Annotated in this window: 50 protein-coding genes, 1 tRNA gene and 1 riboswitch; of the genes, 30 read left to right on the top strand and 21 right to left on the bottom strand. The window is 71.9% G+C overall.

Features of this window, described 5'->3' with window-relative positions:
• Positions 1 to 842 precede the first annotated feature (842 nt).
• Both ACGFK0_RS34890 and ACGFK0_RS34885 read left to right on the top strand, forming a co-directional pair.
• Positions 843 to 1,175: a hypothetical protein gene (locus ACGFK0_RS34890; RefSeq protein ID WP_191334482.1), complete on the top strand. Its 333-nt coding sequence runs from the start codon at positions 843 to 845 to the stop codon at positions 1,173 to 1,175.
• A gap of 189 nt (positions 1,176 to 1,364) precedes the next feature.
• Positions 1,365 to 3,011: a relaxase/mobilization nuclease domain-containing protein gene (locus tag ACGFK0_RS34885; RefSeq protein ID WP_392912774.1), complete on the top strand. Its 1,647-nt coding sequence runs from the start codon at positions 1,365 to 1,367 to the stop codon at positions 3,009 to 3,011.
• 67 nt (positions 3,012 to 3,078) lie between these two features.
• Here the strand turns inward: ACGFK0_RS34885 and ACGFK0_RS34880 are convergent, their stop codons facing one another.
• Both ACGFK0_RS34880 and ACGFK0_RS34875 read right to left on the bottom strand, forming a co-directional pair.
• Positions 3,079 to 3,273 carry a hypothetical protein gene (locus ACGFK0_RS34880; protein ID WP_392912773.1) on the bottom strand — a complete coding sequence of 65 codons (195 nt, stop codon included), beginning with the start codon at positions 3,271 to 3,273 and terminating at the stop codon, positions 3,079 to 3,081.
• Positions 3,274 to 3,326: 53 nt separating this feature from the next.
• Complete coding sequence (locus tag ACGFK0_RS34875) at positions 3,327 to 3,719, bottom strand: ATP-binding protein (protein WP_392912772.1); 393 nt, start codon at positions 3,717 to 3,719, stop codon at positions 3,327 to 3,329.
• Between the two features lie 152 nt (positions 3,720 to 3,871).
• Between ACGFK0_RS34875 and ACGFK0_RS34870 the strand changes: the two genes are divergently transcribed.
• On the top strand, positions 3,872 to 4,654 hold the full coding sequence (locus ACGFK0_RS34870; RefSeq protein WP_392912771.1) for a Scr1 family TA system antitoxin-like transcriptional regulator: 783 nt from the start codon (positions 3,872 to 3,874) through the stop codon (positions 4,652 to 4,654).
• Entirely contained in the window at positions 4,645 to 4,818 is a 174-nt protein-coding gene (locus ACGFK0_RS34865; RefSeq protein ID WP_392912770.1) for a DUF397 domain-containing protein, read from the top strand. Before ACGFK0_RS34870 ends, ACGFK0_RS34865 begins: the two co-directional genes overlap by 10 nt.
• Positions 4,819 to 5,304: 486 nt before the next feature.
• On the opposite strand, the gene ACGFK0_RS34860 is transcribed toward ACGFK0_RS34865, so the two are convergent.
• Positions 5,305 to 5,378 (bottom strand) — tRNA-Pro (locus ACGFK0_RS34860).
• 267 nt (positions 5,379 to 5,645) lie between these two features.
• On the opposite strand from ACGFK0_RS34860, the gene ACGFK0_RS34855 reads away from it, so the two are divergent.
• From ACGFK0_RS34855 to ACGFK0_RS34810, 10 genes are all read left to right on the top strand, one after another.
• The gene (locus ACGFK0_RS34855) at positions 5,646 to 6,341 is read left to right on the top strand and encodes a hypothetical protein (RefSeq protein WP_392912768.1); all 696 of its coding nucleotides are present in this window, start codon (positions 5,646 to 5,648) and stop codon (positions 6,339 to 6,341) included.
• 234 nt (positions 6,342 to 6,575) lie between these two features.
• Entirely contained in the window at positions 6,576 to 8,423 is a 1,848-nt protein-coding gene (locus tag ACGFK0_RS34850) for a SpoIIE family protein phosphatase (protein WP_392912767.1), read from the top strand.
• A gap of 453 nt (positions 8,424 to 8,876) precedes the next feature.
• Positions 8,877 to 9,034: riboswitch (cyclic di-AMP (ydaO/yuaA leader) on the top strand.
• A gap of 10 nt (positions 9,035 to 9,044) precedes the next feature.
• A complete protein-coding gene (locus ACGFK0_RS34845; RefSeq protein WP_392912766.1) occupies positions 9,045 to 9,800 on the top strand; it encodes a CHAP domain-containing protein in 756 nt (251 codons plus the stop codon).
• 318 nt (positions 9,801 to 10,118) lie between these two features.
• Positions 10,119 to 12,998 (top strand): CDP-glycerol glycerophosphotransferase family protein, encoded by a 2,880-nt coding sequence (locus ACGFK0_RS34840; protein WP_392912765.1) that lies wholly within the window; start codon positions 10,119 to 10,121, stop codon positions 12,996 to 12,998.
• On the top strand, positions 12,982 to 14,310 hold the full coding sequence (locus tag ACGFK0_RS34835; protein WP_392912764.1) for a glycosyltransferase: 1,329 nt from the start codon (positions 12,982 to 12,984) through the stop codon (positions 14,308 to 14,310). Before ACGFK0_RS34840 ends, ACGFK0_RS34835 begins: the two co-directional genes overlap by 17 nt.
• 34 nt (positions 14,311 to 14,344) lie before the next feature.
• Positions 14,345 to 15,583 (top strand): acyl-CoA dehydrogenase family protein, encoded by a 1,239-nt coding sequence (locus ACGFK0_RS34830; RefSeq protein ID WP_392912763.1) that lies wholly within the window; start codon positions 14,345 to 14,347, stop codon positions 15,581 to 15,583.
• Positions 15,580 to 16,356: an SDR family oxidoreductase gene (locus tag ACGFK0_RS34825; protein WP_392912762.1), complete on the top strand. Its 777-nt coding sequence runs from the start codon at positions 15,580 to 15,582 to the stop codon at positions 16,354 to 16,356. Before ACGFK0_RS34830 ends, ACGFK0_RS34825 begins: the two co-directional genes overlap by 4 nt.
• 8 nt (positions 16,357 to 16,364) lie before the next feature.
• Positions 16,365 to 16,982 (top strand): TetR/AcrR family transcriptional regulator, encoded by a 618-nt coding sequence (locus ACGFK0_RS34820; protein ID WP_392912761.1) that lies wholly within the window; start codon positions 16,365 to 16,367, stop codon positions 16,980 to 16,982.
• 35 nt (positions 16,983 to 17,017) lie between these two features.
• The gene (locus ACGFK0_RS34815) at positions 17,018 to 18,172 is read left to right on the top strand and encodes an acetyl-CoA C-acetyltransferase (RefSeq protein WP_392912760.1); all 1,155 of its coding nucleotides are present in this window, start codon (positions 17,018 to 17,020) and stop codon (positions 18,170 to 18,172) included.
• A 2-nt stretch (positions 18,173 to 18,174) separates the two neighbouring features.
• On the top strand, positions 18,175 to 19,335 hold the full coding sequence (locus ACGFK0_RS34810) for an NADH:flavin oxidoreductase (RefSeq protein ID WP_392912759.1): 1,161 nt from the start codon (positions 18,175 to 18,177) through the stop codon (positions 19,333 to 19,335).
• Positions 19,336 to 19,365: 30 nt separating this feature from the next.
• Here the strand turns inward: ACGFK0_RS34810 and ACGFK0_RS34805 are convergent, their stop codons facing one another.
• The 3 genes from ACGFK0_RS34805 to ACGFK0_RS34795 all read right to left on the bottom strand — a co-directional run bounded on the left by ACGFK0_RS34805 (position 19,366) and on the right by ACGFK0_RS34795 (position 23,576).
• Positions 19,366 to 21,075, bottom strand: a complete 1,710-nt coding sequence (locus tag ACGFK0_RS34805) for a glycerol-3-phosphate dehydrogenase/oxidase (RefSeq protein ID WP_392912758.1) — start codon at positions 21,073 to 21,075, stop codon at positions 19,366 to 19,368.
• 110 nt (positions 21,076 to 21,185) lie between these two features.
• Positions 21,186 to 22,703 carry a glycerol kinase GlpK gene (gene glpK / locus ACGFK0_RS34800; RefSeq protein WP_392912756.1) on the bottom strand — a complete coding sequence of 506 codons (1,518 nt, stop codon included), beginning with the start codon at positions 22,701 to 22,703 and terminating at the stop codon, positions 21,186 to 21,188.
• A gap of 45 nt (positions 22,704 to 22,748) precedes the next feature.
• Positions 22,749 to 23,576, bottom strand: coding sequence for an MIP/aquaporin family protein (locus tag ACGFK0_RS34795; protein ID WP_392912755.1), 828 nt, complete (start codon positions 23,574 to 23,576; stop codon positions 22,749 to 22,751).
• 293 nt (positions 23,577 to 23,869) lie between these two features.
• Between ACGFK0_RS34795 and ACGFK0_RS34790 the strand changes: the two genes are divergently transcribed.
• The gene (locus ACGFK0_RS34790; RefSeq protein WP_392912753.1) at positions 23,870 to 24,637 is read left to right on the top strand and encodes an IclR family transcriptional regulator; all 768 of its coding nucleotides are present in this window, start codon (positions 23,870 to 23,872) and stop codon (positions 24,635 to 24,637) included.
• A gap of 66 nt (positions 24,638 to 24,703) precedes the next feature.
• Positions 24,704 to 26,230 carry a glycerol kinase GlpK gene (glpK, locus tag ACGFK0_RS34785; RefSeq protein WP_392912752.1) on the top strand — a complete coding sequence of 509 codons (1,527 nt, stop codon included), beginning with the start codon at positions 24,704 to 24,706 and terminating at the stop codon, positions 26,228 to 26,230.
• A gap of 10 nt (positions 26,231 to 26,240) precedes the next feature.
• Here glpK (ACGFK0_RS34785) and ACGFK0_RS34780 read toward each other — a convergent pair whose 3' ends face one another.
• On the bottom strand, positions 26,241 to 27,392 hold the full coding sequence (locus ACGFK0_RS34780; protein ID WP_392912751.1) for an acyl-CoA dehydrogenase family protein: 1,152 nt from the start codon (positions 27,390 to 27,392) through the stop codon (positions 26,241 to 26,243).
• A 158-nt stretch (positions 27,393 to 27,550) separates the two neighbouring features.
• Here ACGFK0_RS34780 and ACGFK0_RS34775 point away from each other — a divergent pair, with 158 nt between their 5' ends.
• From ACGFK0_RS34775 to ACGFK0_RS34750, 6 genes are all read left to right on the top strand, one after another.
• Positions 27,551 to 28,246, top strand: coding sequence for a GntR family transcriptional regulator (locus tag ACGFK0_RS34775; RefSeq protein ID WP_392912750.1), 696 nt, complete (start codon positions 27,551 to 27,553; stop codon positions 28,244 to 28,246).
• A gap of 95 nt (positions 28,247 to 28,341) precedes the next feature.
• Positions 28,342 to 29,517, top strand: a complete 1,176-nt coding sequence (locus ACGFK0_RS34770) for an acyl-CoA dehydrogenase family protein (RefSeq protein WP_392912749.1) — start codon at positions 28,342 to 28,344, stop codon at positions 29,515 to 29,517.
• A 49-nt stretch (positions 29,518 to 29,566) separates the two neighbouring features.
• A complete protein-coding gene (locus tag ACGFK0_RS34765; protein WP_392912747.1) occupies positions 29,567 to 30,427 on the top strand; it encodes a helix-turn-helix transcriptional regulator in 861 nt (286 codons plus the stop codon).
• Between the two features lie 77 nt (positions 30,428 to 30,504).
• Positions 30,505 to 31,290, top strand: coding sequence for a glucose 1-dehydrogenase (locus tag ACGFK0_RS34760; protein WP_392912746.1), 786 nt, complete (start codon positions 30,505 to 30,507; stop codon positions 31,288 to 31,290).
• Between the two features lie 28 nt (positions 31,291 to 31,318).
• Positions 31,319 to 32,326 carry an aldo/keto reductase gene (locus ACGFK0_RS34755; protein WP_392912745.1) on the top strand — a complete coding sequence of 336 codons (1,008 nt, stop codon included), beginning with the start codon at positions 31,319 to 31,321 and terminating at the stop codon, positions 32,324 to 32,326.
• 129 nt (positions 32,327 to 32,455) lie between these two features.
• A complete protein-coding gene (locus ACGFK0_RS34750; RefSeq protein ID WP_392912744.1) occupies positions 32,456 to 33,274 on the top strand; it encodes an SAM-dependent methyltransferase in 819 nt (272 codons plus the stop codon).
• Between the two features lie 27 nt (positions 33,275 to 33,301).
• Here ACGFK0_RS34750 and ACGFK0_RS34745 read toward each other — a convergent pair whose 3' ends face one another.
• From ACGFK0_RS34745 to ACGFK0_RS34730, 4 genes are read right to left on the bottom strand one after another with little or no spacing between them, the layout of a single operon-like run.
• Complete coding sequence (locus ACGFK0_RS34745) at positions 33,302 to 34,375, bottom strand: NAD(P)H-dependent flavin oxidoreductase (protein ID WP_392912778.1); 1,074 nt, start codon at positions 34,373 to 34,375, stop codon at positions 33,302 to 33,304.
• Positions 34,376 to 34,425: 50 nt separating this feature from the next.
• Entirely contained in the window at positions 34,426 to 35,214 is a 789-nt protein-coding gene (locus tag ACGFK0_RS34740; protein ID WP_392912743.1) for a CoA-transferase subunit beta, read from the bottom strand.
• Positions 35,211 to 36,071, bottom strand: a complete 861-nt coding sequence (locus ACGFK0_RS34735) for a CoA transferase subunit A (protein ID WP_392912742.1) — start codon at positions 36,069 to 36,071, stop codon at positions 35,211 to 35,213. Before ACGFK0_RS34735 ends, ACGFK0_RS34740 begins: the two co-directional genes overlap by 4 nt.
• Positions 36,068 to 36,814, bottom strand: coding sequence for an enoyl-CoA hydratase family protein (locus tag ACGFK0_RS34730; RefSeq protein WP_392912741.1), 747 nt, complete (start codon positions 36,812 to 36,814; stop codon positions 36,068 to 36,070). The genes ACGFK0_RS34735 and ACGFK0_RS34730 overlap by 4 nt, the downstream gene beginning before the upstream one ends.
• A gap of 81 nt (positions 36,815 to 36,895) precedes the next feature.
• Here ACGFK0_RS34730 and ACGFK0_RS34725 point away from each other — a divergent pair, with 81 nt between their 5' ends.
• From ACGFK0_RS34725 to ACGFK0_RS34690, 8 genes are all read left to right on the top strand, one after another.
• Positions 36,896 to 37,660 (top strand): SDR family oxidoreductase, encoded by a 765-nt coding sequence (locus ACGFK0_RS34725; RefSeq protein ID WP_392912740.1) that lies wholly within the window; start codon positions 36,896 to 36,898, stop codon positions 37,658 to 37,660.
• A 34-nt stretch (positions 37,661 to 37,694) separates the two neighbouring features.
• Positions 37,695 to 38,603, top strand: a complete 909-nt coding sequence (locus ACGFK0_RS34720) for an SDR family oxidoreductase (RefSeq protein WP_392912739.1) — start codon at positions 37,695 to 37,697, stop codon at positions 38,601 to 38,603.
• A 417-nt stretch (positions 38,604 to 39,020) separates the two neighbouring features.
• On the top strand, positions 39,021 to 39,851 hold the full coding sequence (locus ACGFK0_RS34715; RefSeq protein WP_392912738.1) for a helix-turn-helix transcriptional regulator: 831 nt from the start codon (positions 39,021 to 39,023) through the stop codon (positions 39,849 to 39,851).
• A complete protein-coding gene (locus ACGFK0_RS34710) occupies positions 39,848 to 40,138 on the top strand; it encodes a DUF397 domain-containing protein (protein ID WP_392912737.1) in 291 nt (96 codons plus the stop codon). The genes ACGFK0_RS34715 and ACGFK0_RS34710 overlap by 4 nt, the downstream gene beginning before the upstream one ends.
• Before the next feature lie 144 nt (positions 40,139 to 40,282).
• A complete protein-coding gene (locus ACGFK0_RS34705) occupies positions 40,283 to 40,570 on the top strand; it encodes a hypothetical protein (protein ID WP_392912735.1) in 288 nt (95 codons plus the stop codon).
• A 357-nt stretch (positions 40,571 to 40,927) separates the two neighbouring features.
• Complete coding sequence (gene hrpA, locus ACGFK0_RS34700) at positions 40,928 to 44,860, top strand: ATP-dependent RNA helicase HrpA (protein WP_392912734.1); 3,933 nt, start codon at positions 40,928 to 40,930, stop codon at positions 44,858 to 44,860.
• Between the two features lie 46 nt (positions 44,861 to 44,906).
• A complete protein-coding gene (gene pip, locus ACGFK0_RS34695) occupies positions 44,907 to 45,854 on the top strand; it encodes a prolyl aminopeptidase (protein ID WP_392912777.1) in 948 nt (315 codons plus the stop codon).
• Positions 45,855 to 45,933: 79 nt separating this feature from the next.
• Positions 45,934 to 47,475 (top strand): chromosome segregation ATPase, encoded by a 1,542-nt coding sequence (locus ACGFK0_RS34690; RefSeq protein WP_392912733.1) that lies wholly within the window; start codon positions 45,934 to 45,936, stop codon positions 47,473 to 47,475.
• An 18-nt stretch (positions 47,476 to 47,493) separates the two neighbouring features.
• Here ACGFK0_RS34690 and ACGFK0_RS34685 read toward each other — a convergent pair whose 3' ends face one another.
• The 10 genes from ACGFK0_RS34685 to ACGFK0_RS34640 all read right to left on the bottom strand — a co-directional run bounded on the left by ACGFK0_RS34685 (position 47,494) and on the right by ACGFK0_RS34640 (position 56,748).
• A complete protein-coding gene (locus ACGFK0_RS34685; RefSeq protein ID WP_392912732.1) occupies positions 47,494 to 47,709 on the bottom strand; it encodes a hypothetical protein in 216 nt (71 codons plus the stop codon).
• 137 nt (positions 47,710 to 47,846) lie between these two features.
• Positions 47,847 to 48,536: a hypothetical protein gene (locus tag ACGFK0_RS34680; RefSeq protein WP_392912731.1), complete on the bottom strand. Its 690-nt coding sequence runs from the start codon at positions 48,534 to 48,536 to the stop codon at positions 47,847 to 47,849.
• Between the two features lie 130 nt (positions 48,537 to 48,666).
• Positions 48,667 to 49,182 carry a hypothetical protein gene (locus ACGFK0_RS34675; RefSeq protein WP_392912730.1) on the bottom strand — a complete coding sequence of 172 codons (516 nt, stop codon included), beginning with the start codon at positions 49,180 to 49,182 and terminating at the stop codon, positions 48,667 to 48,669.
• 146 nt (positions 49,183 to 49,328) lie between these two features.
• Positions 49,329 to 50,651 carry an AAA family ATPase gene (locus ACGFK0_RS34670; RefSeq protein ID WP_392912776.1) on the bottom strand — a complete coding sequence of 441 codons (1,323 nt, stop codon included), beginning with the start codon at positions 50,649 to 50,651 and terminating at the stop codon, positions 49,329 to 49,331.
• Between the two features lie 23 nt (positions 50,652 to 50,674).
• Entirely contained in the window at positions 50,675 to 52,147 is a 1,473-nt protein-coding gene (locus ACGFK0_RS34665; protein ID WP_392912729.1) for a hypothetical protein, read from the bottom strand.
• Positions 52,148 to 52,154: 7 nt separating this feature from the next.
• Positions 52,155 to 53,249 (bottom strand): hypothetical protein, encoded by a 1,095-nt coding sequence (locus ACGFK0_RS34660; protein ID WP_392912728.1) that lies wholly within the window; start codon positions 53,247 to 53,249, stop codon positions 52,155 to 52,157.
• Positions 53,246 to 54,133, bottom strand: coding sequence for a hypothetical protein (locus tag ACGFK0_RS34655; RefSeq protein WP_392912727.1), 888 nt, complete (start codon positions 54,131 to 54,133; stop codon positions 53,246 to 53,248). Before ACGFK0_RS34655 ends, ACGFK0_RS34660 begins: the two co-directional genes overlap by 4 nt.
• Before the next feature lie 68 nt (positions 54,134 to 54,201).
• A complete protein-coding gene (locus tag ACGFK0_RS34650; protein ID WP_392912726.1) occupies positions 54,202 to 55,068 on the bottom strand; it encodes an NAD(P)-dependent oxidoreductase in 867 nt (288 codons plus the stop codon).
• A gap of 124 nt (positions 55,069 to 55,192) precedes the next feature.
• Positions 55,193 to 56,248, bottom strand: coding sequence for a phosphotransferase enzyme family protein (locus ACGFK0_RS34645; protein ID WP_392912725.1), 1,056 nt, complete (start codon positions 56,246 to 56,248; stop codon positions 55,193 to 55,195).
• Positions 56,249 to 56,346: 98 nt separating this feature from the next.
• Positions 56,347 to 56,748, bottom strand: a complete 402-nt coding sequence (locus ACGFK0_RS34640) for a nitroreductase family deazaflavin-dependent oxidoreductase (RefSeq protein ID WP_392912724.1) — start codon at positions 56,746 to 56,748, stop codon at positions 56,347 to 56,349.
• Between the last annotated feature and the right edge of the window lie 50 nt (positions 56,749 to 56,798).

The raw sequence follows: 56,798 nt of genomic DNA, 5'->3' as shown, positions 1-56,798 counted from the left end.
TGGGCGTAGAGTTGAAGCGGAGTTTGGATGAAGCGGGGATCCGCGGTTTCCGATACCTTCCGGTCGATTGGGTGAATTGACGGCCAGCCCATGTCAAGGTTCTGGCCACAGAGGACCGATCTCTCCTATGCACCGGCTTGCTCAGAGTCGAAGACATTCCTCTCCTGAGCGGAACAGGTTCCAGGCTTGGATTCCCGACCTACCCGGTCGGTCGACCTTCCTGCTGTCCAGGCATCGACTGGTTTGCCGGAGACGACGTCATTATGCGGGTCACCCGTCACCCAGGCACAAGCGAGGCCAGTGGCTGGGCCACCCTGGAGGTTCGTGGCCGGACGGCCGAGGCGGCCGAAGCGGCGGCGACCGGGCTGCCGTCGAAGCGGTCCACTCCGTAGTGAGGCGATCTCAGCGACATCCGGCAGGGGAAGCCGTGGATGTGTATCGCTGAGGCTCGTGACGCTCTGGTCTTGTGCTCGCACTCGTCGGCGGCGATCTGGAGACCTCCCTTGGCCAGGTGCGCCACGCCGAGCGCCATGCTGGCGTTGGCTCGGGGGCTCGTCCAGGATGACGTTCAGTGTTTTTAGGCGTCTGTTCGCCGCATCAACGTTTTTGATTGTCGGGACGGGTCGGGGCGTCGGCAGGTATCGGGGGGCTTCACTGGCGCGGAGCAAGTAATAGGCAACGTTCATTTGTGTGGCTGGGCCGGGCGCGGTCCAGCCAGGGCAGAGGGATCGGGCGCGATCCCCGAGGGGGTGAGGCATACGTTCGAGATCGGCGAGTCGGTGTCGGGGTCCGGGGTGCCGCGGAGGCGTCGTTCGGTTCGGGCGCAGCAGCGGAGTCGGTCGGTGAGGATCGCGCTGTCGGAGCAGGAGTATGCGGTTTTGGCGGCTGCGGCGGCGAACGAGGGGTTGGCGCTGGGGGCGTTCGCCGCGCAGGCGAGTCTGGCGGCGGCGCAGGGACGAGTGGTTGCGGAGTACGCCGTGCTGCGAGAGGCGTTGGCGGCGGTGTTGTTCGCCGCCGGGCAGGTGCAGCGGGTCGGCGTGAATCTCAATCAGGCCGTTGCGGCGTTGAACTCCGGGGAACTGGTCGAGCAGCTTCGCTGGTACGCGCAGGCGGCGGCGCGCAGCATTGACCGACTCGATGAGCTGGCTCAGGAGTTGCGGCATCGGCTCCCGTGACCGGTCGGCCGGGGGCCGTGGTTGATCGGGAAGATCCGTCGTGGAGAGCGTGTCCAGGGGCTGCTGCGCTACCTGTACGGTCCTGGCCGGCATGAGGAGCATCGCGATCCGCATGTGGTGGCGGGTTTCCGGAGCGCGCCGGAGTTGGAGCCTGGGGTGGGGGCGGATGGGAGCCGGGATTTTCGGCGTTTGGACGCGCTGCTCACGCAGCCGTTGGCGCTGCTGGGGGAGCGGAACTATCGGCAGCCGGTGTGGCATCTTCCGTTGCGGGCGGCGCCCGAGGACCCGGTCATGTCCGATCGGCAATGGGAGCGGATCGCTCATGAGGTGATGGACCGGGTCGGGCTCGCTCCGGACGGGGACTTCGGCGCAGTCCGGTGGGTGGCCGTCCGGCATGCCGCCGACCATGTCCACATCGTGGCGACCTTGGCGCGCCAGGACGGCGGTCGGCCCGATGTGTGGAACGACGGCTACCGCGTCCGGGACGCTTGCCGCGCGGTCGAGCAGCGGTACGGGTTGCGGCGGACGGCTCCGGCGGACCGGACGGCGGCGCGGCGCCCGAGCCGGGGCGAGATCGAGAAAGCCGCCCGCCACGGTCGGCCGCTACCGTCCCGCACGCTTCTGCGACGCACAGTCCAGACGGCGGCGGCCGGAGCGAGCAGCGAAGCGGAGTTCTTCCGGCGGCTGCGTGACGAGGGGGTCCTGATCCGCCGGCGTTTCAGCGAGCGGGCGGCCGACGAGGTGACCGGCTACACCGTCGCCCTCCCCGACGATCTGAACGGCGATGGACGTCCCGTTTGGTACGGCGGCGGGAAGCTCGCTGCCGATCTCACTCTGCCCAAGCTTCGCCGCCGGTGGACGGGCGCGGACGGGTCCGTCCGCGCGTCGTCCCCGTTCCGCCCGCTGGACGGACGACATCTGTCCGAGCGGACAAGACGGGCCGTGCTGCGGACGGCCGTCCGCCGCGCGGCAGACGAGTCGGCGACGACCAGCGAGTTCCTCGACCGGCTCCGGGGCGAGGAACTTCTGGTCAAGCTGCGCTACAGCCAGATCGTTCACGGGCAGATCACCGGCTACGCCATCGCTTTCGCCCCTGACCACGATGGCGAAGAGCCCACGTGGTATCCCGGCAGCCGTCTCGCCGATGACCTATCACTATTCCGTCTCCGCCAGCGCTGGGCCACGCCTGCCGCGCACCGCGAGCCGGCCGCCGACCACGATGAGCTGACGCCGGAGGAGCGCCAGGCGTTCTACGACGACGCATCCCGCGCCGCCGCCTTCGCCACCGCCGAGATCCGACGGCACCTTGTCACCAACCCGCATGCCGCACAGGACGCCTGCTGGGCGGCCTCTGACGCCCTCCACGTCGCAGCCCGAGCCACCGGCAACCGTCACCTCCACCGCGCCGCCGATGCCTACGACCGCGCGGCCCGCGCCCCCCACGGCCGCATTCCCATGCCGACTCCGGCGGGCAACGCGCTGCGCACCACAGCCCGCCTGCTCGCGCTCACCGGCACAGCGAAGGACCGAACGGTGGTGTCGATGATGCTGCTCATCGCCAACTTCATCACCCTGCTCGACACCATCGCTCAGCTGCGACACCTTCAGGGGCGTCACGCCCAGGCCGACGCCGCTCGAAGGGCCGCCGCGCACACGCGACAAGCACGACCAGCAGGCCATGCCCCCGCACCCCCGCCGGCCGGCCCGAACGCACAAGCGCGCCTGGCCATGGCCGCCTTCCCGAATGCGTGGGCTCCGCTGCCGCAGAATGCACAGAGCAGAACAACGCCGTCGGCGCCCACGGGCCTAGTCCGCCCCAGTCGACGACGGCCGTGATCGAACGGCTCTCCATCGCGACGCTCGCCAGCCTCACCTCAAGGAGGGGCTGCTTCTCGCCGGTCGCTCATCCGGCCTCTCGGAGCTGGAGGATTGCGCGCTCGCAGGCTTCCGGGTCGGCGGTGTGGAGCAGGTCCAGAAATCCGTCCAGGTCGGACGCAGAGATCAGGACGCGCCCCGTCGCCCTCCACATCCCGTCTCGATCCAGCGTGATCGACCATTCCGGGAAGAGGTACTGCAGTAGCAGCAACGTGACTCGCATCGTCTCCTCACCGGAGCGTGGTCCCAGCGCTCTTTGCCTTCCATCTCGCATGGTCAGGGCAGCTTGGCCCAGACGACCTTGCGGCCACCGGCGAGGCGTTTGACTCCCCACTCGTGCACGAGCTCCGCCATGAGCTGCAGGCCACGGCCGGAGGTGGCGGCGTAGTTCTGGGGCTGGACGGTGGGATGTCCCGTGCCGGTATCCGATACCTCGATCACCGGTTGCCCATCGTCCGGGTCGAGGAAGAGCCGGATGACGATCGGGCCTTCGCCGTGCTTGCAGGCGTTCGTGGTCAGCTCGCAGACCACGAGGCGGCCTGTGTAGTCGTCGGTGATGCTCCAGCCGGCGAACTGTTCGGCGAGGAACCGGCGCGCGAGGCGCGGTGCCTGATCGGTGGAATCGAGGACGAGCGTCGGGACTTCAGGAGCTTGCGGTGCTGCGGACATCGGCACGACCTTCGCTGCCAGAACGGTTTTTGGTAACTCACCGCACAGACTGAACTCCTCCGCGTAGCGTTACCACCGAAGCGCCCCAGCACACACGTGGCGCTGACGATCGCTGGTAGGTGGGTTCCCCTCACTCACGTGGAGGCGAAGCAGTGGCCGCACGCAAACCGACATCGAAGACCGTCTCCTTCGGCGCAGAGGTCACGCGCCTCCGAGAAGAAGCAGGGCTCAACCGGACGGAACTCGCAGCACGGGCGGCAGTCACCCGCAGCTACATCTCGCAGGTCGAGTCCGGGCGCACCAAGTGCCGCAAAGACTTCGCCGAACGACTGGACAAGGTGCTGGACTCGGGTCCCGCACTGGTCGATGCATGGGACGAACTCCTGCGTTCCAGCAGCTACCCGAGGTTCTTTGCAGACTTCCCCCGGGCCGAGGCGTCCGCTGATGCGCTGCGTGCGTTCGAGATCAGGTTGGTCTATGGGCTTCTGCAGACTGAGGCGTACGCACGTGTGCTCCTGTGCGACGACGAAGCCGTCCGCGAGCGGATGCAGCGACAGAAGATCCTCACCAAACCGAACGCTCCGACCGTGTTCGTTGTGCTGGACGAGTCCGTCCTCCTCCGTGAAGTCGGCTCCCGGGAGATCATGCGCGAACAGTTGGAGCATCTGATCGAGATGTCGGAGCGTGACAACATCACGATCCAGATCGCCCCGATCGGCTACTACCGCGACGCCCGAGCACCGTTCGTGATCGCGACTCAACCCGATCGCAGCGAGATCGTGTACCTGGAGCACAACATCGGGGGCGAGACGAGCGCTGAGCCGAAGGACCTCGCGCTCGTCAGCGAGGCTTTCAGTAGGCTCCAGGCGGCGGCGCTTTCACCCAAGGCGTCGGTCGAACTGATGCGGAAGGTTGTGGAAGAGCGATGGACGTGACCTGGCGCAAGTCGTCGCGTAGCAGCGAGGCCGGAGACAACTGCGTCGAACTGGCCGACCTCGGCGAGGCCGTGGGTATCCGCGATAGCAAAGACCCGGCCGGCGCCAAGTTCACCCTGCGCCGCGACGAGTTCGCGAGCCTCCTGGCGATTCTGAAGCGCTAAACGCCCGGACATGACACCGAAGAAGCCCCGGCCCGCGAGGGACCGGGGCTTCTGTTGTCGCCTCTGTCGGTACACGCCGTAAGCAGGCCGCGGAGACAGGGCGCCGCGAGGCTTCATTGTTGATCAACGCGTAATCGGGCGGATCGGCGCGAGGGCAGGGCCGGAAGTAGCCCAGGGGAGGCGGCCGGGTTCCATGAAGGACCCGACCGCCGTGAGATGACCTCGCGGTGCCGACCCGCGGGGCCGCCCGTGCGGGTGATCGAGAGGACTCGGGATCGATCGCGGGTCGTCGAGGGACAGACGGACAGGCGGCGGGACGTGTGAACATCCGGTGGGGCGGAGCGGGCGGATGCCGGTCTTCCTGGTCCCGTGTGAACCGGGCGAGTGCCGCGAGGGGCGGCCGAGTTCACTAACGAATGGCTAACAAACGATCAAGAGGCCGGTCCTCCGAGTGGAGGAAACGGCCTCTGAGCTGGTGTTTCTGTGTCGGGACGGCGGGATTTGAACCCACGACCCCTTGACCCCCAGTCAAGTGCGCTGCCAAACTGCGCCACGTCCCGGTGCCCGCTGCAGCGGGCTTGATTACTGTAGCGCAGTCTGCCGGGTCGTGCGTACCGGGATATGGGACCGCGGATCTCTGGTAGGCGGGCCTGATGGTGTCTGTGCGGGCAGGGCCGGCGGGGCTTGTCTGCCTGGGGCTGGTGTGCGGGTGCGGGGCCGGGGGAGGGGCTCGGACGGTGAGCGGGAGTCCGGGGGCCGGAAGGTCGGCGCCGAAGTCTTCTCGGGGCGTTGTGCGGGTGCCCGAGGGGGTTCGGGCGTCGTTTGTGGTGTTCGATCTGGTGGCCGGGCGCGTGGTGGTGGAGCGGCGGCCGCGGCAGACGTTCCGGTCGGCCTCGCTGGTGAAGATCCTTGTGGCGCTGGACTACATGCGGGAGCACCGGGTCTCGGCGGATGACCGGGCGTTGATGCGGGACATGCTGAGGTCGAGCGACGACCGGGCGGCGACCGAGTTGTGGCGGCGGGGCGGGCAGAAGGAGATCATCGAGCGGATGGTGCCGCGGGTGGGGTTGCGGGAGACGGCGCCGCCGCCCGCGGACAGGCCCGGGTTCTGGGGGTACACGGCGCTCAGTGCGCGGGACGTGGTCCGGACGTACCGGTATCTGCTGGAGGAGGCGCCGGAGGCGCACCGGGAGTTCGTGCTGGAGCAGTTGCGGGAGTCGACGCCCTGCGGGACGGACGGGTTCGACCAGACGTTCGGGATTCCGCGGGCGGTGGGGAGGCCGTGGGCCGTGAAGCAGGGGTGGTCGGGGTTCGGGGACGCTCCTGCGGGGAGGTTCCGTGGTGCGCAGCCGGCGGCGTGGCAGCCGGATCTCGGGCTGGGGCGGCCGGTGCTGCACACGACCGGGCTGGTGGGGGAGCGGAAGATCGTGGTGGTCCTGACGCTGCATCCAGCGGGGACGTCGTTCCGGCGGGCGGCGGAGCGGATCACGGCGTTGACGGAGCAGGTTCACCGGGCGGGGTGACCTGAGTCACAGGGTGGGGAACGGTTGCCTCCGTGAAGGGTCACCGGAAGTCGTGCGGGACCTGGGTCAACGGAAAACCCAGGCAAAGATGTGGACTGTTTAGTCGGTTCTGGGCGAATAGTCCTTCGCTGACGTATGTAGCTTTTTTCTCCCAGGGCATGTGACGCCGAACGGGGGTCAGGGTTGGCGGAAGCGGAGGGCGCCTTCGGGCAGTCCGGGGTACACGTTGCGGACGTGGACGATCTGCGGGGCGCCGCGCACGACCGCGCGGTGCTGTCCGAGGCGCGGGTCGTGCTGGCCCGGCGGCTCGGTGTTCCGACGGGGGAGGCCCTGCAGCATCTGATCTGGCTGGCCCGGGACCTGGACATGGAGCTGTCCGAGGCGGCGTCCCTGCTGGTGAAGGACGGCGGTGCCGGGCCGGTGGGGGCCGTGATCGCCGGGCGCCGCGCGCCCCGCGCCGAGGGCGGCGCGGTGGAGCGTCAGGCGGTGGTGTCGGAGGCGGACGACGTCCTGCGACGGGTGACGGCCGAGGACACCGCGGGAGACGCGCAGATCCTCGGCGCGGTGCCGGACGATCCGGTGGCGCGGGCGGTGCTGGACGCGGCGCTCGACCCGTCGGCCCATTTGATCCCGGTCAGGGGGGCGGACGGGAACGTGGTGGACTTCCTGTTCGCGGATCTCAACGGTGTCGCGCGGGACATGTTCGGGCGCGGCCGGGAGGAGTTGATGGGCCGGCGGCTGCTGCAGATGGAGCCGGGTGCGGTGATGAGCGGGCTCTTCGACGACTACGTGGAGGTTCTGGAGTCCGGCAATAGTTTGGAACGTTCCTCGTTCCTGTACTCCACCGCTCAGGGCGGCCTGACCCGCTCGTCCCGGGTGAGCGTGCGGTGTGTCCCGGTGCCGACGGGCGTCTGCTCGACGTGGCGGTACCACGCCGCCGAGGATCGGACGGTGCGGCGGCTGGAGCGGGTCGAGCGGCTCGCGCTCATGGGGTTCGGCGAGTGGGATCTGGCGACCGGGGAGGCGGAGTGGACGCCGCAGATGCTCGCCAACTACGGGCTCCGCCCCGACGAGGTGCCGCCGATGCCGCACGATCTTCCGAAGGTCGTGGCGGAGGACGATCTCCCCCTGGTCGAGGAGGCCGTGCAGACGATGTTCTCGCGGCGGGAGCCGGTGGAGGCCGAGCACCGCGTGATCGGCCAGGACGGGGCGCCGCGGCATCTGTGGATCTTCGCCGAGCCGGTGCTGGACGAGTCGGGTCTGCCGGTCTCGATCAACATCGTCTCGCAGGACATCACGCGGCGGCGCGGGGTGGAGCGGGCGCTGGCCGAGACCCGGCGGCAGATGCTGAAGCAGCAGGAGCGGATGGCGCAGGAGCGGCGGGTGGCGGTGACGCTGCGCCGCGCGATCCTGCCGGACGACGACGAGGCGGAGCGGCTGCCCGGCCTGGTCACCTCGATCCGGAGCCTGGCTGCGGAGAGCACCGCCCGCATCGGCGGGGACTGGTACGCGACCCGCGTGCTGCCGGACGGGCGGGCGTTGTACGCCATCGGAGACGCGGCCGGGCACGGGCTGCCCGCGGCAGCGGCGATGGCGCGCAGCCGCAACGGGCTGCTGGGCCTCGCGTGCACGGGGGAGCCGGCGGGACGGCTGGTGGGGTGGCTGAACGAGCTGGTCGGCACCATGGATCCGCCGGCGACGGGGACGGCCGTCGTCGGCCATTTCGACCCGGCGCGCCGCGTCGTGGAGTGGACGTGCGCGGGACATCCGCCGCCGATCCTGATCCGGGACGGGTGGGCGGCGCCGCTGGAGGTCGTCCGTGACCCGATGCTCGGCGCGATGCCAGGCTGGGAGTACACGACGATGACCACCCGCCTCGAGCGCGGCGACATGCTCTTCCTTTACACCGACGGCCTCGTGGAGCGCAGGGACGCGGATCTGGACGAGCGGATCGCCCGCCTCACCGCCATTCTGCGGGACACCTCGACGCGGCCGGGGCTGGTGCTGGACGAGGTCCTGGCGCGGATGGAGCATGACCGGGCGGCGGACGACACCACGCTCTTCGCGTTGCGCGTGGAGTGACGAGAACCATGTTTGACCTGCGAAGAGCTCACCGTGTGACTTAGAACTCACCTGAGCGGGGGGCAGACGGCCGGCACAGGGCGGAACGCCGTGTGCCGGCCGTCGCCGTACGCGGGTTCTTTACCTTGTGCCCGGTGGGCCGGAGCCCCGTGGGGAAAGGGCCTGAGGGCCGGTCGCCGAGTGATCGGGAAGACATCCGGCGCTGACGCTGTTGGTGGTGTCTTGGAAGGCCTTTGAGCAGGCAAGACGGAGTTTTGTCGGTGATTTGCTTTCCTTGAGAAGGTTGATACCTTCTATCCGAATCCCGCAGCGCGTCCCATGCGTTGCCACCGGCCGCCCCATGCGCGGCCGAGGATCGCGGAGCGGAACCCGCACGCGATGCGCGCCACAGATGCGCGCCACCTCATCGAGATCCAATCGCTGAGATCAATCCGAAAATCCAGCACCGCATCCCGCGGTGCGAGGCCGAGTCCGTCCCGGTCCACTCGACCGGAACGGAGCCGGGGACCCAGGTTCCAGGGGTGAATCGGCGCGCCGCAGAGTCGCGCCGTAGGGCTACTTCCATGCCCGAATCCGTCAGCTAACCCGGTAGGCGTCATGGGAGACAAGGAGATTCCCCGCATGACCGGTCGCTTCGATCGACTTTCCCTGAACAACATCACCGCCACCCTGAACAGCTTCACGGCCGAGGACAAGGCCGTCAGCGTCGCCGTCAGCGCGGTGCTCGCGGGAGCCGTCGGGCTCGCGATGTTCAACCCCCTCACCGGCGACGCCGTCGCCGAGACTCCGGCCCAGGCGGCCGCCGAGAAGGGCACGGTCTCGTCGAGCGAGTCCGCTGAGCGCTCCGCCGCCGACTACCTCGAGGCGGGCTACAAGGTGCCGCCGCGCGCGGTCAAGGCCTCCGAGGTGCTCGAGCTGGCCGAGGAGCAGGTCGGCATCAGCGAAGGCCAGGGCGGCCAGACCAAGTTCCACGACTGGTACGTGTCGACCCCGCACGCCAAGGCCACCGCCCAGCGCGACGGCGGCTTCTCCGTCGACGCCTACAACGGCGCGCAGTGGTGCAACATGTTCGTCTCGTGGCTCGGAGCCCAGACCGGCGTCAAGAACATGGGCTGGGACGCCTACACCGTCCAGCACGCCTCCTGGTTCGAGGACACCGGCCGCTGGGGCAAGAAGGCCAAGCCCGGCTCGGTCGTGTTCTTCGACTGGGACAAGAGCTCCAGCATCGGTGCCATCGACCACGTCGGCATCGTCGTCAAGGACAACGGCGACGGCACCGTCAGCACCATCGAGGGCAACACCGAGAACGCGGTGCAGAAGAAGGTCCGCGACAAGTCCACGGTCGTCGGGTACGGCTACCCCGACTACGCGGCCTGATCCATCCCGCGATCCACGATCGGCGCGCTCGCGCCTCCGTGATCAGAAGGCGCCCGGCATCCCCGCCGGGCGCCTTCTGGCGTTCCCGGGTGATCTGCCCTCATGTCTGCGTCGAAGGCGGGTAATACCAACCGTTGACAGGCTTTGATCGCCCTTGGACCTTGGCGCGGTGTTCTTGGAAAGGAACCCTGCACGCGTCCGATCGGCGCATGGAAGGGAGCACCTGAGCAGAAGGCCGGATCGGACGCCACTGCCGGAGGCCTGGGGGGCGTCTCCCGGAACTCCAAGCCGTGGAGGGGGAAGCCCATGCGCCCGGATGTGAGTGTAGTGGTGATCGCCTACAACGACGCGCGGAGGCTGCCGCGTGCGGCCGCCTCGTCGCTGGGGCAGTCGCTGGGGTCGGTCGAGACGGTCATCGTCGACGACGCGAGCACCGACGGCACCGCGGAGGTCGCCGACCGGTTCGCCGCCGCGCAGCCGGGGCGGGTCAGGTCCGTCCACCTGCCGTCGAACTCCGGGGGGTGCGGCCGCCCGCGCAACGCCGGCATCGAGGCCTCCACAGGCCGGTACGTGATGTTCCTCGACAGCGACGACCTCCTGGACCGGCACGCCTGCCTCAACCTGCTGGGCGCGGCCGAGGACACCGGCGCCGACATCGTGTCCGGCCGGTGCGACCGGGTCTTCCTGGACCGGCCGCAGGACGCGAAGGCACGCGTCCGCCCCTGGTACCCCTGGCTTTACGAGCGACGCGCGGTGTACGGGTCGCTGAGCGAGAACCCCGATCTCCTCTACGACACGCTGTCGACCAACAAGGCGTACCGCCGGGGCTTCCTGGACGAGCAGGGACTGCGGTTCGTCGAGGAGCTGTACTACGAGGACCTGCTGTTCACCGCCGAGGCGTACCTGGCCGCCGGCCGTACCGCGCTGATCCCGCACCGGGTCTACAACTGGCTGGTCCGGGAGCCGGCGGCGGCGCCGTCCATCTCCAACAGGCGCGCCGAGCTGGCCAACTTCGCCGACCGGCTGGAGATCCACCGGCGCATCGACATGCTGTTCGCGCTGCGCGGCGCCCACGACCTGCGGCGTGCCAAGGACGTCAAGTTCATCAACCACGACCTGCTGCTCTACATGCGGGAGCTGCGCGGTCGTGACCCGGACCACCAGGCGCGGTTCCTGGACCTGGCGGCCGGCTATGTGGCCGAGCTGGACCCCCGGGCGTTCGAGGAGGCCAATCCGCTGCCCGCGATCGCCGCGTACCTGGCGCGTGAGGGAGACCACGCGGGGGCGCTCGCCGCCGCCGAGTACGTCCCCGGCAGCCGGCCGGAGCTGCGCGCGCGGCTCGTCGAGCGGGACGGGCGGGTCTTCTGGGCCGCCGGCCGCCCGGACAGGACCCTCGGCCGCCGCATCCTGGACGTCACCGGCCTCGGCTTCCATCAGCGGCCGCTGAAGGAGCTGTGCCCGGGCAACACGGTGACGCGGCTGGAGACGCGCGCCGGCCGCGTCCGTATGGCCGGGGACGTGCTCAACCCGCTGAACCGGATCCCCGCGGACGCCGAACTGTCCGGCACGCTGGAGTTCGGCGACCGGCGCCGCCCGGCCCGCAAGGCGCGGGTCCGGGCCTCCGTGCGACACGAGGGCGACCGGCTCGCCTGGTGGGCCGAGTTCGACCCGGCGGCCCGGATCCGGCCGATCGGGTTCATCGACCCGGTGTGGGACGTGCGGCTGCGCCTGCGGGTGGACGGCGAGGACGTGGTCACCCGGCCCGGCGCGGGCCGGGGGTCGCCTCCGCTGGACGGCGTCGTCCTGCCCGTCCGGCCGCGGCTGACGCGGCTCGCCGCCGACCGGCTCCGTTCGCGCGTCACCGCGCGCGGGCAGCTGGCGTTCGTCCTGGAGGCGGGCAGCCCTTGGGCGCGGCTCGCCGGCGGGGTCGTGCGCCGCGCCGCCGCGACCCCGGCCGGGCGTGCGGGCCGGCGGCGTGCGGGGGGCCTGGCCCGGCGTGTCCGCCGGACGCTGACCTCGCAACGGACCAAGATCGCCGTGTTCAACCGGGTGCTGACCCGGCTGCCGGTCCGGACGGGGCTGGTGGTCTTCGAAAGCCACATGGGCAAGCAGTACTCGGACAACCCGAAGTACATCCACCGGGAGCTGCGGAGGTCGGGCCGGCCGGTGCGGGCGGTGTGGTCGTACGCCTCGTCCCCGAAGGGGTTCCCCGACGACGCCGGGCTGGTCCGGCGCGGCTCGTGGGCCTATTTCCTGGCGCTCGCGCGCGCCGAGTTCTGGGTGGACAACCAGGGCTATCCGGACGGTCTTCGCAAGCGGCGCGAGACCACCTACATCCAGACCTGGCACGGGTCGGCGTTCAAGCTGATGGGTCTCGACCAGCCGCGGCTCAAGAGCGGCCCGGCGGCCGAGCAGGCCCGGCTGCGGCGGATGGTGGAGCGTTTCGACTGCTTCCTCGTCCGGTCCGGGCATGACGTGGAGACCCTGTGCGGGGGTCTCGGCGTCCGCTCCGAGCTGCTCCCGGCCGGCTATCCCCGCAACGACCCCTTGGTCAACGGCGTGGACGGCGATCCCGAGCTGGCCGCCGAGGTCGCCGCCCTGCGGGACGCGCTCGGGCTGCACGACGGGCGCCGGGCCGTCCTTTACGCGCCCACCTTCGCCACCGGCCCGGACGGGCGTCCGGCCGGCGTGCTGGAGCCGCCGATCGACCCGGAGGTGTTCGCGCGGGAGCTGGGGAAGGACTTCGTGCTGCTCGTCCGGCCGCACTACCTGTGCCGGGCCGACCTCCCGCCCGGCGCCCGCACGGTCATGCGGGACGCCGGCGCCGCGCCCGACGTCACCCTGCTGCTGCTGCTCGCGGACGCGCTGATCACCGATCACTCCTCGATCATGTTCGACTTCGCGCTGCTCGACCGGCCGATCGTCCTGCACCTCCCGGACGGCAAGGACCTCACCACCGGCTACTTCGACCTGGAGCGCCACGCACCCGGTCCGGTCACCCGCACCGGGGAAGAACTCGTCGCCGCGCTCGCGGGCCTGGACGAGGCGGAACCCCTGCACGCCCCCCGGCGCCGCGCGTTCGCCGCGCGTTTCGGCGAATACGACCGAGGCACCGCCGCCCGGACGGTGGCGGACCGCTACTTCCCGCCCGCACGACCGCAACGCCAAGAGGGGAACAGGAATGGCCGCACCGCGTGACGTCTTCATCGTGTGCAACAACACCGACGGCATGGGCGGCCTGCAACGCTGGGCGCACCACATGGCGCGGCTGATGGCGGGACGCGGCGACCGCGTCACGCTCGTCGGGATCACCCGCGGGCCGGAGTCGTACCACCACGGCCGCGACGGCTCCTACGCCGTCGAGGTCCTGCACGAGGACTGGCGTCCGCCCGCGATGGCGTGGCGCCCGAAGAGGCTCCGCCAGCGGATGGACGTGCGGGCACGCGGGCGGGACCTGAGGCGGACGAGGGCCCAGCGGCGCGGCGCCGCCCGCCTGTCGGAGCTCTTCGCCGCGGCCAGGCCGGGCTCGGTCGTCATCGTGGGGCAGGTGTGGGCGATGGAGTGGGTGAGGCTGGCGGACACGTCCGGGCTGCGCGTGGTGGGCATGAGCCACGAGTCGTTCGCGGCCACCCGTGCGTCCTCGCGGTACCGGCGGGTCAAGGAGTGCTACGCGGACGTGGACCGGATGCTGGTGCTCACCGAGGAGGACGCCGACGCCTGGGCCAGGGACGGGATGACCAACGTGGACTACATCCCGAACGCGCTGCACGTCACCCCGGGCGTCCATCCCACGCTCGAACTCCCCGTCGTCGCCTGCGTCGGCCGCCTATCGTACGAAAAGGGCGTGGACATGATGCTGGAGGCGTGGGAGCGGGTCGCCGCGCGCCGTCCCGGCTGGCGGCTGCACGTCTACGGAGGCGGGCCGGACGAGGGCGGACTGCGCGAACGGGTGGACGCCGCGGGGCTGTCCGGCTCGGTGGAGTTCCGCGGCGTGGTCGCCGATGTCGAGGAGGCGCTCGTCGAGGCGTCGGTCTTCGCGCTGCCGTCGCGGGCCGAGGGCTTCCCGATGTCGGTGCTGGAGGCGATGGCGTACGGGCTGCCCACGGTCGCGTTCGACTGCGCGCCGGGCGTCCGTGCCCTGATCGGGGACGGCCGCGGCGGCGTGCTCGTCGAGCCGGGCGACATCGCCGCGTTCGCCCGGGAGCTGGAGCGCCTGATGGGGGACCCGGAGCTGCGCCGCGCCGTGGGCGCCGAGGCCCGGGCGTCGGTGCTGCGGTTCCGGCCGGACGAGGTGCTCGCCCGCTGGGACAGGCTCTTCGATCTCCTTCACCGCCCCGTGCCGCACGCCGCCGGGGAACCGGCGAGGGACATCGACAGCCCGAAGAAGTCCGCGGAGGCGACCTCGGAGGCCACCGCGGATGGCGGGACCGGGCCGACGACGGCGCGGATCCCAGGGCCGGCGGAGGGGCCCGCGGCGGAGCGGGCGGCGGAGCCCGCACCCCGCGGGTGATTCTTTCTAACAACTGTTTGGTAGAGTTCGCGGCGTGAACGAGAACGAGTCCCCGGCGGACCGGGCGTTCCGCGCCGAGGTCCGCGACTGGCTCGAGGCCAACCTGTCCGGCGGTTTCGCGCACGCCCGCGGGCTCGGCGGGCCCGGACGCGAGCACGAGGCGTTCGAGGAGCGGCTGGCCTGGGAGCGGCACATGGCCGCCGCCGGCTGGACGTGCGTCGGCTGGCCCGAGGAGTACGGCGGACGCGGCGCGACCGTCGAGCAGCAGGTGATCTTCCACGAGGAGTACGCGCTGGCCGACGGGCCCGCCCGGGTCAACCACATCGGCGAGAACCTCCTCGGCCCCACGATCATCGCGTTCGGCACCGACGAGCAGCGCGCCCGCTTCCTCCCGCCGATCGTGGCCGTCGAGGAACTGTGGTGCCAGGGGTACTCCGAGCCCAACGCCGGCTCCGACCTCGCCAACGTGCAGACCCGCGCCGAACCGGCCGGCGACCACTGGCTGATCAACGGCCAGAAGGTCTGGACGTCCCTGGCCCTCGAATCGGACTGGTGCTTCCTCGTCTGCCGGACCGAGCCGGGATCGTCCCGCCACCGCGGCCTGTCGTACCTGCTCGTCCCGATGAAGCAGGACGGCGTGGACATCCGCCCGATCGTCCAGCTGACCGGGACCTCCGAGTTCAACGAGGTCTTCTTCGACGCCGCCCGCACCGAGGCGGGCAACATCGTGGGCGCGCCGGGCGAGGGCTGGAAGATCGCGATGGCCACGCTCGGGTTCGAGCGGGGCGTCGCGACGCTCGGCCAGCAGGTCGGGTTCCGCCGCGAGTTCGAGGGCGTCGCCGAGCTGGCCCGCCGCACCGGCGCCATCGGCGACCCGCTGCTGCGCGACCGTCTGACCAGGTCGTACATGGGCCTGGAGATCATGCGGCTGAACGCCGTGCGGACCATGGCGGGCGTCGCCGCCGGGGCGCCCGGGCCGGAGTCGTCCATCTCCAAGCTCGTCTGGGGCACCTGGCACCGCGAACTCGGCGAGCTGGCCATGGACGTCCTCGGCGCCGCCGGGATGGTCGCCGACGGGAGGCGGGGGCGGGCCTCCGGCGGGGGGACGGAGGAAACACAGCCGTACGATCTGAACGACTGGCAGCGGCTGTTCCTGTTCTCCCGCTCCGACACGATCTACGCCGGGTCCAACGAGATCCAGCGCAACATCATCGCCGAACGGGTGCTCGGGCTCCCCCGGGAACCGGCCGCAAGCAGGGAGACACGCGGATGACCCCGCCCTACGTACCCGGACACGGGCTCCTCAAGGACCGCGCCGTCGTGATCACCGCGGCGGCCGGGGCCGGGATCGGCGGCGCCACCGCCCGCCGCTGCCTGGAGGAGGGCGCCCGCGTGCTGATCTCCGACGCCCACGAGCGGCGCCTCACCGCGTCCGCGCAGGAGCTGGAGAAGGAGTTCGGCGCCGGCCGGGTCGCCTCACTGGCCTGCGACGTGACCTCGGAGGAGCAGGTCCAGGCCCTGTACGACCTGGCCGTGGAGCGCTTCGGGCACATCGACGTCGCCGTCAACAACGCGGGCCTCGGCGGGACGGCCGACCTGGTCGACATGACCGACGACCAGTGGGGCCGCGTCCTCGACATCACCCTCAACGGCACGATGCGCTGCACCCGCGCCGCCCTGCGGATCATGCGCGACCGGGGCTCGGGCGTCATCGTCAACAACGCGTCGGTGATCGGCTGGCGGGCGCAGAAGGGGCAGTCCCACTACGCCGCCGCCAAGGCCGGCGTCATGGCCCTCACCCGCTGCAGCGCGCTGGAGGCCGCCGACTTCGGCGTCCGCGTCAACGCGGTCTCGCCGTCCCTCGCGATGCATCCGCACCTGGTGAAGGTGACCTCGGAGGAGCTGCTGGACGAGCTGACGCGCCGCGAGGCGTTCGGCCGCTACGCGGAACCGTGGGAGGTGGCCAACGTCATCGTCTTCCTGGCCAGCGACTACTCGTCGTACATGACGGGCGAGGTCGTCTCCGTCTCCTCACAGCACGCATAAGGAGAACGATGAGTCCACGAAGGCGCGACGCCGAGGGCACCGCCGCCGCCCGCGCGGGACGGCGGGCCGAGCTGCTCGCCACGGCGGCGGAGGTGTTCGCCTCCCAGGGGTACTCCGCCACCACCGTCCGGAAGGTGGCCGACGCGGCAGGCATCCTCGGCGGCAGCCTCTACTACCACTTCGACTCCAAGGAGGCGATGGCCGACGAGATCCTGTCGACCTTCCTGGACGAGATGTGGGCCTCCTACGACCGCGTCCTGGGGGCCGGGCTCAGCGCGCGCGACACCCTGGAGGGGATCGTCGTCGAGTCGTTCCGGTCGATCGACCTGCACCGGCCCGCCGTCGTCCTCTACCAGAACGAGTCCAAGCACCTCGCGACCAGCGAGCGGTTCCACTACCTGCACGAGTCGCGGCGCAGGTTCGAGGAGATGTGGCTCTCCCTGCTGGAGAGGGGCGTCGCCGAGGGCGCGTTCCGCGACGACCTCGACCCGAGCCTCGTCTACCGGTTCATCCGCGACACCGTCTGGGTCGCCGCCAACTGGTACCAGCCCGGCGGGCGGCTGTCCGCCGACGACATCGCCAAGCAGTACCTCGCCATGTTCCTCGAAGGGATCCAGGCGAGCTAGGCCCCACTGAGCTAACCCCCGCTAAGGAGAACCCCATGGCCGAGGCATACATCGTCGACGCGGTCCGCGCTCCTGTCGGGCGGCGCGGCGGCGGCCTGTCCGGCGCGCACCCCGCCGACCTCGGTGCGCACGTGCTGACGGCGCTGATGGACCGCACGAAGGCCGACCCGGCCGCGGTCGAGGACGTCGTGTTCGGCTGCGTCGACACCCTCGGGCCGCAGGCCGGCGACATCGCCCGCACCTGCTGGCTCGCCGCCGGGCTGCCCGAGGAGGTCCCCGGCGTCACCGTCGACCGGCAGTGCGGCTCGTCCCAGCAGGCCGTGCACTTCGCCGCGCAGGCCGTCCTGTCGGGGACGTCCGACCTGGTCGTGGCGGGCGGCGTGCAGAACATGTCGCAGATCCCGATCGGTTCCGCGATGACCGCCGCCGCGGCGCTCGGCTTCACCGAGGGGCCGTTCGCCGGATCCAAGGGCTGGACGCGCCGCTACGGCGACACCGAGGTGTCGCAGTTCCACGGCGCCGAGATGATCGCCCGCGACTGGGACCTCTCCCGCGAGGAGATGGAGGCGTTCGCCTACGAGTCGCACCAGCGCGCCATCCGCGCCATCGACGGGGGACGCTTCGAGCGCGAGATCGCCCCCTACGAGGGCGTCACCACCGACGAGGGGCCGCGCCGCGACACCACCAGGGAGAAGATGGCGGGCCTGAAGACCCTCGTGGACGGCGGGCGCCTCACCGCGGCCGTCTCGTCCCAGATCTCCGACGGCGCCGCCGCGCTCCTCATCGCGTCCGAGCAGGCCGTCAAGGACCACGGCCTCACCCCGCGCGCCCGGATCCACCACATCTCCGCCCGCGGCGAGGACCCGATCCGGATGCTGTCCGCGCCGATCCCCGCCACCGCGTACGCGCTGAAGAAGACCGGGATGACGATCGGCGACATCGACGCCGTCGAGATCAACGAGGCGTTCGCGTCCGTCGTGCTCGCCTGGCTGAAGGAGACCGGCGCCGACCCGGCGACGACCAACCCCAACGGCGGCGCCATCGCCCTCGGCCACCCGCTCGGCGCCACCGGCGCCCGCCTGATGACCACCCTCCTGCACGAGCTGGAGCGCACCGGCGGCCGCTACGGCCTCCAGACCATGTGCGAGGGCGGCGGCCAGGCCAACGTCACCATCATCGAGCGTCTCTGACCATGGACGTCTTCGAACCGGCCCGGCTGGGGCCGCTCACCCTGCGCAACCGCGTGATCAAGGCCGCCACGTTCGAGGGGATGACGCCCGACGCGCTGGTGACCGACGACCTGATCGAGTACCACCGCCGCCCCGCCGCCGGGGGAGTGGGCATGACGACCGTCGCCTACTGCGCGGTCGCCCCGGAGGGACGCACGGAGCGGCGGCAGATCTGGATGCGGCCCGACGCCGTCCCCGGCCTGCGGCGGCTCACCGACGCCGTCCACGCCGAGGGCGCCGCCGCGTCCGCGCAGATCGGCCACGCCGGGCCGGTCGCCGACGCGAGCTCCAACAGGCTGCCCGCCGTCTCGGCCGGGCGGTTCTTCAACCCGCTCGGCATGCGCTTCACCAAGGTGGCCACCGCCGGGGACATCGAGCGGATCACCCGCGCGCACGCCGAGGCCGCCCGCCTGGCGATCGAGTCGGGGTTCGACGCCGTCGAGATCCACTTCGGGCACAACTATCTGGCCAGCTCGTTCCTCAGCCCCCGCCTCAACCGGCGCAAGGACGCCTACGGCGGGCCGATCGAGAACCGCGCCAAGGTCGCGCTCGGTATCGCCCGCGCCGTCCGCGACGAGGTCGGCGACCGCATCGCCGTCACCGCCAAGCTCAACATGCGCGACGGCGTCCGCGGCGGCCTGGAGATCGACGACAGCGTGTACGTCGCCCGCCGCCTCCAGGAGGAGGGCACGGTCGACGCGCTGGAGTTGACCGCCGGCAGCTCACTGCTCAACCCGATGTACCTGTTCCGCGGCGAGATGCCGATCCCGGAGTTCGCCGCGAGCTACAAGCCGGCGATGCGCGTCGGCATCCGGATGTTCGGCAAGAGGTTCCTGCGGGCCTATCCCTACCAGGACGCCTACCTGCTCGAACACGCACGCAGGTTCCGCGCCGAACTCGACCTGCCGCTGATCCTGCTGGGCGGCATCACCGACCGCGCGACCATGGACACGGCCATGGGGGAGGGCTTCCAGTTCGTCGCCATGGCCCGGGCCCTGCTCCGCGAACCCGACCTGGTGAACCGCATCGCCGCCGACCCGTCCACCCCGTCCCTGTGCATCCACTGCAACCGCTGCGTCCCCACCGTCTACAAGGGCACGCACTGTCCCGTCATCCCGGCTTGAGCCGGCTCGAATCCCACGATGACCGCCGCGTCAGGCGGCGGGGACGGGTGTTTCCGGGACGGCGGGCCCGCCGCGGCGTTCCGCCGCGATCTGCAGCACGTACCGTTTGATCTCGTCGGCGATCTCCTCGCGGCCCCAGCCGAGCCGGGGCGCGAGGAGTTCGGCGACATGGGACGCCGCCGCGACGCCGCCGTCCCACTCCTCGATCGATATGCGCAGGCGCCGGGCCAGGACGTCCTCCAGGTGCAGCGCGCCCTCGTGCGTCACCGCGTAGACCGCCTCGGCGCACAGGTAGTCCTCGGCGCCGGGGACGGGCAGTCCCAGCATCGGGTCGTCCGCGACCAGGTCCAGGACCTCGCGGGCGCACGACCCGTACCGGTGCAGCAGGTGCTCGATCCGCGCGACGTGCAGGCCGGACCCGGCGGCGAGGCGGCGCCGCTCGTTCCACAGCACCTCGAACCCGACCGCGCCGAGGATCGGCAGCCGGCCGGTGACCGACGGGGGGACGGCGTCGTCCAGGCCCTCGGCGACCACGTCGACCGCGTCCCGCGCCATCACCCGGTAGGTGGTGAACTTGCCGCCGGTGACCACGACCATGCCCGGAACCGGTTCGGCGACGGCGTGCTCGCGCGACAGCCGGGTCGTGTCGTCCATGTCCCCGGACAGCAGCGGCCGCAGGCCCGCGTACACGCCCTCGATGTCGTCGTGCGTCAGCGGAGTGCGCAGCACGGCGTTCGCCTGGTCGAGCAGGTAGCCGATGTCGGTGTGGGCGGCGACGGGCTCCTTCAGGCAGTTCCGGGGGGTGTGGGGGGTCGTCCCCCCACAATGATCCGGGCCGTCCTCGTGGGGGGTGTCGGTGGTGCCGACGAGCCAGTGCCGCCCCCACGGGATGATGAACAGCACGCTCTTGGACGTGCGCGTGATCAGGCCGGTGCCCATCGGGATCCGGTCGCGCGGCACCATCAAATGGACGCCCTTGGACGCCTGCACGGCGAACGAGGCCCGTGACCCGGTCATCGCCTGCGCGCCGTCCGTCCACACCCCGGTCGCGCACACCACGCGCCGGGCCCGCACGGCGATCTCCCGCCCGCCCTCCAGATCCAGGACGTGGGCGCCGGTCACCCGCTCGCCTTCGCGCAGGAACCCGGTCATCTCGGCACGGGTGGCGACCTTCGCGCCGTACTGCGCGGCGGTCCGGGCGACCATCATCGTGTAGCGGGCGTCGTCGACCTGCGCGTCGTAGTACTGGATCGCGCCGACCAGCGCGTCCGGCCGGAGCGCCGGCGCCTCCCGCAGGGCGCCGCGCCGTGTCAGCTGCCGGTGGCGGGGGAGCGCGCGGGCACCGCCCATCGTGTCGTACAGGGTGACGCCCGCGCTCACGTAGGCCCGCTCCCACACCCGGTTGCGCAGCGGGTAGAGGAAACGGACGGGACGCACCAGATGCGGGGCGAGGCGGTGCAGGAGAAGGGTCCGCTCCCGCAGCGCCTCCCGGACGAGCCCGAAGTCGCGCTGTTCGAGATAGCGGAGCCCGCCGTGGATCAGCTTGCTGGAGCGGCTGGACGTCCCGGCCGCCCAGTCCCGCGCCTCCACGAGGGCGACGGACAGGCCCCGCGAGATCGCGTCGAGGGCCGCGCCGGAGCCGACGATGCCGCCGCCGACGACCAGGACGTCGAACTCGGTCTCGGCGAGATCGCGCAGGATGTCCTGGCGGTACTGCGGTCCAAGGGCTACGGATGTCACTGCTTGCTCCCGGAGAGAGGTTGGTCGAGTGTCCCGCCGCCGGGTTACGGCGAGCCGTCGTCCAGGGGTCGCGCAGGACGACGGCTCGCCGCGGCCCGGTTGACCGGGCGTCAGTCGAGCTCCACCCAGTCGAGGGTGCGTTCGACGGCCTTCTTCCAGCCGGCGTAGCCGGTTCGGCGTTGCTGGTCGGTCCAGGTGGGGTTCCAGCGGCGGTCTTCGTTCCAGTTCTGGCGGAGTTCGTCGGTGGTGTTCCAGAAGCCGGTGGCCAGGCCGGCGGCGTAGGCGGCGCCCAGTGCGGTGGTTTCGGCGACGACGGGGCGGGAGACGGGGACGCCGAGGATGTCGGCCTGCATTTGCATGCACAGTTCGTTGGCGGTGACGCCGCCGTCGACTTTGAGGACGTCCAGGGTGACGCCGGAGTCCTCGCGCATGGCTTCGACGACGTCGCGGGATTGGTAGCAGATGGATTCGAGGGTGGCGCGGGCGAGGTGGGCGTTGGTGTTGAAGCGTGAGAGTCCGACGATGGCGCCGCGGGCGTCCGAGCGCCAGTAGGGGGCGAACAGGCCGGAGAAGGCGGGGACGAAGTAGACGCCGCCGTTGTCGTCGACCTGGCGGGCCAGGGCTTCGCTCTGGGCGGCGCCGGAGATGATGCCGAGCTGGTCGCGCAGCCATTGCACGGCCGACCCCGTCACCGCGATCGACCCCTCCAGCGCGTAGACCGGCTTCTCCTGGCCGAACTGGTAGCACACCGTCGTCAGGAGGCCCTGCGACGAGCGGACGAGTTCGTTGCCGGTGTTGAGCAGGAGGAAGTTGCCGGTGCCGTAGGTGTTCTTGGCCTCGCCGGGCGCGAAGCACACCTGCCCGACCGTCGCGGCCTGCTGGTCGCCGAGCGCGGCGGTCAGCGGGACCTTGCCGCCGAGCGGGCCGTCCGGGCGCGTCAGGCCGTAGCCGCCGGACGCGGAGGACGGCCTGATCCGCGGCAGCATCCGGCGCGGGATGCCGAAGAACGACAGGAGTTCGTCGTCCCAGTCGAGGGTCTCCAGGTCCATGAGCATGGTGCGGCTGGCGTTGGTCGGGTCGGTGACGTGCACGCCGCCGTCCGTCCCGCCCGTGAGGTTCCACAGCACCCAGCTGTCGGTCGTGCCGAAGATCGCGTCGCCGTTCTCGGCGGCCTCGCGGACGCCCTCGACGTTCTCCAGGATCCACTGGATCTTGCCGCCCGAGAAGTACGTGGCCGGGGGGAGCCCGGCCTTGCGCCGGATGACGTCCCCCTTGCCGTCCCGCTCCAGGGCGGCGGCGATGCGGTCGGTGCGGGTGTCCTGCCAGACGATCGCGTTGTAGTACGGGCGGCCGGTCCGCCTGTTCCACACCACCGTCGTCTCGCGCTGGTTGGTGATGCCCAACGCGGCCAGATCGGTGTGGCTGAGATCGGCCTTGTTGAGGGTGGACTGGATGACGGCGCGGGTCCGTTCCCAGATCTCGGTGGGGTTGTGCTCCACCCAGCCCGCCTGCGGCAGGATCTGCTCGTGTTCGAGCTGATGGCGGGCGATCTCGTTGCCGCCGTGATCGAAGATCATGAAGCGGGTGCTCGTGGTGCCCTGGTCGAGCGCTCCGACGAAGTCAGCCATGCGTGGGTTCTCCTGGGATGGGCGGGCGGACGGGGACGGGACGGCTCACGCCGCCTCGTACTCGGGCTCGGGTTTCGCGGGGACCTGGGCGGGCTCGTCCGCGGACGGCAGGAACCGCCCGATGAGCACCTTGTAGAGGCCGGCGCCGAGCACGCCGCCGATGAGCGGTGCGATGATCGGCACCCAGAAGTACAGGTCGCCGTACTGGTCCCGCCACGCGCCGCCGTAGCCGGTGAGGAACGAGGCGAGGCGGGGGCCGAAGTCGCGGGCCGGGTTGATCGCGTACCCGGCGGCGGAGCCGAACGCCATCCCGATCGCCACGACCACGAGGCCGATCAGGAACGGGGCGAGGTTGGCCAGCGGCGGCGAGTTGCGCACGTCGGTGAGGACCTTGATCAGGAAGAGCAGGATGGCGGTGCCGATCACCTGGTCGCGGAACGCGCCCCAGGTGCCGACCGGGAGGGTGCCGTTTCCCGGCAGGGTCGAGAAGACGCCCTGTGTCTTGATCGTGTGGCCGGGGTCGACCTTGGCGAGGATCTCGCTGTAGTTCCAGCGGACGATCAGCGCCGCGACGAACGCCCCCGCGGTCTGCGCGGCGATGTAGGGCGCGGTCCTGCGCCAGGCGAAGTCCTTGAACACGGCGAGGGCGACGGTCACGGCCGGGTTCAGGTGCGCGCCGCTGATGCGGGCCGCGACGTAGACGCCGAGCGTGACGCCGAGGCCCCAGGCCCAGGCGATGCTGTCGTGGTCGCCGAGCTCGGCGCCGGCGACCTGCGCGACGACGCCGACGCCGAAGAGGATGAGGATCATGGTGCCGGCGAACTCGGCTGCGAGCTCGCCGGCGAGCGTGGGGATTCTGGGTCGTTCCGCCATGAGCGCTCCCGGTGGTGCGGGCTGGGTGGTGCAGGGGTGGGTGGTGCTGGGGTGGGCTGATGCGGGGTGGACGCGAGCCCCTTCGAGGCTGGGCAGGACGCTAAGTCGGCCCGGAAAGCCGCACAACGGGACGCTGCCGACAATGTCGAACACTTTCGTCACGGCCCGGCGGCGGTTACCCTCCCCCCTGTGCACCAGATCACAGAATCCGGGCAGTTCGGGGCGAAGATGACGGTGATCGCGGCAGTTGCCGACATTGTCGGCACCCCGCCGTGCGAACTACCATCGGATTCATGCCCGGACCTGTGCAATCGATCGAGCGGGCCGCCGCCATCCTGCGCCTGCTCGCCGCGAGTTCGGGCCGGCTCGGCGTCGGCGAGGTCGCCACGTCCCTGGGCCTCGCCCGGGGCACCGCCCACGGCATCCTCCGCACCCTGGAGCGCGTCGGCTTCGTCGAGCAGGACGGCGGCACCGGCAAGTACCAGCTGGGCGCCGCGCTCCTGCATCTCGGCACCAGCTACCTGGACGTCAACGAACTGCGGTCCCGCGCCATCAACTGGGCCGACGCCCTGGCGTCCCGCAGCGGCGAGGCCGTCCGCATCGGGACCCTGCTGGACGGCCAGGTCCTGGTCGTCCACCACGTGTTCCGCCCGGACGACACGCTCCAGGCCATGGACGTCGGCTCCCTGCTCCCGCTGCACGCCACCGCGCTCGGCAAGGCGCTGCTCGCCCACGACGCCAACGCCGCGGCGTCCATCCGCGACACCGTCCTGGAGTCCTACTGCCGGCGGACCATCACCGATCCGAGAGAACTCGCACGGGCCGCCACCCGGGTCCGGGAGAACGGCTGGGCGGCCGAGACCGAGGAGCTGTCCATCGGGGAGGCGGGCATCGCCGCCCCGATCCGCGGGTACGGGGGACTGGTCGTCGGGGCCATCGGGATCTCCGGCGCGGTCGAGCGGATCTGCGACGCCCGCCGCGTCCCCGAGCCGAGGCTCGTGGCGTTCGTCCGCGACGCGGCCCGCGCGGTCTCCCGGGACCTCGGCGGCTCCCGCTGGTGACGCCCGGCGGGCGGCGCCGGCGGCACCGGTTCGAGGGGGCGCGCGTCCAGGGGGAGAGGGCCGGTCGTGACCGAACGCTACGTGATGTCGATCGACCAGGGCACCACATCGACCCGGTGCATCCTGTTCGACCACGGCGGCCGGCTGGTGTCGGTCGCGCAGCGTGAGCACCGGCAGCACTTCCCTAGGCCCGGCTGGGTCGAGCACGACCCGATGGAGATCTGGCGCAACCTCGAACGCATCGCGCCCGAGGCGCTCGCCCAGGCCGGGGCGTCCACCGGCCAGATCGCGGCCGTCGGGATCGCCAACCAGCGCGAGACGACCGTCCTGTGGGACCGGCTGACCGGTGTGCCGATCGGCCGCGCCATCGTCTGGCAGGACATGCGGACCGGCGCCCTCGTGGACGAGCTGGCCCGCGCCCCCGGCGCCGCGGTCGTCACCGAGCGCAGCGGGCTGCCGCTGGCCACCTACTTCTCGGCGCCGCGCATCCGCTGGCTGCTCGACCACACGCCCGGCCTGCGCGAACGCGCCGAACGCGGCGAGGTCCTGTTCGGCACGATGGAGAGCTGGCTGATCTGGAACCTCAGCGGCGGCGTGGACGGCGGCGTCCACGTCACCGACGTCACCAACGCCGGCCGCACGCTGCTGATGGACCTGCACACGCTGAGCTGGGACGACGGCCTGCTCGACTTCTTCGGCGTCCCGAAGGCGATGCTGCCGGAGATCAGGTCGTCCACCGAGACCTACGGGACGGCCCGCCGCGTGTTCCCCGGCGTCCGCATCGGCGCCGCCCTCGGCGACCAGCAGGCCGCCCTGTTCGGCCAGACGTGCTTCGCCCCGGGCGAGACCAAATGCACCTACGGGACGGGCGCGTTCCTCCTGATGAACACCGGCACCACACCGGTGACGTCGGACAACGGCCTGCTCACCACCGTCGGATACAAGATCGGCGACGAGCCCGCCGTGTACGCCCTGGAGGGGTCGATCGCGATCACCGGCGCACTGGTGCAGTGGTTCCGGGACGGGCTCGGGCTGATCACCACCGCGCCGGAGATCGAGACGCTGGCCCGGTCGGTCGACGACAACGGCGGCTGCTACATCGTCCCGGCGTTCTCCGGCCTGTTCGCCCCGCACTGGCGCAGCGAGGCCCGCGGCATCATCGTCGGCCTGACCTCCTACATCACCAAGGGACACCTGGCGCGGGCGGTGCTGGAGGCGACCGCCTGGCAGACCCGCGAGGTCGTGGACGCGATGAACGCCGACTCGGGGCTGTCCCTCAGGGAACTGAAGGCCGACGGCGGCATGACGTCCGACAACCTCGTCATGCAGATGGTCGCCGACATGCTGAACGTTCCGGTGGCGCGGCCGATGGTGGTCGAGACGGTGTCGCTCGGCGCCGCCTACGCCGCCGGGCTCGCCGTCGGCTACTGGGCCGGGCTCGAAGGGCTGCGCCGCAACTGGCACCGCGCGGCCCGGTGGGTCCCGGCGATGGAGCCGCAGCGGCGCGCCGCCGAGTACGACAACTGGAAACGCGCCGTGGAGCGCACCTTCGACTGGATCCGCGCCGGCGAGGACCCCGCCGCGCAGCCGTGAGCGGCGGGGCTCAGATCCGGTTCCGCTCGATCAGCTGCTTGACGATCACGTTGCGCTGGATCTCGTTCGTCCCCTCGCCGACGATCATGAGCGGGGCGTCGCGGAAGTAGCGTTCGATGTCGAACTCGGTGGAGTAGCCGGCCGCGCCGTGGATGCGGACCGCGTTCAGCGCGATCTGCATCGCCGCCTCGGACGCGTACAGCTTGGCCATGCCCGCCTCCATGTCGCAGCGCTCCCCGGCGTCGAGGCGCGCCGCGGCGTCGAGGGTGAGCAGCCGGGCCGCCCGCAGCTGGGTGGCCATGTCGGCGAGGTAGTTGCCGATGGACTGGTGCTGCCAGATCGGCTTGCCGAACGCCTCCCGTTCCTGGGCGTAGCGCAGGGAGTCCTCCAAGGCGGCGCGTCCCACGCCCAGCGCGCGCGCCGCGACCTGGATCCGGCCCACCTCCAGGCCCCGCATCATCTGGGCGAAGCCGCGTCCCTCCTCGCCGCCGAGCAGCGCGCCGAGGGGCGCCTCGTAGCCGTCGAACGACAGCTCGCAGCTCTCCACGCCCTTGTAGCCGAGCTTGGGCAGGTCGCGGGAGACGCTCAGGCCGGGCCCCTTCTCGACCAGCAGGATGCTGATGCCCCGGTGCCGCGGCGAGGCGCCCGGATCGGTCTTGCACATCAGCGCGATCAGCCCCGACATGCGCGCGTTGGTGATCCACATCTTGGCGCCGTCGACGACGTACCTGTCGCCGTCACGCCGCGCGGCCGTGCTCATCGCCTGCAGGTCCGAGCCGCCGGACGGCTCGGTCAGCGCCATCGTGGCGCGCAGCTCCCCGGTCGCCATCCGGGGCAGGTAGCGGGCCTTCTGCTCTTCGGTGCCGAACACGGCGAGCAGATGCGAGACGACCGTGTGCCCGCCGAACGCCCCGGCGAGGGTCATCCACCCGCGCGCCAGTTCCTCGGTGACCAGCGCGTAGCACGCCTTGGACACGCTCACGTCGCCGTACGGCTCGGGGACGGCGAGCCCGTACACGCCGAGTTCCTTCATGCGGTCGATGAGGTGCGCGGGGTACGTTCCCGCGTGCTCCAGATCCCGGGCGACCGGGCGGACCTCCCGGTCGACGAAGTCGGCGACGACCTCGACGATGGCGCGCTCCTCGTCACTGAGCGTGAACACGACTGCCGCTCTCCCTCTCGCCCTGGTCCATCCGAAGACTATTTCATATATTTGATTTGAAAAGGCGCGGTGTCAATGGCGGCGGAGCCGCGGCCGTCCATAATGTGACGCGGCCGCCATCCCACCACACGGGCGCGCCCCACGGCGTACGGGAGACGATGACAGTGGCACTTTCCGGTGACCGGGCCCTCGGCAGGCGCCGCCACCTGGGCGACGAGGTGGCCGCCTACGTGCGCGAGCTCATCATGTCGGGCCAGGTCGGGCACGGGGAGTTCCTCCGCCTGGAGCGGATCGCCGACGACCTCGGGATCAGCGTCACCCCCGTCCGGGAGGCCCTGCTCTCGCTGCGCGGCGAGGGGTTCGTCACCCTGGAGCCGCGGCGCGGGTTCATGCCGGCCCCGCTGACCCGGCAGGACGTCCAGGACCTGTTCGAGGCGCAGGCGTACTTCGCCGGCGAGCTGGCCGCCCGCGCCGCCGAGAAGGTCACCGACGCGGAGCTGGAGTCGCTCGGCCGGACGCAGGCGCTGCTGGAACAGGCCTCCAGGGCCAAGGACTCCGAGGCCATCGAGCGCGCCAACCACCAGTTCCACCGCGTGATCAACCTGTGCGCCGACTCGCCCAAGACGGCGTGGCTGCTGCGGCTCGTGGTGCGGTACGCGCCGCGCCGCTTCTACTCCAGCATCCAGGGCTGGAGCCAGGCGTCGGTCGACGACCACCACCTCGTCCTGGCCGCGCTCCGCACCGGGGACGCGGACGCCGCCCGGCAGGCGATGCGCGCCCACATCCGGCACGCGGGCACGCTGCTGGTCGTGCACCTGGAGGGGCAGGGCTTCTGGGACGGCCGGCAAGGGTGACGTACGCGTACCCCTTCTCTTCGCTCGACCGCCCCCATATCGTATAAAAAATTCCCAGGAGGTTTGATGGACCGGGACTCCGAGAGGAACGGAACGTGAGCAGGCTGCAGCAGACCCACGGGCTGACGGACGAGCAGCGGGAGATCATCGCGACCGTGCGCGCGTTCACCGAGAAGGAGATCATTCCGGTCGCCGCCGAACTGGAGCGCGCCGACGAGTACCCGCACGCGATCGTGGACGGCATGAAGGACCTCGGGCTCTTCGGCCTCATGATCGGCGAGGAGCACGGCGGGCTCGGCGAGTCGCTGCTGACCTACGCGCTGGCCGTCGAGGAGCTGGCGCGGGGCTGGATGAGCGTGTCCGGCATCATCAACACCCACTTCATCGTCGCCTGGATGATCACCCAGCACGGAACGGCCGCGCAGAAGGCGCACTACCTGCCGAAGATGGCGACCGGCGAGATCCGGGGCGCGTTCTCGATGTCGGAGCCCGGCTGCGGCTCGGACGTCTCGGCCATCACGACCCGCGCCGTCCCGGACGGCGACCACCACGTCATCGACGGCCGGAAGATGTGGCTGACGAACGGCGCCTCGGCCAACCTCGTCGCCACCCTCGTCAAGACCGACCCGGACGCGGGCCACCGGGGCATGACCACGTTCCTCATCGACAAGACCCCCGGCTTCGGCGAGGTCGCGCCCGGCCTCACCGTCCCCGGCAAGATCGGGAAGCTGGGCTACAAGGGCATCGACACCACCGAGCTGCTCTTCGACTCCCACCGCGTCCCGTCCGCGCAGATCCTCGGCGGAACGCCCGGCCGCGGCTTCTACCAGATGATGGACGGCGTCGAGGTCGGCCGCGTGAACGTCGCCGCGCGGGCGTGCGGCGTCGCGAAACGCGCCTACGAGCTGGCGATCGGCTACGCGCGGCAGCGCGAGACGTTCGGCAGGCCCATCGCCGAGCACCAGGCCGTCCTGTTCCGCCTCGCGGAGATGGCCACCAAGATCGAGGCCGCGCACCAGATGGTGGTGATGGCGGCGCGGCGCAAGGACTCCGGCGAGCGCAACGACCTGGAGGCGGGCATGGCCAAGTACCTCGCCGGCGAGTACTGCAAGGAGGTCGTGGAGGACGCCTTCCGCATCCACGGCGGCTACGCCTACTCCACCGAGTACGAGATCGAGCGCCTCTACCGCGAGGCCCCGATGCTGCTGATCGGCGAGGGCACCGCCGACATCCAGAAGATGATCATCGGCCGCCGGCTGCTGGAGGACTGACCGCCGCCGGACGATCATGGCGGCCGCGGGCGGCGGATATCGTGGCGGCATGGCAAGCCCGACCCCCGCGGCCGCTCCCGGCCGCCGCCGCGCCGAGCTGCGCGACTTCCTGCGGACCCGCCGCGCCCGGCTCGACCCGTCCGACGTCGGCATGCCCGCCGGGGCACGGCGCCGGACGCCGGGCCTGCGCCGCGAGGAGGTCGCCGTCCTGGCCGGCGTCGGGGTGTCCTGGTACACGTGGCTGGAGCAGGGCCGGGACATCACGGTGTCCGGTGCGGTGCTGGACGCGATCAGCCGGGCCCTGCGGCTGGACGGCGCCGAGCGCGAGCACCTGTACCTGCTGGCCGGCCTCAACCCGCCCAGGGCCGCGGGGGACCTGGCCGCCCCGGTCACACCGGAGCTCCGGCGGCTCCTGGACGCCTGGGCGCCGCGCCCGGCCTACATCCGCGAGCGGCACTGGAACCTCATCGCGTTCAACGATGCCGCCCGCGAGGTGTTCGGGTACGGCGACACCGACCACAACTGCCTGGTCACGTTCTTCACGAGCGTCCGTTACCGGTCCCTGCACGTGCACTGGACCGCGGTGGCGCCCGACGTCGTGGGGCGCTTCCGCGCCGACGCCGCCCGCTTCCCCGACGACCCCGAGTTCGCCCGGATCGCCGAGGACTTGCTGTCGGTCAGCCCGGAGTTCGCGGAGCTGTGGGCCCGGCACGAGGTCAGCGCGCGGACGCAGGCGGTCAAGGCGATCCGGCATCCGGAGGCCGGTGAGATGATCTTCGATGCGACGGTGCTGCCGGTGGCCGACCGTCCCGGGCACGACCTCGTCCTGTACAACCCGCAGCCGGAGACGGGAACGCGGGAGCGCCTCGAACGCCTCACGGCCCGGCGCGGCCTGGCCGCCGCAGGCTGACCCGCGAGGGTGGTGGTGGCGGACCCACGATAAGCGGACTCTGCCGCCCCGCCGGAAAGGCCGGGACGATCGTCGGCATGACACACAACTCGCGCTTCACGGACAAGGTCGCACTGATCACCGGCGGGACGAGCGGGATGGGCCTGGCCACCGCCCGCCGCCTGCTGGACGAGGGCGCCTCGGTCGTCGTCACCGGACGCGACCGGGCGCGCCTCGACGCGGCCGCCAAGGAACTGGACGGCGGTGACCGGCTCCTCGCGGTCCGCGCCGACGCGGCGAGCCTGCCGGACCTGGACGCGCTCATGGAGACCGTCCGGGACCGGCACGGCCGCCTGGACGTCGTCTTCGCGAATGCGGGGATCGCCCTGTTCGGCCCGGCCGCCGAGATGACCGAGGCCGACTTCGACCACGCCGTGGACGTCAACTTCAAGGGCGTCTTCTTCACCGTCCAGAAGGCGCTGCCGCTGCTGGCCGCGGACGCCGCGGTCGTGATCAACGCGTCGTGGACGATGCACCGCGGTCTGCCGGTCGGCTCGGTGTACTCGGCGACGAAGGCCGCCGTGCAGAGCCTGACCCGCACCCTCGCCGCCGAACTCGGCCCGCGGGGAGTCCGCGTCAACTCGGTCAGCCCCGGGTACATCGACACGCCGATGTACCGCGGCGCCGTACCCGAGGAGGAGGCGGACGGGATCCGCGCGCAGGTCGCGTCCGGCCGGATCGGCACGTCCGAGGAGGTGGCGGGCGTCGTCGCGTTCCTCGCCTCGGCGGACGCCGGGTACGTCAACGGGCAGGACCTCATCGTGGACGGCGGGCTCGTCGCCGCCGTCCCCGGACCTTACCGCCTGACCACGGCACAGGCCTGAGAACACCTTCCAAAGAAAAGGACGGAACATGAGGACACGTGAATTCGCCGGGGCGCCGGTCGGTGCGGTCGGGCTCGGCTGCATGGGGATGAGCTGGGCCTACACCGAGTCGGAACGGGACGACGCGGCGTCGGTCGCGCTGATCCGCGAGGCCCTCGACCTCGGCGTCACGTTCCTGGACACCGCGCAGCCCTACGGCGACGGCCACAACGAGACGCTCGTCGGCCGGGCGCTCGCCGGACGCAGGGACGAGGCGGTCGTCGCCACCAAGACGGGCCTGGTCATCGAGAGCATGGCGACCAGGAAGATCGTCCGGAGGGGTACACCCGAGCACGCCAAGGCGTCCGCCGAGGACAGCCTGCGCCGCCTCGGCACGGACGTGATCGACCTGTACTACCTGCACCGCGTCGACCCGGACGTGCCGCTGGCCGACACGTGGGGCGCGATGGCCGAGCTGGTCGCCGAGGGAAAGGTCCGGAGGCTGGGCCTGTCGGAGGTCGGCGTCGCGCAGGCCGCGGAGGCGCACGCGATCCACCCGGTGGCGGCGATCCAGTCGGAGCTGTCGCTGTGGACCCGCGACCCGCTGGGCGCGCCCGGCGGGCGCGCGGGCACCCTGCCCGGCGACGCCTCCGGCGGAGAGGGGCCGGGGGACGTGGTCGGCTGGTGCGCCGCCAACGGCGCCGCGTTCGTGCCGTTCTCTCCGCTCGGCCGCGGCTTCCTCACCGGGACGGTCACCTCCGCCGACTTCGAGGACACCGACTTCAGGGGCGGCAACCCGCGCTTCCAGCCGGACGCGCTCAACGCCAACCTGCGCATCGTCGACGTCGTCAAGGCGGTCGCCGGGCGGCACGGCGCCACCGCGGCGCAGGTCGCCATCGCCTGGACGCTGGCGCAGGGCGAACACGTCATCCCGATCCCCGGCACCAAGAAGCGGCGGTACCTGAGCGACAACGCGGGCGCCGCCGACCTCGACCTCACCGAGGCCGACCTGGCCGAACTGGACGGCGTGCCGGCGCCCGTCGGGGGACGCTACTGACGCGGACGCCGCCGCCGTTCCCCGCCGCCGTCGCCGTACCGCCGCACGGTGACGGACTCGTGATCGGAAAGGTGATCGAAACGGGCCTTCCTGTGGTTCGCTTTACCCAAGGAGAAAAGGGTGGGGCATGTGAGCAGTGACGAGCAGGTGCCCTCGGGCATCGACCCGAACGTTCCGAGCGTCGCGCGGATGTACGACTACTACCTGGGCGGCAAGGACAACTACCTCGCCGACCGGGAGGCCGCGGACAAGGTCATCGCCATCAGCAGGGAGGTCGGCAACGACGTCCGGCTGGCGGCCCGCGCCAACCGCGCCTTCCTCGGCCGCGCCGTGACGATGCTGACCGGCCTCGGCATCCGGCAGTTCGTCGACATCGGCACCGGGCTGCCCACCCAGGAGAACGTGCACCAGGTCGTGCTGCGCGAGGCCCCGGACGCGCAGATCGTCTACGTCGACAACGACCCGATCGTGCTCGTCCACGCGCGGGCGCTGCTCGCCGACAATCCGCGGACCGTGGTTCTGGAGGGCGATCTGCGCGACCCGGAGGCGCTGCTCGCCGACCCCGCGCTGCGCTCCCGGATCGACTTCGACCAGCCCATCGCCTTGATCATGTGCGCCATCCTGCAGTTCGTCTCCGATGACGCGGACGTCACGCGGATCACCCGCCGTCTGTGCGAGAGCCTGCCGTCCGGCAGCCACGTGATCATCTCGCACGTCTTCCCCGGAGAGGGACACGACGACGAGCTGGCCGGGGTCGACGGCCTCTACAGCCGGACCACGGCGGGGGGCTTCACGTTCCGCAGCCGCGCGCAGATCGGCTCGCTGTTCGCGGGGGCCGAGCTGCTGCCGCCCGGCCTGGCGCCCGTCGAGGACTGGCGGCAGGACGGCGGCGGGGACTTCGACTTCGGCAGGGCGACCTACCTCGGCGGGGTCGCCCGCGTCCGCTGACCCTGCCGGATCGGTCCGTCGGCCGCGTCAGGTACGAACCCGCACCAGGTACGAGCTCTGGGCGGCGATCGCCTCCGCCGCCTGCTTCACGATCCCCTCGATCAGGTCACCGCAGCCGGGCAGGTCGTCGATGACGCCGACGACCTGGCCGGACGCCATCACGCCGAGGTCGGGACGGCCGTCCACCATGGCCGCCTTCAGCAGCATCGGCGTGTTGGCGGCCATGAGGACCTGCGACCACGACAGTTCCTTGCCGTGCTTCATCGCCTTCCCGTCGGCGATCATCTCGCGCCATGACATCCCGGTCAGCTTCTTGAATCGGGCGCCGTTGCGCAGCGCCCGCACCAGCCCGCCGACGCGGCCCGAACCCTCCAGGGTGTCGACCAGCTCGCTGCGCAGCACCCGGTGCGGCATCCCGTCCACCTGCCGGGTCACCACGGTCTCGCCGGTCTCCAGATACACGCGCTTGACCGCGTCCGGCACCGAGCTGTCGGACGTCAGCAGGAACCGGGTGCCCATCGCGACGCCCGCCGCCCCGTAGGCCAGGGCGGCGGCGAGGCCGCGTCCGTCGAAGAAGCCGCCGGCGGCGATCACCGGGATGTCCACCGCGTCCACGACCTGCGGCAGCAGCAGCGTCGTGGCGACGGGACCGGTGTGGCCGCCGCCCTCGCCGCCCTGCACCAGGACGGCGTCGGCGCCCCAGCCCGCGACCTTCTCCGCGTGCCGGCGCGCGCCGACCGACGGGATCACCACGAGCCCGGCGTCCTTCAGCTTGGCGATCAGCTCCCTCTTCGGTGCGAGCGCGAACGAGGCGACCTTCACGCCCTCCTTGATCAGGAGGTCGATGCGGTCGCCCGCGTCGCCGGCGTCGGCGCGCAGGTTGACGCCGAACGGCGCGTCCGTGCGGTCCTTGACCTCGTGGATCGCGTCGGCGAGCTGGTCGAGCGTCATCGTCGCCGAGGCGAGGATCCCGAGGCCACCGGCGTTCGCGACGGCGGTGACGAGCCGCGGGCCGGCCACCCAGCCCATGCCGGTCTGGACGACCGGGTGCCGCACGCCGGCCAGCCGCGTCAGCGGGGTGTCGAGCACCTGCTCGCCCATGCCCGCCGCCTGCGGGGGGACGGCCTCCTGCTCTCCCCGGTTCGCTTCGTTCATGCGGGCACTTCCCTCTCTCGCAGACCCTTGGGGTCCAGGACCTCGCGCATGATGCGCAGCTCCTCGCCGCCGGGCAGCCGCGTCTCCGGCACCTCGTCCGGGACGGCCAGTTCGAAGCCCGTGGCGGCCACGACGTCGCCGACGCTCACGCCGGGATGCACCGACCGGAGCCGCATCCGCCTGTCCGGGGTGTCGAAGTCGAGGACGGCGAGGTTGCTCACCACGGCGCGGATCTCGTGCGCGCCCCGGTCCCAGCCGACGCCGCTCACCATGTCGACCTTCTCGGTGAACACCCGCGTCGAGTGCTTCGGCACCCAGTAGCTCGTCGTGTTCAGCAGCGTGTTGCCCGGCCCGCCGCGCACGCCGAGGAGCTGCCGCGCCGGGCGCTCCCAGTCGCCGATGCACGAGATGTTGGTGTTGCCGTGAGCGTCGATCTGGCTCGGCCCCATCACCACGTGCCGCCGCCCGTTGAGGACGAGCCACAGGTGGTCGCGGAACGGCAGCCAGCCCTCGGCCGTCGCCGCTGGTGCGCCGAGCGGGACGGGTTCGGCGCTCAGCGCCGGCCCGCCGTCGGTGGTCAGCAGGTCCGGTTCGAACGTGGCCCGCGCCAGCCGGGACCCCAGCATCGGCACGAACCCGGCGACCGCCGCCGCGACGATCTCGCCGTCGCCCCGGAACAGGTCGGCGCACGCGGCCGCGCAGACCTCGGCCCGCGTGACGGTGCCCGTGGTGCTGCCCGTGGTGCTGCCCGCGGTGTTGCCTGCGGTGCTGCTCGTGGTGCTCATCGGGATTCCTCCTGCCAGACCCGGACGGCGTCCTGGTAGGCGGCCTCGTCGCCGGACAGGAAGCGGTCCTGGAACGCCGCCCACTTGTCCGGGTCGGCCGCCGACTGGGCGTAGAGCTTCTGGAACGCCTCGTCCCGCCCGGCGTCGGGTGCGCAGTCGGTGAAATGCGCCCCGTTGGGCGTCTCCGCGACGCCCGTCACGTGCGACCGGCTGATCAGGAGGGACTGTATCGGCCCCTCCTTGGCGAAGTCGGCGGTGTCGACGAGCCGCTCGCACGACACGTAGGTGCGGTCCGCCGCCTTGGCGAACAGGTCGTCCATGTACGGGTCCGGGCCGAGGTACTGGGCGTTGCCGCGGGCGTCGGCGCGGTTCATGTGCACGAGCGCCACGTCCATCGTCAGGGCCGGGACGGCGACGAGTTCCCGGCCGTCCTCGTACGGCGACCGGATCGTCTTCAGCTCCGGGTTGACCCTCAGCACGTCGGAGCCGAGGCCCACGGGGGTGGGCAGGAACGGCAGCCGGTGCGCCGCCGCGTACAGCCCGAACATGAACATGCCCTCGTCGTACTCGGTCAGCTCGATCGAACCCGACTGCCGCGCCTGCCGGAAATGCGGCTCCAGCGGCACCGTGTCCATCGTCACGAACGCGGTGACGAGCCGCCGGATCTTGCCCGCGGCGCACAGCAGCCCCACGTCCGGCCCGCCGTAGGAGACCACGGTGAGGTCGGTGACGGGGGAGCGGAGGATCGCCCGGACGAGCGCCATCGGCTTGCGCCGCGAGCCCCAGCCGCCGATCCCGATCGTCATGCCGCTCTCCAGCGACCCGGCGACCTCCTCGATGGACAGAACCTTGCTCACTTGGCCCCCTTGGCGACGAAGGCGTCGCGGTGCTCGTCGCCGGCGCCGACGAGGTTGAGCTCGAACGTGAACCCCTGCTCGTAGCGGTAGCTGCGCTTCACGTCGACCGGGTCGATGCCGTTCAGCGACTCCTTGGCGCGCCGGATGACGTACCTGTCCTTCGCGGCGATGTTCGCGGCGACCTCCATGGCCTTGGCGCGCAGCTCGCCGGCCGGGACGACCTCCAGCACCGAGCCGTGGCGGTGCAGCTCGTCCGCCGTGACGTTGCGGCACGTGTAGACCATCGCGCGCATCAGGTGCTGCGGGACGAGCCGCGCGAGGTGGGTGGCGGCGCCGAGCGCGCCCCGGTCGACCTCCGGGAGGCCGAAGTAGGCGTCCTGCGAGGCGACCACGATGTCGGCGTTGCCCACGAGGCCGATCCCGCCGCCGAGGCAGAATCCGTGGACGGCCGCGACGACCGGGACCTCGCAGTCGTAGACGGCGGCGAACGCCGCGTAGCAGCCGCGGTTGGCCCACACCAGGGCGGCGTGGCCCTCGGTGTTCTGCATCTCCTTGATGTCGACGCCCGCGTTGAAGCCGCGGCCCCCGGCGCGGAGCACGACGGCGCCGACCTCCGGGTCGCGGCCCGCGGCGAGGATCGCGTCGGCCAGTTCGTACCAGCCCGCGACGGTCAGGGCGTTGACCGGCGGAGCGTCCACGACGATCTCGGCGACCCCGTCCAGGGTCGTGGTGGAGACTCCCATGCGCTACCTTTCCACCAAACATTTGTTAGAACAGAAGGTAGCAGAGGCGGACAAGGGAGGCGCTATGCCACGGGAGACGCGATGGCACTGACGCTCGATCTGGGCGGCAAGACCGCCGTGGTCACCGGCGGTGTGCGGGGGGTCGGCGCCGGGATCAGCCGCGCCCTCCTCGAGGCGGGCGCCGATGTCGTCGCGGTGGCCCGGCGCGAGCCGGAGTCGCTTCCGGAGGCGGGCGGCCGGACGGCGAGGTTCGTCTCGCTGGACGCCCGCGACCCGGCCGCCGCGCAGGCCTTCGCGGACGGGCTGGACCGCGCCGACATCCTGGTCAACAACGCCGGCGGCGCCCCGTTCCTGCCGCTCGCCGACGGCGAGCTGCGCACCCACATCAAGATCATCGAACTGAACCTGACCTCGGCGCTGATCATGGCGCGGGCGCTGCGGCCGCGGATGCTGGAGGGCGGCGGCGGCTCCGTCGTCAACATCGGCAGCGTGAGCGGGCAGCGGCCGTCGCCCGGCACCGCCGCCTACGGCGCCGCGAAGGCCGGCCTGCAGAGCCTCACCACGTCCCTGGCCGTCGAGTGGGCGCCGCACATCCGCGTCAACTCCGTGACGGTCGGCATGGTCCGCACCGAGTCGTCGCATCTGCACTACGGCGACGAGGCGGGCATCGCGGCGGTGGAGCGGACCGTCCCGCTCGGCCGCCTCGCCGATCCGTACGACGTCGGCGCCGCCTGCGTGTTCCTCGCGTCCGACCTCGCGTCCTATGTCACCGGGTCGTCGGTGCTCCTGCACGGCGGGGGAGAGCGCCCCGCCTTCCTGGACGCCGCCACCGCCAACAAGCCGTGAACCCCCAACAAGCGTGAGCACAGAAGGAGTCGCGATGATCTGCAAGGACCGGGTGGTCGCCGTCACCGGCGCCGGGCGCGGGCTCGGCCGCGCGCACGCCCTGGAGTTCGCCCGGCAGGGCGCCCTCGTCGTCGTCAACGACCTGGGCGTCGCGCGGGACGGCACCGGCGACGCCTCGGAGGGGCCGGCGCACGACGTCGTCCGGGAGATCGAGGCCCTCGGCGGGCGGGCCGTGGCCAGCACCGACGACATCGCCACCGACGCCGGCGCGGCCGCGCTGGTCGCCGCGGCGACCGGGACGTTCGGGCGGCTGGACACCCTCGTCAACAACGCCGGGTTCCTGCGCGACCGCATGCTGGTCAACCTCGGCGAGGACGAGTGGGACGCCGTCATGCGCGTCCACCTCAAGGGCCACTTCCTGCCGCTCAAGCACGCCGGGCGGTACTGGCGCGCCGAGAGCAAGGCGGGCCGCCCGGTCGACGCCCGGGTCGTCAACACCTCGTCCGGCGCGGGCCTGCTCGGCAGCGTCGGCCAGGGCAACTACTCCGCCGCCAAGGCCGGCATCGTCGGCCTGACGCTCGTCGCGTCCGCCGAACTCGGCCGCTACGGGGTGACGGTCAACGCGATCGCGCCCGCCGCCCGCACCCGGATGACCGAGGAGGTCTTCGCGCAGACGATGGCCGCCCCGGCGGAGGGCGAGTTCGACGCCATGGCGCCGGAGAACGTCTCCCCGCTCGTCGTGTGGCTCGGGTCCGCGCAGTCGCGGGACGTGACCGGACGGGTCTTCGAGGCCGAGGGCGGCAAGATCTGCGTGATGGACGCCTTCCGGCACGGCCCCGCCGCCGACAAGGGCGCCAAGTGGGACCCGGCCGAGGTCGGCGAGATCGTCACGGGCCTCCTCGCGAAGGCCCCGGCCCCCGAACCCGTCTACGGCGCCGGCTGACCGTCTACGGCGCGTCCGGAAGCGGCGAGGGGGCGTCCTCGTCGATCCAGACGAGGAGGACTTCTCTCGCGCGGGCATAGAGGCGGCGGGCGTCCTCGGCGGACGCGAAACGGCCGAGGCCGCCCCCGCCCTCCCCGCAGTCACCGCCTGGTCGGTTCCGAATTGGAGCCCCCAGGCGAGAATGCCGCCGTCGTCCTCCTCGAAGCCGATCCAGCAGAGGGCGAAGCGGCGCGGCGCACACTCGAAGGCCAATTCGGTCGCTTCCTCACGGAGGTCGTGCGGGGTGGAAATCGTCGTCATGCCCCACAGAATGGCGCCGCCCGCTTACTCTGAGTGCGTCTTCGCATCACCTGTGAAGATCTGTGAGATCCACGGTCCCCCGAGTGAAGACGCGGCGACGAGATGAGGGAGTCGGCGATGGCGTCCCGCAAGTCGAGCACCACCACGGTCGCGGGCGGCGCGGCCCTCGCCTACTGGGGCGATGAGCTGTGCTTCTATCGCGAGCAGGCAGGTTTCACCCAGGAGCAGCTCGCCCGCAGGGCCTTCGTGTCACCGTCCCTGATCGGCATGATCGAGAAGGGCAGGCGCGCCCCCAAGCCGGAGCTCATCAAGGCGGCCGACAGGGCCCTCGGCACCGGTGGCGCACTCGCACGCCTCTGGAAGCGCATCATCGACAGCTCCTACCTGGAGTGGTTCCGCCCGTTCGTCGAGGTCGAGTCCGAGGCCACCGCGATGCTGGAGTGGGAGCCGCAAGCCGTGCCCGGCCTGCTCCAGACGGAGGAGTACGCCCGCGCACAGATCCGCAACGGGCGGGTCCGTGACACCGACGAGCAGATCGAACGCCACGTGGCGGCCCGGATGAGGCGCCAGGAAATCCTCAACCGCGACAACCCGCCATACCTGTGGGTCATCCTCGACGAGGCCGTCCTGCGGCGTCCGGTCGGTGGCGCCAAGGTCATGCGCGACCAGTGCGCCTGGCTGGTGCAAGCCTCCGAATCCCCGGACATCGTCATCCAGGTGCTCCCCTTCGCCGCCGGAGGGCATGCGGGGATGAGCGGGCCGATGACCTTGTTCTCGCTTCCGGACCAGAAGGACCTGGCCTACGCTGAGGCATTCGGGGGCGGGCAGATCATCGGAACCGAGGGGGAGGTCGAGGATTGCCGGCTTCGGCTCGACCTCCTGCGCGCGAACGCACTCCCGCCCGACGAATCCGTCCAGATGATGGCAGGGATGATCGGAGGGCCATGAGCGGTGAGATTCGCTGGCGCAAGAGCAGCCGAAGCAGTGATCAGGGCGGCGACTGCGTGGAAGTCGCCCGGCTCACCGCAGCCCAGTGGCGCACGAGCACGCGGAGCAGTGACCAGGGCGGCCAGTGCGTGGAAGTGGCCGGGCTCGGCTGCGCGTGCGCGGAACACGCGCGCTTGATCGCCGTCCGCGACTCCAAGAACCCGGACGGCCCTTCCCTGGCCTTCACACCAGACGCGTGGGACGCCCTCTCCCGCCGTATCAGAACAGGTGCCCTGGACCTCCGCTGACCTGCCGACCCGGTCTTCACAACTTTAGGCCGAACTTCACAGCGTGATCGACCGGGCACGGATTGTCCCCGGGGTGTGCCAAGGTGGAACTCGCCAACCGGCGAACACCCCCCCGGAACAAGGAGGACAGGTAGCATGCCCGTCATGGCGTCGAAGCCCCTCGAGCAGGTCACGCTCGCCGACCTGGCGACCAAGGACGACCTCCAGGACCTGGTCACCAAGGACTATCTCCACCAGGAGCTGAACTCGCTGAAGTCCGAGTTCAAGCACGAGATCGGCTCTGTGCGGCAGGAGATCGGCTCTGTGCGGCAGGAGCTTGGGTCGGCCGTCAATCTGCTCATGGGGGAGATCGGCAAGATCGCCGCCCGGCAGGAGGAGATGAGCGGGGTTCTGGCCCGTGTGGTCGCCCGCCTCGAAGGCACGGACGAGTAGAAGGCACGGACGCGTAACACGTCCGATGTGATGGGCCCCTGGGCAGAGCTCTCCAGGGGCCTCGTTTCGTCTCCTGGGCCGTCAGCGGAGTCGGTCCTTCCCTCAGCCGCACGGGCGGGCTCTGGCGGGCGCCCCACCGTTCCGGCTCCGGGGAGCCGGACGCGAACGGAATGGGGATCCCCGGCGGTGCGTTGTCGGTTTCGGGCCCGCGGAAAAACGATCGCCGCGGTCGCGCGCGGCGGTTACGGTGCGAAGATTGCGGACCCGCCTCCTCGGCCCGGCCCCGGCGGCTTCGGCACCGCGGGGCGGGCCGCGCGGCCCGGGATCCTATTCTTGTCGATGATTATGAGGACGCCTGTGAGATCGCCGCTCGCCGACCTGCGCGCGCGCCTGCCGGAGTTGATGCTGCGCGACCGGCACCGGCTGCGCCGCCGGATCGACGGCGCCGAGAAGATGCGCGACGCCGGGCGGCGCGCCAAGGTCGCCGAAGAGATCACCGCCGACATCGAGGCCGCCGGGCGGCGGGTGGAGCGGCGGCGCCTCGCCGTGCCCGCGATCACCTACCCGGCGCAGCTGCCGGTCGCGCAGAAGAAGGACGACATCCTCGCCGCGATCCGCGACAACCAAGTCGTGATCGTCGCGGGGGAGACGGGCTCCGGCAAGACCACCCAGATCCCCAAGATCTGCCTTGAGCTGGGCCGCGGCGTGCTCGGCTCGATCGGGCACACCCAGCCGCGCCGGCTCGCCGCCCGCACGGTCGCCGACCGCATCGCCGAGGAGCTCGGCACCGAGCTCGGCGACGCCGTCGGCTACAAGGTGCGCTTCACCGACCGCTCCGGCGACGACACGCTCGTCAAGCTGATGACCGACGGCATCCTGCTCGCCGAGATCCAGACCGACCGGCTGCTCCGCCGGTACGACACGCTGATCATCGACGAGGCGCACGAGCGCAGCCTGAACATCGACTTCCTGCTCGGCTACATCAAGGAGATCCTGCCGCGCCGTCCGGACCTCAAGGTGATCATCACCTCGGCGACGATCGATCCGGAGCGGTTCTCCGAGCACTTCGACGGGGCGCCGATCGTGGAGGTGTCGGGGCGCACGTATCCGGTGGAGGTCCGGTACCGGCCCGTCGCCGACCCGGACGACCCGTCCGCCGACCCCGACCGCGACCAGATCCAGGCGATCGTCGACGCCGTGGACGAACTGGGCCGCGAGGACCCCGGCGACGTGCTGGTGTTCCTCAGCGGCGAACGGGAGATCCGCGACACCGCCGACGCGCTGACCAAGCACTTCACCCGGCAGCGCGGAGCGACCGAGGTCCTGCCGCTGTACGCGCGGCTGTCGTCGGCCGAGCAGCACCGGGTGTTCCAGCCGCATCGCGGGCGGCGCGTGGTGCTGGCGACGAACGTCGCCGAGACGTCGCTGACCGTCCCGGGCATCAAGTACGTCGTCGACCCCGGCACGGCCCGGATCTCCCGCTACAGCCACCGCCTGAAGGTGCAGCGGCTCCCGATCGAGCCGGTCTCGCAGGCGTCGGCGAACCAGCGCAAGGGACGCTGCGGCCGCGTGTCCGACGGCGTGTGCATCCGGCTCTACTCCGAGGAGGACTTCGAGTCCCGCCCGGAGTTCACCGATCCGGAGATCCTGCGCACGAACCTCGCGTCGGTCATCCTGCAGATGACGGCCCTCGGGCTCGGCGACATCGCGGCGTTCCCGTTCGTCGAGCCGCCGGACCGCCGCAACGTCAAGGCGGGCGTCGACCTGCTCCACGAGCTGGGCGCCATCGACCCGTCGGAGAAGGACCCCCGCAAGCGGCTCACCCCGCTCGGCCGCAGCCTCGCCCAGCTGCCCGTCGACCCGCGCCTGGGCCGCATGGTCCTGGAGGCCGACAAGAACGGCTGCGTCCGCGAGGTGCTGATCATCGCGTCGGCGCTGTCCATCCAGGACCCGCGGGAGCGTCCCGCCGAGAACCAGCAGGCCGCCGACGACAGGCACCGCCGCTTCGCCGACCCCACGTCCGACTTCCTGGCGTTCCTGAACCTGTGGAACTATTTGCGCGAGCAGCAGCAGGAGCTGTCCGGCAGCGCGTTCCGGCGGATGTGCAAGAGCGAGTTCCTGCACTTCCTGCGCATCCGCGAATGGCAGGACCTGCACGGCCAGCTCAAGCAGGTCGCCAAGTCCCTGGGAGTCACGCTCAACACCACCGACGCCGCACCCGACCGCATCCACACCTCGCTGCTCGCGGGCCTCCTGTCGCACATCGGGCTCGCCGACGTCGACAAGAAGGACAAGCAGCGCCGGGGCCTGGAGTACATCGGCGCGCGCGGCGCGAAGTTCGCCGTGTTCCCCGGGTCGTCGCTGTTCAAGAAGCCGCCGCGCTGGGTCATGTCGGCCGAGCTGGTCGAGACGTCCCGGCTCTGGGGGCGGATCAACGCCCGGATCGAGCCCGAGTGGGTCGAACCGCTCGCACAGCACCTGGTGAAACGCAACTACAGCGAGCCGCACTGGTCGAAGAAGCAGGCCGCGGTCATGGCGCGCGAGAAGGTCACGCTGTACGGGGTGCCGATCGTCGCCGACCGCCGCGTCAACTACGGCCGCATCGACCCCGGGCTGTCCCGCGAGCTGTTCATCCGGCACGCGCTCGTCGAGGGCGACTGGGAGACCCACCACCGGTTCTTCCACGACAACCGCGCCCTGCTGGACGAGGTGGAGGAACTGGAGCACCGGGCCCGGCGCCGCGACATCCTCGTCGACGACGAGACCCTCTTCGACTTCTACGACGAGCGGATCCCCGACGACGTCGTCTCCGGGCGGCACTTCGACTCCTGGTGGAAGAAGGCCCGGCAGGCGGACCCGGACCTCCTCGGGTTCGAGAAGTCGATGCTCATCAACGAGACCGCGGGCGGCGTCAGCGAGGCCGACTATCCGGACGTGTGGAAGCAGGGCGCGCTGCGCCTGCGCCTCACCTACCAGTTCGAGCCGGGCGCCGACGCCGACGGCGTGACCGTGCACGTCCCCGTCCAGGTCCTCAACCAGGTGCGGCCGGACGGGTTCGAGTGGCTCGTCCCCGGCCTGCGCGCCGAGCTGCTCACCGAGCTGATCCGGTCGCTGCCCAAGCAGCTGCGCGTCAACTTCGTCCCGGCGCCCGACTACGCCCGCAAGGTCCTCGACCGCGTCGCGCCGCGCGCCGAGCCGCTCCTGGACGCCCTCGAACGCGAGCTGACCGCGATGACGAGCGTGCCCGTCGCCCGGGAGGCATGGGACCCGTCCCGGCTCCCCGCCCACCTGCGCATCACGTTCCGCGTCGTGGACGACGGCTCCAACGGAGGAGGCCGCACGCTCGGCGAGAGCACCGACCTGGACGAGCTGAAACGCCGCCTCGCGGGCAAGGTCCGCGGGACGCTGTCCAAGGCGGCGTCCACCATCGAACGCTCCGGGCTCACCGACTGGACGATCGGGGAGCTGCCCCGCACCTACGAGCAGAAGCAGGCGGGCTACGACGTCAAGGCGTACCCGGCCCTCACCGACGAGGGCGACGGCGTCGCCGTCCGCATGTACGAGACGGAGGCGGAGCAGCGCCGCGCCATGTGGCTCGGCACGCGGCGGCTCATCCTGCTGAACGCGCCGTCGCCGGTGAAGCTCATCCGGGGCCGGCTCACCAACAAGGGCAAGCTCGCGCTCAGCCACAACCCGCACGGCTCGGTCACCGCGCTCTTCGACGACTGCGTCACCGCCGCCGCCGACCGGCTCATCGCCGGGGCCGGCGGGCCCGCCTGGGACGAGGACGGCTACCGCGCCCTGTACGACCGCGTCCGCGCCGACCTGCACGACGCGACCGCGCAGATCGTCGAGCTGGTCGAACGGATCCTGGCCGAGGCGCACGAGGCCGACCGGCGGCTGCGCGGCACCACGAGCCTCACCCTCGTCCCGGCGCTGACCGAGATTCGCGGCAACCTCGCGGCGCTCATCCATCCCGGGTTCGTCACCGCGACCGGATGGGCGCGGCTGCCCGACCTGCCCCGCTACCTGCGCGCCCTGCAGATCAGGCTCGACAAGCTCCCCGAGAACCCCGGCCGCGACCGGATGCTCGCGCACCAGGTCGGCGTCCTCGCGCAGGAGTACGAGCAGGCGCTGCGCCGCCTGCACCCGTCCCGCCGCGACGACGAGCCCGCGCGGCAGGTCCGCTGGATGCTGGAGGAACTGCGGGTCAGCCTCTTCGCCCAGCAGCTCGGGACGCGGTTCCCCGTCTCCGACAAGCGCATCCGCAAGGCGATGGCCCAGCTCTGACCCGCCCCGGCATGATCGATTGTCGGGTATGACTGGTCTCATGGGGTTGCGGGAGTTCTATCCACCGGCCGAACCGCATGATTCCGGGCTGCTCGACGTCGGTGACGGAAACCGGATCTACTGGGAGACCTGCGGGAACCCCGACGGCAAACCCGCCGTCTTCCTGCACGGCGGCCCCGGTGGGGGTTTGCTGCCCGACAACAGGCGGTTCTTCGACCCGTCCGCCTACCGCATCGTGCTCTTCGACCAGCGCAACTGCGGGCAGAGCGTCCCCAACGCCGGCGACCCGGCGGTATCGCTGGAGAACAACACCACTCCACACCTGGTCGCCGACATGGAACGGCTGCGCGAGCACCTGGCCGTCGACCGCTGGCTCGTGTTCGGCGGAAGCTGGGGCAGCACCCTCGCCCTCGCCTACGCGCAGGCGCATCCGGGCCGCGTGTCGGAGATGGTGCTGCGCGGCGTGTACCTCGTCCGCCCGCCGGACGAGGCGTGGGCGTTCACCCCGACGGGCGCGGCGCACCTCTTCCCCGCCGAGTGGGCGGCGTTCCGCGAGGCCGTCCCGCCCGCCGAGCAGGACGACCTGATCGCCGCCTACGGCCGCCGCATCGGCGACCCGGACCCCGCCGTCCACATCCCGGCGTCCCGGGCGTGGATCGGCTGGGAACTCGCCGCGAACACGCTCCTGCCCGTCCCCCCGCCGGACCTGGACGACACCCTCGTCGTGACGTTCGCCCGCATCACGCACCACTACATCTCCCGCGGCGGCTTCCTCCCGGACGGCGGCCTGCTCGCGGGCGTCGACCGCATCCGGCACATCCCCGCCGTGATCGTGAACGGCCGCTACGACATGAAGACCCCGCCGGACCAGGCCTGGGATCTGCACCGCGCCTGGCCTGAGGCGGAGTTCCACATCGTTGAGGACGCCGGCCACGGCGGCTCCGAGCCCGGCATCCGCGACCGCCTCATCGAGGCGACCGACCGTTTTTGCTAACTTCGCTACTACGTGGGCACCCCCACATGTACCACTCAAGTCACTGCAGTCCCGCGCATCAGTGCGTAAGGTTCATTCCATGCCTAACAGCGAAGAGCGCGACAATAGCGGCCCCCAGGGGACGGCTTCGGTTCCCCAGGCCGGCGCGGTCTCCGAAGGCGCGGGGGACGGGGGCAGGGGGGCCGGCGGATCCGCCGAAACGGCGGTCGCCCGGATGGGCGAACCGGTCACCGTGTGGCCCTGCGCCAACTGCGGACGTCCCGTGCCCCAGCCGATGGGAGCGGTCCGCACCGTCCGCTACTGCCAGGACAACGACGGTGCCTGCGCCCGCGAGGCGCGCGACCGCAGGGAACGCGGCCGGGACGCGCCGGGCCTCACCGGGCAGGTCGCCTCGGCATGGGAGATGGTCGAACGGCTGGAGAAGGCCGCCGACGTGCTCGCCGACTCCCTGACGTCCGAGCTGAGCGTCGCCGGCGTCGAGCGGCGCGTCGCCGAGGTGCGCGCCGAGGCCGCCCGCGAGCTCGCCATCGCGCAGAGCGAACGCGACGCGTCCCAGCGCCGCGCCGAGGAGGTGTGGCAGGAGGCGTCGACGTTCCGGCAGCGCGCGGACACCGCCGAGCGGGACGCGGCGAGCGCCCGCGAGGAGGCGAAACTCGCCACCGCCAAGCGCGACGCCGCGCAGCAGGCGTGGGAGGAGGCCCACCAGATCGCGCAGCAGTCGATCAGCGCGAAGCTGGCCGCCGAAAGCGAGCGCGACCGCGTCGCGGCCCGCGAGACCGAACTGCTCGCCGCGCTGGAGAACGCCCGCGCCGAACTCGTCGCCGTGCACGCCAGGTTCGCCGAGGCCGAGGGCGCCGCCGAGTCCCAGCGCGTCGAGGCCGCCGTCGCCAAGCAGGGCGCCGAGGACCTCCGCAACGCCATGCGCGACACCGAGGCGCAGCGGCAGCGCGCCATGCAGGCCGCCAGCAAGGCCGAGGCCGAGCGGACCGCCGCCCTGCGCGCCCAGTCCGAGGCGGAGGCGGAGGTCGTCCGCGCCAAGGCGCGCGCCGACGAGGCCGCCAAGGAACGCGACGCCGCACAGGCCCACGCCCAGGCGGCGACGGCCGAGCGGGACGAGCTCACCGGCAAGATCAACGACCAGGCGGTTCAGCTGCGGCAGCTGTCGCAGTCGGTGGCCGAGCAGCAGGCCGCGCTCACCGCCCTCGCCGAGGAACGCGACGCGGCCCGCGCCGAGGCCGACCGCGCCCGCCGCCAGATCGACCAGTTCACGCACAGCACGCTGTCGTCCGGCGTCCCGCCCGGCGGCCGGATGCCCGGCGGCGGCAACCCGATGCCCCCGCCGGCCCACCCGCACGGCACGGGACCGCAGCCCGCCATGCCGCCGGGACCGCCCCCGATGGGCGGGCCCGTCCCGAGCATGCCGCAGGCGCACCACGGCCCCCCGCTGCCGCTCGGCGCGCCCGTCCCCAACGGGACGCCCGGTCCGAACGGGACGCCAGCCCCGAACGGGACGCCCGGTCCGAACACCGGGAACACCCCCGTGCCCGGCGCCGGCCCCCCGAACCACGCCCGCCCGGTCAACGGCGCGGACCGGGAGGACCCCCTCTTCACCGGCCCCTGACGGACGCGCGGCCCCGGCTCAGCCGTACCTGACCGCCAGGAACAGCGCCAGGGCCGCGACCGCCCAGATCATCGCGACATGGCCGCGTTCCCGCGCCGCCGCCTGCCGCAGGCCGACGATCCGCCGCCGGCTGAGCCGCAGGTCCCACACGGCGCGGCGGGCGCGTTCCCAGTGCACTCCCATGTAGATCGCCAGGGCGGCGACCCCCAGGAGCAGTAGAACGTTTCCGCTCATCAGACCCGCCTCCGTTTTCGCGGAAGCTCAAATTGAACAGCGGAACCGGCCGCCCCGACAATGTCCGGCGACACATTTCCGGAAACCATGCGGAACCGGACCGGGCCGGCCGCGAACGGATCATCGGCCGCCGAGGGTCAGCGCCCGAACCGCTCCGGGTCGATCTCGATCCAGATCTGCTCGGCGCGGCCCAGCAGCCGCCCGTCCGCCCCGTACAGCGCCGTCGCCGCGTGCATCTTGCGGCCCTCGCGGCTGCGCGCGAGCCCCAGCACGACGCACCGCTCCCCGGCCTCGGGCACGCCCATCACCTGGGCGGTCATCGTGCCGAGTACGGCAGGACGCTCGGCCACGTCGAACGACCATCCGCCGGGGCAGTCGAGCGCCGCCCACACCAGTTCCCGCTCCGGCACCCGCTCCGGCACCCACGGCGCCGCGACCGTGGCGTCGGCGACCGGCCCCGGTTCGAGCCGCAGCCCGTCGCCCGGCTCCCGCTCCGGCCCGCACACGAAGCAGCCGGGGAACGGGTGGCTCTCCGCCGCCCGGTACTTCTCCGCGGCCTCCAGCGCCCGCTCGAACGGGACGGGTGCGATGGGCGGCACCACGATCGCCCCCGCGAGCGCCTCCGCGATCAGCAGTTCCCCGTCCCAGAGCCGCACGCTGTGCCCGCGCTCGTCCTCGGCCGTGACGGTCATCTCGGTGTCCAGTGGCGGCGGCCGCCGCAGCGTCACCGTCACCGTGTCGATCGGCACCCGCCCCGCGAGGCGCCCCGCCACATATCCGCCGTTCCCGGACCCGTCCGGCCCGTGGAACCGCCCGTCAATGATCACCGTGTCCCCCGTGGTAACGCACACCCCAATAAAACGGCACCGATCTTAATGACCCGCTCCGACACTTCGTCCCACCACCCCCGGCGATGGAGGAGGCCGCCAATGCGCGAAGGAGGCGGGTAAAACGGGGCTACACGGCGCGCGACGGCTGGGGGCGGCCGGGACGCGTGGTGAAGAACACCGAGAGGGAGCCCTTGAGGCGTGCGCGGACGGTCTCCTCGTCGACGGGGCCGTCCTCGTGGACGGGGGTGCGGTCGAGGGCGCGGTCGATGAGGACGTCGATGTTGCGGTCGGCGACGAGGACGGAGCACGTGTCGCAGGCGTACCACGGGTAGAGCATGTTGAGGACGGCGACGGCGGTGTCGTCGTCCGACAGCTGCGTGGTGTCCAGTTCGACCTCGAACATGTCGGTGTCCTCGGGGTCCAGCGTGGGGTAGTAGAGCCAGCTCGGCCCCGGTGTGCCGCAGAAGTCGCAGCCCTGGTCCTGCGGGGCGGGTTCGCCGACGGCGAGCTCCAGCTCGTGGTCCCACGGCTCCACCCGCCGGTTGTGGCGGTAGCCCACTCCGTCGAGCGAACCTTCCCGGTTGTGGGTGACGTCGTGCACCTCGCCGCCGCAGCGGGCGCACATGAAGCCGATGTCCTCCATGTCCCTCCCCTGATCGCTGAGGCACCGGCCTCTCACAGTATCCGTCCGGGGCCCTCGCTCGTACCCGGGCACCGCGAACCCGGGCACGTGGAAGATCTTCCTTGACTCTTCACTTCCGGTGGCTCCCGCGTGACCACCGGCCGTGGTCAGCCGGCGGGGACGCGGTGGCGCGCCAGGTGCGCGAGGACGGCCTGGTTGGCCTCCCAGCCGTCCGGGAACTTCACCGGCACGCCGAGATGCACCGGTTCGGCGGACGGATGCGCGTCGAGCAGTTCGGGGATGCCCGCCCGCGCCACCACCACGCACGCGTGCCGGTGCCGGGACGCCAGGACGCACAGGCGCCCGGACTCCAGATGGAAGGCGGTGGCGTCGCGGCGCCCCGACAGCGGGTGCAGCACGACCGTCGCGTCGTACTCGCGGCCCTGAAGCCGGTTCGCGGTGTCGACGGTGATGCCCTCGCCGTGGCGGCCGAGCGCGGCGCGGATCGCGGTGACCTGGTCGCGGTGGGCCGCGCCGATCGCGACGCGCGCCGCGTCGACCGGGCCCGACCCGAGTTCGGAGTGCGCGACGGGACCGCGCTGCAGCAGCCGGACGGCCAGGGCCGCCGTCGCGCGCACCGCCTCGGCGTCGGTCCGCAGCGTGTGCCGCGCCGGCAGCTCGTAGAAGGCCCAGCCCGTCGCCGCCGCCTCTTCGAGCGCCTGGTCGTAGGTGGTGCCCATGCCGCGCGCCCCGAACTCCAGCCGCCGGTCGCCCGGTCCGGTTCCGGCGCGGAACCCGGTGAACGGGTAGAACGCCTCCGACACCACCGGCGCGGCGGACGCGGGCAGCCGCCACGACACCGGGAGCCGGTGGACGGGCAGGTCCGGGTTGTGCGCCAGCAGGACGGACACGGCGCTGCGCATCGGGTCCCACGCCAAGCCCGCCCAGCGCTCCACCTCGACGGTGGAGAACGGGTCGAGCTGCCCGGGGTCGCCCACGAACAGCGCCCGCTCGAACCGGCCGGCGATGCGCAGCAGCATGTCCGAGCGCATCTGGTACGCCTCGTCCACGATCGCCCACGGCCACGACCCGTCCGGCAGCGTCGCCCACTTCGCGGCGGTGGCGATCACGACGGTGTGCTCGGCCAGGTCGCCGGCCTTCTGCGCGACCCGCACCGCCGGATGCGCCATGACCCGCTCGGACGGCACGTACCCCGACGCCGACAGGCGGCCGAGCGTCACGTCCGGGTGCTTGCCGGCGAGGCGTTCGATGAGGTCGTCGACCTGCTCGTTCGTCTGCGCCACGATCATCAGGCGCTCGCCGGCCGCGGCCAGGTGCGCGGCGGCGCGGACGACCAGCGTGGACTTCCCGGCGCCGGGCGGGGAGTCGACCACCACGCCGCGGTGCCCGCCGCCGAGATCGGCGAGGACGTCGTCCACGACCCGCGCCGCCGCCTCGGACGGGTCCAGCTCGTCCGCCGCCACCGGCATCAGGTGGCGGCCCGCATGTCCGGTCAAGACCATTCCTCTTCGGCGTCCTCGTGGGTCGGCACGTACTCCTCGGGCGGCCCGCCGTGCGTCCACGGCGTGTCGTCACGGTCGGGGAACTTCGCCGCGCCGAACGAACCCTCGGTCAGCGAGGTGAAGCACACCCGGTCCCCGACCTGGGGGACGGCGCCCGGCTCGGGGGTGAGCTTGCGGCCCATCCCACCGGTCAGCTCCAGCAGCACGGCTCCGTCGTCCAACTCCACGATCCTCCCCTTGAGCGCCGGCCGCGCGGCGTTGCACACGGTCGTCCCGGCGTCGAGCCGCACCGGATCCCGCGTGCCGACCCGCAAGTGCGGGCGGAGCTTCGGCCGCTTGCCCGTCTCGTCGAGGCGGGCCGGGTCGCATTCGGTGACCACGCCGCCGAACGCCTGGCCCGCCAGCCGGTGCTCGGCCATGACGAGCGGGTCGTCGAAGGCGCGCTGCGCGTCGTAGGCGTCCTGGGCGCGTTCGAGGTCGTGCAGCCGCCGCGCCGCGCGGACGGGCGGGTCGCGGCGCGCCTGCGGATACGCCTCGCCGAACGTCTGGTGGTAGTAGGTGAAGGCGTCCCGGTCGCGCTCCCACCGCTTCGGCACGCTCGCCCCCTCCGGCAGCGCGCGCAGCAGCGCGACGGCCCGCCACATCAGGTCCCACGTCGGGGTGAGCTGGCCGGCGAGGACCGTGCGCAGCCGCTCCTCGGCGCGGGAGCCGCCGCCCGCCCGGTCGTAGGCGGCGATCGCCGGGGCGAGGACCTCGTTGTCGAACGTCGGGTCGGTCGTCGGCCCCGCCGGCGGGCATGTCACCGGGTCCTCGGCGCGCGCCGCCGCGGCCGGGCCGTCCAGCCCGTCCGGCGGGTCGATCCAGCCCATCAGCGCCGCGAGGTTGCCGTCCTCCAGCGAACTTTGACCCGTCGCCCAGTGCATCCGCAGCATCTCCGTCATGGCGCCCAGCAGCGACGACCCGGGATGGTCGTACCGGTCGGCGAACCATGTCAGCCACCGGCCGAGCACCGGGACCGCCGGGTCCACCGCGTACCGGCCCTCCGTGCTGCGGAACCGCGTCGACCGCCCCACCATCCGCAGGAACGCGACACCGCCCCGGTTCGGCACGAGAAGCTGGGGCGCGTCCCCGTACCGGATCCGCTCCTCGCCCTCCTTGCCGGGCGGCAGCTCCTCCACCTCGCCGCGGCTCGTCTCGATGTGGTTCAGCACGAGCTTGGCGAGGTCGGCGGCGAACGCGAACCGCAGGTCCCGGTTGCGCGGCTGCGGCACGATCAGCAGCGCCGGATCGTCCGGCCGGCTCCCGGCCAGCACCGCCAGCGGCGCCGCCGCCTCACCGGCCAGCTTCAGCGGGACGAGCACCAGCGGCGCGTCCGGCAGGTGGCAGTGCCGCACCGTCGCGACCGGCCGCGCGATCCCGGCCGCCGCCGCCTCCAGCCGCGCGAGCGAGGACAGCGCGCTCATGTACCGATCACGCGACCCCTTCCAGGGCTTCGGCGCGGAGGCGGGCCGCGGTGCGCAGCTGATCGGCCGTCTCCGCGAGGTCGTCGGACGGGGTGAGCGACCCGTCCGCCAGGGCGAGCGCGGTACGGATCGTGTCGACGCCGCCGAGGTCGTCGCGGACGGACCGGCCCAGCGCACCCGTCGACCCGTCCGTACGCGCCTCCTTCCGGCAGAACAGCGCCATCTCGCAGCCCGACATGCACTCCGGCGCGTACCGCGCCTCGACCGCGCGGACCGACTCGGCGAGCCCGTCCCCGGGCTCGAACGTCAGGTCGCCGGGCAGCTCCGCCAGGATCTCGTCGATGCGGGTGATGCGCGCGAGCTGCCGCTCCAGGACGGCGAGCTGCGGCCGCACGTCCAGCGGCGTCGCCGTCGGGCGGTTGGAGAAGTTCTCCGGGCACACGAGGAACACGTCGTGCGACACCCGCCCGGGATCGTGCCCCAGTTCGGCGACGAGCCGGCGCAGCGCCAGCACGTACACCGCGGACTGCCGCGCCGCCGCGGCGACCTGCTCCGGCTCGGCCTGCCCGTCCACCACGGCGAACGACTTGATCTCGATGACGTGCAGCCGCCCCGCGAACTGGAACGCGATGACGTCCGGCTCCAGATAGGCGAGCCGCCCGGCGATGTCCAGCCGCAGCAGCGGATGATCGAACAGCGTGCCCTCACCCGTCTCCAGCGCGCGGGCGACCAGCCGCCGGGTCCGCGAATGCCGCAGCTCCCGGCCCTCGTTGCCCGCGACCACCTCCAGGTCGTCGTAGGCCACCTCGGGGACGTCCAGGCCGAGCCGCTCGCGCAGCAGCGTCAGCAGCTCCGCGCACCCGTCCGCCTTCACCTGCGCCTCGAACACGTTCCCGCGCGTGATCGCGAACTGGGACTGCCCGAACGGCGCGGGGAAGCCCAGCTCCCGGGCCACCGCGTCCTTGTCGACGCCCGCCGCGTCCATCACCCCGCGGCGGGCGCAGCCGGGATTGGACGTCAGCGCGGCGATCGTGCGGGCGTCGTGATTGCGCGGGGGAGCGCCGCCGCGCAGCCGGTCCAGGTCCGGCGCGGTCTCGGTCATCGGTCTGTTTCTCCGTTGCTGGCAGGGCGCCGTCCGGACCGCCGCAGGGCCCGCAGCCGGCTGCCGAACAGCAGCTCCGCGTCGTCGAGCTGCGCCCGGGCGCGCCCGGCGGCGGACGCGCGCCGCCGCCGGTCCTGTCCCCGGTGCACGTCCAGTTCGGCTTCGGCGGCCTCGGCGAGCACGGCCGGATCGACGGTACCGACCGTATCGGTGACCGCGCCGGGAATGTTGGACGCGAAACGCCACAGCAGCCGCTGCACATCGGGGGACGGCGTCCCCCGGCCCGCGTGCTCGGCGAGGCGGGCGGCGGACGTGAGGAAGTCCGTGCGGGGGCTGAGGGGCCCGACGATCCGCTGCTCCAGCGGCCACGTGCTCACGGTGAGCAGCCCGCGGGCCGGGGCGAGCAGATCGGCGGTCAGCGCGGCGCACAGGTAGTAGGGCCGCGCGTACGGCGCGGTGCGGAACGAGCGTTCCTCGTCGCGGCGCAGGCTCGTCAGCCGGCTCCCCGGGATCTCGCCGGGGAAGAACGCGGCGTACACCGACCCGATCAGCTTCGGCGCGGCGGGCGCGCCGAGCAGGGTCAGCGCCTGGTGGACCTGCTCCCGGACGGGCAGCAGCCCGCGCGAACCGGCGCCGGGTTCCTCGCCGCCGCGACCGCCGGTGGTCCGGTCATTGGTGGTGCGGCCACCGGTGGTCCGGTCGCCGGGGGTGCCGTCTCCGAGGACGGCGTCGTCCCAGGCCGTCTCGGCCTCGCGCAGCTCGGCGCGCAGGTCGCGGGCCTCCCGCCGGTCGCCGGTCGCCATGGCCCGCCGCACGGCGGCGCGCAGCTCGGTGATGCGCGCCTCCAGTTCGTCGGGGGTCGGGACGCCGGGGGGCCGGAACATGCGGCAGACAGTACAGGAGCTTCCAGACAGTTCCAGCGTTTTCCAGTTTTGCGAGGTCCCCGCCGAGGTCAGCCGGGGAAGCTCGCGCGGTACGTGGCGGCCATGTCCTCGTCGCCGTGCCCCTGGGCGATGGCGCGGCGGAACCGCGCGCCCGCCGCGTCGTTGACGTCCACCCGGATCTCGGCGGCCTCGGCGGCCTCGTGGATCAACCGGGTGTTCTTCTCCGCGGTGCGGACGGCGAAGCTCGGCTCGAAGTCGTCCGCGAGCATGGCCTTCATCTTCGTCTGCAGGTAGACGCAGTCGAGCGGGCCGCCGGTGAGGACCTCGCCGAGCAGGGCCGGGTCGAGCCCGAGACCCTTCGTCAGCGCGACCGACTCGGCGACGACGGACGTCAGCGAGATCGCGTAGCTCACCGCGGCCAGCTTGAGGCGGGTGCCCGCGCCGCCCGCCCCGTCCTCGTCCAGCCAGAACGTCTTGGCGCCGACGCTGCCGAACACCGGCTCGAGGACGGTCCGCGCGTCCGGCGGCCCCGCCGCGAGGACGACCAGTTTCCCCTGTTCGGCGGGCTGCTTCGTGCCCTGGACGGGCGCGTCGACGAAGATGAGCCCCTGGTCGGCGGCGAACCCGGCGAGCAGCGGCACGGACGCGACGCCGACCGTGCCCATCTGCGCCCAGACCTGCCCCGGCCGCAGCGACGGCGACGCGTCCATCATGACCGACAGCGCCGTCTCACCGCCGTCCAGCATCGTGATGACCACCTCGGCGCCGCCGGCGGCCTCGGCGGGGGAGCCCGCCACGGCCGCGCCGTCGTCCGCGAGCGGTTCGGCGCGCGACGGGGTGCGGTTCCACACCGTGACCTGGTGCCCGTCCCTGAGCAGCGTGCGGGTCATCGCGGCGCCCATGATCCCGGTGCCGAGCAACGCGACTGCGGTCATGTCTCCCACTCCTCTGCGGACTGCCTGTATTGGATCATGCCTTTGGAACATGCTCGTTGGAACAATGGCTTGTCGAAACAATGTCTGCCTGCCACCCCGGAACGGGCGGACCGTGCGGTGCCGGCTAGCCGTAGGCGGGACTGTCGCCGGGCGTCTCCGCGTACATCGCGGTGTAGGGCGCCGCGAACGCGTCCAGGGTGCGGTCCAGCTGGGCCGACCACCAGGTCACCAGGGCGGCGAGGCCCCGCTCGCCGGTGCCGTCCTCGCCCAGGTACCGGTGCCGCAGCGGCGCCACGTCGCAGAGCCGCTCCCACCATTCGCGGTGCACCGCCGACTGGATCTGCCCCGCGTCCAGCGGGAACGCCGAGCGGTGGCCGCGCACGAACGCCTGGACGCGGTCGAGGTCGAGGCCCCGCTCGTCCCCGCAGGTGAACAGCCGCGCCGCCGCCCGCACGACCTCGCCGGCGACCGGGCCGGTCGCCAGCCCGTCCCAGCCGAGGACGGCGGTGACGTTGCCCGCCCCGCCGTACCGCAGGTGCCCGGCGTGGAACGCGCCGTGCAGATGGCCCACGGTGCTCACCTCGATCTCGGGCGGCTGATGGCCGGCGAACTCGGTGAGCAGTTCGCGCCGCTCCCGCAGGCGGCGGCCGGTCAGCGCCTCGAAGTCGGTTCCGCCGTCGCCCGGGACGTCCCGCAGCATCGCCTCGACGGCGGCCGCCGCGTCCGCGGCGCGCGGCGTCGGCACCAGCAGGCTCTGCTGCACCGGCGGCGTGATCCCGTCGAGCGCCGCGTGCAGCCGCCCGAGCAGCTCACCGAGGCGCTCGCACTGGCCGAACGTCAACTCCAGCCCGCCGCGCCCTCGCCCGCCCACCCACGGATACAGGACGTAGCCGCGCCCGACGGCGGTGACCAGCGTCCGGCCGCCGCGGGCGGGCATCGGCGCGAGCACCGGAAGGCCGGCCTCGTCGAGCGCGGTCGTCACGGCGTGCTGGAACAGCACGCGGCGCCGGTCGGGCGCGGCGTACTCCTTCAGGAAGAACGAGCCGCCGGCCGTGTCGACGCGCCAGCGCCGGCCGCCGGGCCCGGCCGCGACCGGGCCGACGCCGTCCGGCGCGTCGATCTCGAAGCGTCTCAGCAGCCGTGGCGGCGGCTCGGTGTCAGCACTCTGTGACGTCGGCACCTCGGCACCTCGGGCTGCGTCGGACGGACGATGGTCGAATGAGTGTTCTACGGCGACGCTACACGTCCCGCCCGCACCGCGAAAGGGAACCGCGCGGCTCAGGCGGGTTCGAGGACGACCACGGGAATGTCCCGGGTCGTCTTCTGCTGGTAGTCGTCGTACGCCGGCCAGACCGCGGCCATCTTCCGCCACAGCGCGGGCTTCTCCTCGGGCGTCGCGGTCCTGGCCCGCGCCGTGAACTTGTCGCCCTTCACCTGGACCTTCACCTCGGGGTCCGCCTTGAGGTTCTCGTACCAGAGCGGATTGTGGTCCGCGCCGCCCAAGGACGCCACGACGACGTACGCGTCGCCTTCGGTCTGGTAGATGAGCGGCGTGGTGCGCTCCTTCCCGCTGCGGCGGCCGGTCGTGGTGAGCAGCAGGGTGACGGTTCCCTGCCACTCGTGCCCCTCCGCACCGTCCGTCTCCTGGTATCGCTCGACGTGCTCCTTGCCGAACAGCATGGTCGCTCCTTCGCTCAGGCTCCGGGATGGCCGCGCGCCCCCCGCGCGGC

Source organism: Spirillospora sp. NPDC048823 (assembly GCF_043198445.1).
Classification (GTDB): domain Bacteria; phylum Actinomycetota; class Actinomycetes; order Streptosporangiales; family Streptosporangiaceae; genus Spirillospora.
The sequence above is the reverse complement of the archived record's forward strand: the minus strand, read 5'-3'. Positions and strand labels throughout refer to the sequence as shown.

Coding starts and splice junctions, on each gene's coding strand:
- ACGFK0_RS34765 (WP_392912747.1), top strand. CDS start 29,567: ATGGCAAGCCCGACCCCCGCGGCCGCTCCCGGCCGCCGCCGCGCCGAG.
- ACGFK0_RS34685 (WP_392912732.1), bottom strand. CDS start 47,709: ATGAGCGGAAACGTTCTACTGCTCCTGGGGGTCGCCGCCCTGGCGATC.
- ACGFK0_RS34875 (WP_392912772.1), bottom strand. CDS start 3,719: ATGTCCGCAGCACCGCAAGCTCCTGAAGTCCCGACGCTCGTCCTCGAT.
- ACGFK0_RS34710 (WP_392912737.1), top strand. CDS start 39,848: ATGAGCGGTGAGATTCGCTGGCGCAAGAGCAGCCGAAGCAGTGATCAG.
- ACGFK0_RS34880 (WP_392912773.1), bottom strand. CDS start 3,273: ATGCGAGTCACGTTGCTGCTACTGCAGTACCTCTTCCCGGAATGGTCG.
- ACGFK0_RS34775 (WP_392912750.1), top strand. CDS start 27,551: ATGACAGTGGCACTTTCCGGTGACCGGGCCCTCGGCAGGCGCCGCCAC.
- ACGFK0_RS34650 (WP_392912726.1), bottom strand. CDS start 55,068: ATGACCGCAGTCGCGTTGCTCGGCACCGGGATCATGGGCGCCGCGATG.
- ACGFK0_RS34655 (WP_392912727.1), bottom strand. CDS start 54,133: ATGTTCCGGCCCCCCGGCGTCCCGACCCCCGACGAACTGGAGGCGCGC.
- ACGFK0_RS34865 (WP_392912770.1), top strand. CDS start 4,645: ATGGACGTGACCTGGCGCAAGTCGTCGCGTAGCAGCGAGGCCGGAGAC.
- ACGFK0_RS34745 (WP_392912778.1), bottom strand. CDS start 34,375: ATGGGCGAGCAGGTGCTCGACACCCCGCTGACGCGGCTGGCCGGCGTG.
- ACGFK0_RS34675 (WP_392912730.1), bottom strand. CDS start 49,182: ATGGAGGACATCGGCTTCATGTGCGCCCGCTGCGGCGGCGAGGTGCAC.
- ACGFK0_RS34715 (WP_392912738.1), top strand. CDS start 39,021: ATGGCGTCCCGCAAGTCGAGCACCACCACGGTCGCGGGCGGCGCGGCC.
- glpK (WP_392912756.1), bottom strand. CDS start 22,703: ATGGCTGACTTCGTCGGAGCGCTCGACCAGGGCACCACGAGCACCCGC.
- ACGFK0_RS34725 (WP_392912740.1), top strand. CDS start 36,896: ATGGCACTGACGCTCGATCTGGGCGGCAAGACCGCCGTGGTCACCGGC.
- ACGFK0_RS34755 (WP_392912745.1), top strand. CDS start 31,319: ATGAGGACACGTGAATTCGCCGGGGCGCCGGTCGGTGCGGTCGGGCTC.
- ACGFK0_RS34810 (WP_392912759.1), top strand. CDS start 18,175: ATGGACGTCTTCGAACCGGCCCGGCTGGGGCCGCTCACCCTGCGCAAC.
- ACGFK0_RS34790 (WP_392912753.1), top strand. CDS start 23,870: ATGCCCGGACCTGTGCAATCGATCGAGCGGGCCGCCGCCATCCTGCGC.
- ACGFK0_RS34815 (WP_392912760.1), top strand. CDS start 17,018: ATGGCCGAGGCATACATCGTCGACGCGGTCCGCGCTCCTGTCGGGCGG.
- ACGFK0_RS34665 (WP_392912729.1), bottom strand. CDS start 52,147: ATGAGCGCGCTGTCCTCGCTCGCGCGGCTGGAGGCGGCGGCGGCCGGG.
- ACGFK0_RS34740 (WP_392912743.1), bottom strand. CDS start 35,214: ATGAGCACCACGAGCAGCACCGCAGGCAACACCGCGGGCAGCACCACG.
- ACGFK0_RS34835 (WP_392912764.1), top strand. CDS start 12,982: ATGGCCGCACCGCGTGACGTCTTCATCGTGTGCAACAACACCGACGGC.
- ACGFK0_RS34705 (WP_392912735.1), top strand. CDS start 40,283: ATGGCGTCGAAGCCCCTCGAGCAGGTCACGCTCGCCGACCTGGCGACC.
- ACGFK0_RS34640 (WP_392912724.1), bottom strand. CDS start 56,748: ATGCTGTTCGGCAAGGAGCACGTCGAGCGATACCAGGAGACGGACGGT.
- ACGFK0_RS34820 (WP_392912761.1), top strand. CDS start 16,365: ATGAGTCCACGAAGGCGCGACGCCGAGGGCACCGCCGCCGCCCGCGCG.
- ACGFK0_RS34720 (WP_392912739.1), top strand. CDS start 37,695: ATGATCTGCAAGGACCGGGTGGTCGCCGTCACCGGCGCCGGGCGCGGG.
- ACGFK0_RS34825 (WP_392912762.1), top strand. CDS start 15,580: ATGACCCCGCCCTACGTACCCGGACACGGGCTCCTCAAGGACCGCGCC.
- ACGFK0_RS34760 (WP_392912746.1), top strand. CDS start 30,505: ATGACACACAACTCGCGCTTCACGGACAAGGTCGCACTGATCACCGGC.
- ACGFK0_RS34730 (WP_392912741.1), bottom strand. CDS start 36,814: ATGGGAGTCTCCACCACGACCCTGGACGGGGTCGCCGAGATCGTCGTG.
- ACGFK0_RS34660 (WP_392912728.1), bottom strand. CDS start 53,249: ATGACCGAGACCGCGCCGGACCTGGACCGGCTGCGCGGCGGCGCTCCC.
- ACGFK0_RS34670 (WP_392912776.1), bottom strand. CDS start 50,651: ATGCCGGTGGCGGCGGACGAGCTGGACCCGTCCGAGGCGGCGGCGCGG.
- ACGFK0_RS34795 (WP_392912755.1), bottom strand. CDS start 23,576: ATGGCGGAACGACCCAGAATCCCCACGCTCGCCGGCGAGCTCGCAGCC.
- ACGFK0_RS34690 (WP_392912733.1), top strand. CDS start 45,934: ATGCCTAACAGCGAAGAGCGCGACAATAGCGGCCCCCAGGGGACGGCT.
- ACGFK0_RS34845 (WP_392912766.1), top strand. CDS start 9,045: ATGACCGGTCGCTTCGATCGACTTTCCCTGAACAACATCACCGCCACC.